General features: G+C 64.3%; 41 protein-coding genes and 1 tRNA gene (2 of these 42 cut by a window edge). 34 read left to right on the forward strand and 8 right to left on the reverse strand.

The annotated features are described in order from the left end of the window. The 6 genes from urtB to AC1AYP_RS08115 form a co-directional block, all read left to right on the forward strand. On the forward strand, nt 1-373 hold the 3' portion of the coding sequence (urtB, locus tag AC1AYP_RS08090) for an urea ABC transporter permease subunit UrtB (protein WP_476502757.1). 512 nt of this gene lie to the left of the window's left edge; only the last 373 of its 885 coding nucleotides appear in the window; its start codon lies off the left edge, out of view; its stop codon occupies nt 371-373. Nucleotides 374-391: 18 nt separating this feature from the next. Next, on the forward strand, nt 392-1,519 hold the full coding sequence (gene urtC / locus AC1AYP_RS08095) for an urea ABC transporter permease subunit UrtC (protein WP_476547450.1): 1,128 nt from the start codon (nt 392-394) through the stop codon (nt 1,517-1,519). Beyond that, a complete protein-coding gene (gene urtD / locus AC1AYP_RS08100) occupies nt 1,516-2,448 on the forward strand; it encodes an urea ABC transporter ATP-binding protein UrtD (RefSeq protein ID WP_476547452.1) in 933 nt (310 codons plus the stop codon). The genes urtC and urtD overlap by 4 nt, the downstream gene beginning before the upstream one ends. Nucleotides 2,449-2,560: 112 nt before the next feature. Beyond that, nucleotides 2,561-3,262, forward strand: a complete 702-nt coding sequence (urtE, locus tag AC1AYP_RS08105; protein WP_476547454.1) for an urea ABC transporter ATP-binding subunit UrtE — start codon at nt 2,561-2,563, stop codon at nt 3,260-3,262. 207 nt (nt 3,263-3,469) lie between these two features. After that, nucleotides 3,470-4,630, forward strand: a complete 1,161-nt coding sequence (locus AC1AYP_RS08110) for an MFS transporter (protein WP_476547455.1) — start codon at nt 3,470-3,472, stop codon at nt 4,628-4,630. Nucleotides 4,631-4,823: 193 nt separating this feature from the next. Continuing rightward, nucleotides 4,824-5,960 (forward strand): ATP-binding protein, encoded by a 1,137-nt coding sequence (locus AC1AYP_RS08115; protein ID WP_476547457.1) that lies wholly within the window; start codon nt 4,824-4,826, stop codon nt 5,958-5,960. On the opposite strand, the gene AC1AYP_RS08120 is transcribed toward AC1AYP_RS08115, so the two are convergent. Next, nucleotides 5,946-7,343, reverse strand: a complete 1,398-nt coding sequence (locus tag AC1AYP_RS08120) for a KAP family P-loop NTPase fold protein (RefSeq protein WP_476547459.1) — start codon at nt 7,341-7,343, stop codon at nt 5,946-5,948. The genes AC1AYP_RS08115 and AC1AYP_RS08120 overlap by 15 nt on opposite strands. A 157-nt stretch (nt 7,344-7,500) precedes the next feature. Between AC1AYP_RS08120 and AC1AYP_RS08125 the strand changes: the two genes are divergently transcribed. The 3 genes from AC1AYP_RS08125 (at nt 7,501) to AC1AYP_RS08135 (ending at nt 11,203) form a co-directional block, all read left to right on the forward strand. Continuing rightward, nucleotides 7,501-10,002 carry a CocE/NonD family hydrolase gene (locus AC1AYP_RS08125; protein ID WP_476547461.1) on the forward strand — a complete coding sequence of 834 codons (2,502 nt, stop codon included), beginning with the start codon at nt 7,501-7,503 and terminating at the stop codon, nt 10,000-10,002. 79 nt (nt 10,003-10,081) lie between these two features. Beyond that, a complete protein-coding gene (locus AC1AYP_RS08130; RefSeq protein ID WP_476547463.1) occupies nt 10,082-10,543 on the forward strand; it encodes a peptide-N4-asparagine amidase in 462 nt (153 codons plus the stop codon). A gap of 9 nt (nt 10,544-10,552) precedes the next feature. After that, entirely contained in the window at nt 10,553-11,203 is a 651-nt protein-coding gene (locus tag AC1AYP_RS08135) for a hypothetical protein (RefSeq protein ID WP_476547465.1), read from the forward strand. 928 nt (nt 11,204-12,131) lie between these two features. Here the strand turns inward: AC1AYP_RS08135 and AC1AYP_RS08140 are convergent. Then, nucleotides 12,132-12,302, reverse strand: coding sequence for a hypothetical protein (locus tag AC1AYP_RS08140; RefSeq protein WP_476547467.1), 171 nt, complete (start codon nt 12,300-12,302; stop codon nt 12,132-12,134). On the opposite strand from AC1AYP_RS08140, the gene AC1AYP_RS08145 reads away from it, so the two are divergent. Further along, a complete protein-coding gene (locus AC1AYP_RS08145; RefSeq protein WP_476547468.1) occupies nt 12,301-14,484 on the forward strand; it encodes a M28 family peptidase in 2,184 nt (727 codons plus the stop codon). The genes AC1AYP_RS08140 and AC1AYP_RS08145 overlap by 2 nt on opposite strands. A 657-nt stretch (nt 14,485-15,141) precedes the next feature. Here the strand turns inward: AC1AYP_RS08145 and speB are convergent. Further along, entirely contained in the window at nt 15,142-16,335 is a 1,194-nt protein-coding gene (gene speB, locus AC1AYP_RS08150) for an agmatinase (RefSeq protein WP_476547470.1), read from the reverse strand. A gap of 122 nt (nt 16,336-16,457) precedes the next feature. Here speB and AC1AYP_RS08155 point away from each other — a divergent pair, with 122 nt between their 5' ends. Further along, nucleotides 16,458-17,285 carry an IclR family transcriptional regulator gene (locus tag AC1AYP_RS08155; RefSeq protein ID WP_476547471.1) on the forward strand — a complete coding sequence of 276 codons (828 nt, stop codon included), beginning with the start codon at nt 16,458-16,460 and terminating at the stop codon, nt 17,283-17,285. Between the two features lie 110 nt (nt 17,286-17,395). On the opposite strand, the gene AC1AYP_RS08160 is transcribed toward AC1AYP_RS08155, so the two are convergent. The 3 genes from AC1AYP_RS08160 to AC1AYP_RS08170 all read right to left on the reverse strand — a co-directional run bounded on the left by AC1AYP_RS08160 (nt 17,396) and on the right by AC1AYP_RS08170 (nt 22,183). Further along, the gene (locus AC1AYP_RS08160; protein ID WP_476547510.1) at nt 17,396-18,685 is read right to left on the reverse strand and encodes an MFS transporter; all 1,290 of its coding nucleotides are present in this window, start codon (nt 18,683-18,685) and stop codon (nt 17,396-17,398) included. 362 nt (nt 18,686-19,047) lie between these two features. Then, nucleotides 19,048-20,139: a GmrSD restriction endonuclease domain-containing protein gene (locus AC1AYP_RS08165; RefSeq protein ID WP_476547473.1), complete on the reverse strand. Its 1,092-nt coding sequence runs from the start codon at nt 20,137-20,139 to the stop codon at nt 19,048-19,050. A gap of 796 nt (nt 20,140-20,935) precedes the next feature. Then, complete coding sequence (locus AC1AYP_RS08170) at nt 20,936-22,183, reverse strand: ATP-binding protein (RefSeq protein WP_476547475.1); 1,248 nt, start codon at nt 22,181-22,183, stop codon at nt 20,936-20,938. A 157-nt stretch (nt 22,184-22,340) separates the two neighbouring features. On the opposite strand from AC1AYP_RS08170, the gene AC1AYP_RS08175 reads away from it, so the two are divergent. The 7 genes from AC1AYP_RS08175 to ureC all read left to right on the forward strand — a co-directional run bounded on the left by AC1AYP_RS08175 (nt 22,341) and on the right by ureC (nt 29,485). After that, the gene (locus AC1AYP_RS08175; protein WP_476547512.1) at nt 22,341-22,625 is read left to right on the forward strand and encodes a nucleotidyltransferase family protein; all 285 of its coding nucleotides are present in this window, start codon (nt 22,341-22,343) and stop codon (nt 22,623-22,625) included. A 141-nt stretch (nt 22,626-22,766) separates the two neighbouring features. Continuing rightward, nucleotides 22,767-24,080, forward strand: a complete 1,314-nt coding sequence (locus tag AC1AYP_RS08180) for an Eco57I restriction-modification methylase domain-containing protein (RefSeq protein WP_476547478.1) — start codon at nt 22,767-22,769, stop codon at nt 24,078-24,080. Next, entirely contained in the window at nt 24,062-25,012 is a 951-nt protein-coding gene (locus AC1AYP_RS08185) for a BsuBI/PstI family type II restriction endonuclease (RefSeq protein WP_476547480.1), read from the forward strand. The genes AC1AYP_RS08180 and AC1AYP_RS08185 overlap by 19 nt, the downstream gene beginning before the upstream one ends. Nucleotides 25,013-25,070: 58 nt before the next feature. Then, on the forward strand, nt 25,071-26,315 hold the full coding sequence (locus tag AC1AYP_RS08190; RefSeq protein WP_476502744.1) for an ATP-dependent nuclease: 1,245 nt from the start codon (nt 25,071-25,073) through the stop codon (nt 26,313-26,315). A gap of 26 nt (nt 26,316-26,341) precedes the next feature. Beyond that, nucleotides 26,342-26,791 (forward strand): hypothetical protein, encoded by a 450-nt coding sequence (locus tag AC1AYP_RS08195; RefSeq protein WP_476502743.1) that lies wholly within the window; start codon nt 26,342-26,344, stop codon nt 26,789-26,791. An 84-nt stretch (nt 26,792-26,875) separates the two neighbouring features. Further along, nucleotides 26,876-27,556: an urease subunit gamma gene (gene ureA / locus AC1AYP_RS08200; RefSeq protein WP_476502742.1), complete on the forward strand. Its 681-nt coding sequence runs from the start codon at nt 26,876-26,878 to the stop codon at nt 27,554-27,556. Between the two features lie 204 nt (nt 27,557-27,760). Further along, nucleotides 27,761-29,485 carry an urease subunit alpha gene (gene ureC, locus AC1AYP_RS08205; protein ID WP_476502741.1) on the forward strand — a complete coding sequence of 575 codons (1,725 nt, stop codon included), beginning with the start codon at nt 27,761-27,763 and terminating at the stop codon, nt 29,483-29,485. A 287-nt stretch (nt 29,486-29,772) separates the two neighbouring features. Here the strand turns inward: ureC and AC1AYP_RS08210 are convergent, their stop codons facing one another. Then, nucleotides 29,773-30,714, reverse strand: coding sequence for an urease accessory protein UreD (locus AC1AYP_RS08210; RefSeq protein ID WP_476502740.1), 942 nt, complete (start codon nt 30,712-30,714; stop codon nt 29,773-29,775). Between the two features lie 241 nt (nt 30,715-30,955). On the opposite strand from AC1AYP_RS08210, the gene AC1AYP_RS08215 reads away from it, so the two are divergent. From AC1AYP_RS08215 to AC1AYP_RS08265, 11 genes are all read left to right on the forward strand, one after another. Further along, nucleotides 30,956-31,028 (forward strand) — tRNA-Arg (locus tag AC1AYP_RS08215). 643 nt (nt 31,029-31,671) lie between these two features. Beyond that, a complete protein-coding gene (locus AC1AYP_RS08220) occupies nt 31,672-32,940 on the forward strand; it encodes a glycerophosphodiester phosphodiesterase family protein (RefSeq protein ID WP_476547482.1) in 1,269 nt (422 codons plus the stop codon). A 176-nt stretch (nt 32,941-33,116) separates the two neighbouring features. Beyond that, nucleotides 33,117-33,506, forward strand: coding sequence for a Rid family detoxifying hydrolase (locus AC1AYP_RS08225; protein WP_034527123.1), 390 nt, complete (start codon nt 33,117-33,119; stop codon nt 33,504-33,506). A 304-nt stretch (nt 33,507-33,810) separates the two neighbouring features. Continuing rightward, nucleotides 33,811-36,243, forward strand: a complete 2,433-nt coding sequence (locus tag AC1AYP_RS08230) for an alkaline phosphatase family protein (RefSeq protein WP_476547484.1) — start codon at nt 33,811-33,813, stop codon at nt 36,241-36,243. Nucleotides 36,244-36,249: 6 nt separating this feature from the next. Then, nucleotides 36,250-36,834, forward strand: coding sequence for a hypothetical protein (locus AC1AYP_RS08235; RefSeq protein ID WP_476502737.1), 585 nt, complete (start codon nt 36,250-36,252; stop codon nt 36,832-36,834). Nucleotides 36,835-37,025: 191 nt separating this feature from the next. After that, the gene (locus tag AC1AYP_RS08240) at nt 37,026-38,432 is read left to right on the forward strand and encodes an amino acid permease (RefSeq protein WP_476502736.1); all 1,407 of its coding nucleotides are present in this window, start codon (nt 37,026-37,028) and stop codon (nt 38,430-38,432) included. 263 nt (nt 38,433-38,695) lie between these two features. Then, on the forward strand, nt 38,696-40,540 hold the full coding sequence (gene argS, locus AC1AYP_RS08245) for an arginine--tRNA ligase (protein WP_476547486.1): 1,845 nt from the start codon (nt 38,696-38,698) through the stop codon (nt 40,538-40,540). 81 nt (nt 40,541-40,621) lie between these two features. After that, nucleotides 40,622-42,208, forward strand: coding sequence for a diaminopimelate decarboxylase family protein (locus AC1AYP_RS08250; protein WP_476502734.1), 1,587 nt, complete (start codon nt 40,622-40,624; stop codon nt 42,206-42,208). Nucleotides 42,209-42,422: 214 nt separating this feature from the next. Continuing rightward, a complete protein-coding gene (locus AC1AYP_RS08255; RefSeq protein WP_476502733.1) occupies nt 42,423-43,739 on the forward strand; it encodes a homoserine dehydrogenase in 1,317 nt (438 codons plus the stop codon). A 15-nt stretch (nt 43,740-43,754) separates the two neighbouring features. After that, nucleotides 43,755-44,789 (forward strand): homoserine kinase, encoded by a 1,035-nt coding sequence (locus tag AC1AYP_RS08260; RefSeq protein ID WP_476502732.1) that lies wholly within the window; start codon nt 43,755-43,757, stop codon nt 44,787-44,789. A 69-nt stretch (nt 44,790-44,858) separates the two neighbouring features. Beyond that, nucleotides 44,859-46,322, forward strand: coding sequence for a Maf family protein (locus AC1AYP_RS08265; RefSeq protein ID WP_476502731.1), 1,464 nt, complete (start codon nt 44,859-44,861; stop codon nt 46,320-46,322). A gap of 8 nt (nt 46,323-46,330) precedes the next feature. Here AC1AYP_RS08265 and AC1AYP_RS08270 read toward each other — a convergent pair whose 3' ends face one another. Continuing rightward, nucleotides 46,331-47,209, reverse strand: a complete 879-nt coding sequence (locus tag AC1AYP_RS08270; protein WP_476547488.1) for a helix-turn-helix domain-containing protein — start codon at nt 47,207-47,209, stop codon at nt 46,331-46,333. 310 nt (nt 47,210-47,519) lie between these two features. Between AC1AYP_RS08270 and AC1AYP_RS08275 the strand changes: the two genes are divergently transcribed. From AC1AYP_RS08275 to AC1AYP_RS08295, 5 genes are all read left to right on the forward strand, one after another. Continuing rightward, nucleotides 47,520-50,870: a DUF5107 domain-containing protein gene (locus AC1AYP_RS08275; protein ID WP_476547490.1), complete on the forward strand. Its 3,351-nt coding sequence runs from the start codon at nt 47,520-47,522 to the stop codon at nt 50,868-50,870. Nucleotides 50,871-51,099: 229 nt separating this feature from the next. Next, nucleotides 51,100-54,759, forward strand: a complete 3,660-nt coding sequence (locus AC1AYP_RS08280; RefSeq protein WP_476547492.1) for a glycosyl hydrolase 53 family protein — start codon at nt 51,100-51,102, stop codon at nt 54,757-54,759. Between the two features lie 365 nt (nt 54,760-55,124). Continuing rightward, nucleotides 55,125-56,393: an ABC transporter substrate-binding protein gene (locus AC1AYP_RS08285; protein ID WP_476547494.1), complete on the forward strand. Its 1,269-nt coding sequence runs from the start codon at nt 55,125-55,127 to the stop codon at nt 56,391-56,393. 38 nt (nt 56,394-56,431) lie between these two features. Then, on the forward strand, nt 56,432-57,361 hold the full coding sequence (locus AC1AYP_RS08290) for a carbohydrate ABC transporter permease (protein ID WP_476547496.1): 930 nt from the start codon (nt 56,432-56,434) through the stop codon (nt 57,359-57,361). 32 nt (nt 57,362-57,393) lie between these two features. Continuing rightward, nucleotides 57,394-57,671, forward strand: the 5' portion of a protein-coding gene (locus AC1AYP_RS08295; protein ID WP_034527133.1) for a carbohydrate ABC transporter permease. Its footprint extends 556 nt past the window's final position; 278 of the gene's 834 nt are visible here — the first part of the coding sequence; it begins with the start codon at nt 57,394-57,396; its stop codon lies off the right edge, out of view.

Consider the following 57,671-nt stretch of genomic DNA (forward strand, 5'->3'; position numbering starts at 1 on the left):
CCGCGCCACCTCCGAGAACCGCGATCTCGCCGAGGTCTCCGGCATCTCCACGAAGACCGTCGACCACGTCACGTTCTTCCTCGGCTCCGGCATCGCGGGCATCGCCGGCGTGGCGCTGAGCCTGCTCAACTCGATCAGCTTCAACTTCGGCACCACGTTCATCGTGCAGGCGTTCCTCGTGGTCGTCGCCGGCGGCGTCGGCCAGCTGAAGGGCGCGGTCATCGCCTCCTTCGTGCTCGGCCTCGCCCAGTCCGCGATCGAGCTGCCGACGTCCGCGTCGATCGGCCAGGTCGCCGTGTTCCTGATTGTCGTCGTCTTCCTGCAGTTCCGTCCGCAGGGACTCGTTTCCATCCGTTCGAGGAACCTCGCGTAAGGGGAGGGGAGAATCATCATGAACAACGCTTCTCTGAACGCATTCGCCGTGAAATACAAGCCGTGGATCGGCACCGTCATCGCCATCGCGCTGATCTTCCTCGCGCCATCCGTCATGAGCGTGTACAACCTCGGGCTGCTTTCGAAGTACCTGTGCTACGCGATGGTCGCGATCGGCATCGGCCTCGCCTGGGGCCAGGGCGGCATGCTGACGCTCGGCCAGGGCCTGTTCTTCGGCCTCGGCGCGTACGTGATGGCCATCCACATGAAGCTCGAGGACATCGGCCCCGGCCAGGTGCCCGACTTCATGGCCCAGTACGGCATCGACAAGGTCCCCGGATTCTGGGAGCTGTTCCGCAACCCGGTGATCGCCGTGATCGGCGTGGCCGCCGTGCCGGGCGCGATCGCCGCGCTCCTCGGTCTCGCCGTGTTCGGACGCGGCGTCCGCGGCGCCTACTTCGCGATTCTGTCGCAGGCGCTCGTCGCCGCCTTCTCCGTGCTGCTCATCGGCCAGTCGAAGACCACCGGCGGCACCAACGGTCTCAACGATTTCAAGGGCTTCTTCGGCTACGACCTCACCGACGACGCGAACAAGCAGATGATCTACTACATCTGCGCGTTCCTCACGCTCGCCATGGTGCTCATCGTCTACTGGATCCGCAAGTCGTTCATGGGCGACCTCATCATCGGCGTGCGCGACCAGGAGAACCGCATGAAGTTCCTCGGCTACAACCCCGCGTCCATCAAGGTGTTCGCGTTCTCGATGGCCGCGATGTTCGCCGGCATCGGCGGCGCGATGTTCGTGCCGGTCGTCGGCATCATCTCCCCGTCCGACATCGGCGTGACCCCGTCCATCCTGATGCTCGCCGGCGTCGTGATCGGCGGACGCACCACGCTGCTCGGCCCGCTCGTCGGCACGCTCATCATCCGTTTCGCGGAGACGCAGCTGTCCGAGGCGTACCCGTCCGCGTGGACGTACATCGAAGGCCTCATCTTCATCCTGGTGATCGCCTTCGTGCCGATGGGACTCGGCCAGTTCAAGGGCGTGTGGCCCTGGATCAAGGAGAAGCTCGGAGGCGGCGCGGCTGCGGCCGCGGCCTCCGGAACGGCTGCCGGAACCACTACTGCTAAGGCGGTGAACGTATGAGCGAGAAGAACGTGAAGAACACGGCGAAGGCTCCCGCCTCGCAGGAGGATCTGGAGAACCTGCGCGCCGAGATGGTCGCCATGCGCGACGAGGCCAAGCGCCTGCGCGACGAGGCGGCCGCCATGAAGGCCGAAATCGTCGAGGAGCGCGAACGGCTGCACGAGCAGCTCACCGCGCTCGACGACCGCGGCGGCCAGTGGAACGACTACCTCGAGATCAAGGGCCTGCACGTCGAATTCGACGGATTCGTGGCCGTCAAGGACCTCGACCTGACCGTCGAACACGGCGACCTGCGCTTCCTTATCGGCCCGAACGGCGCCGGCAAGACCACGATCATCGATGCGATCACCGGACTCGTGCCCGCCACCGGCTCCGCGAAGTTCCGTGGCGAGGAGCTGCTCGGCCGCAAGCCGAACGACATCGTCAAGCTCGGCGTCGGCCGCACCTTCCAGACCGCGTCCGTCGTCGAGGAGCTGAGCGTGCTCGAGAACCTGCAGCTCGCCGAAGGCTTCCGCAAGAAGGGACGCGATCTGTTCAAGCCGATGGGCGGCGTCACGCAGAACATCGAATACATGATGGACGTGTGCAACCTCACCGAGGACGCGCACAAGCCCGCCGGCATCCTGCCGCACGGCAAGAAGCAGTGGCTGGAGATCGGCATGCTGCTCGTCCAGGACGCGCACCTGCTGCTCCTCGACGAGCCGGTCGCCGGCATGACCCCGGCCGAGCGCATCGCCACCGGCGAACTGCTCAAGCGATGCAGCAAGAACCGTACGGTCATCATCGTCGAGCACGACATGGAGTTCATGCGCCAGTTCGCCGACTCCGTCACCGTGCTCAACCAGGGCGAGATCCTCGCCGAAGGCTCGGTCGAGGACATCCAGAACAACGAGGAAGTCGTCAAGATCTACTTGGGTGGAGGCGAATGATGGAGCGCCTTCCGCGTTGCGGAAGGTTCGACGTACCTTCGTACGCCTTCACCTTCCACGCCTTGAAGTCGCACACATCATTCACCCCCGATGCGGAGGGAGGAGTCAAAGAATGGCAATGCTGGAAGTGAAGGACCTGAACACCGGCTACGGCAAGGTGACGGTCGTCAACGACATCACGTTCGACGTGGCCGCCGGCCAGTGGGTGAGCATCGTCGGCAACAACGGCGCCGGCAAGACCACGCTGCTCAAGTCGATCCTCGGCCTGCTGCCGGTCTCGTCCGGCACGGTCACGTTCGACGGCGAGGACATCACGAAGGCCGCGCCGAACAAGCGCATCCGCAAGGGCATGGCGTTCGTGCCGCAGGGGCAGCAGTCGTTCGGCACGATGACCGTCGACGAGAACCTGCACGTGGTCGCCGACCGTTACGGCTCCGAGGCGAAGGCCCGCTACGACGAGGCCGTCGCGATGTTCCCGGTGCTGAAGGAGTTCGCATCGCGTCGCGCCGGCCTGCTGTCCGGTGGCCAGCGCCAGCAGTTGGCGATCGCGCGTGCGCTCATCACCCGTCCGAAGCTCATGATCCTCGACGAACCGACCGAAGGCATCCAGCCGAACATCGTCGCCGAAATCCAGCAGGCGATCCGGTCGATGGCCGAGCAGAAGGGCATCGGCGTGGTGCTCGTCGAGCAGAAGGTGCAGTTCGCCGTCGAGCGTGCGGACAAGTACTATGTGCTCGCCTCCGGCCGCTTCATCGCCGCCGGCGAGGGCGGTCCCGACCAGGTCGAGGCGGCGAAGGACGCGATGAGGGTGTGATTGTGCGCGGCGTGACGCGCGTGTGGTAGCCTGACTCACGATTTCAGCGGTGCGGCCCCACGGTTCTCTCCCATGCTCATACCGGGCTTATACCGGTTGCGGCGGGGCGGACCGTGGGGCCGCACGCGTACGCGCGGATCGCGGGACAGGAGAAGGACGCTTTGCGCCTCCTCGTCACGTCCGCCTTGAGAACGAGGGGAACCACCGATGAAGAAGAGTCTGCTGGCCGTCGCCGCCGGGGCGTTCGTGCTCGGCGCCGCCGAATTCGTGATGATGGGCATCCTGCCCCAGGCCGCGGCGGCCACGCACGTGTCCATCCCGACCGCCGGCCATTTCATCTCCGCATACGCGATCGGCGTGTGCGTGGGCGTCACCATGCTCGTGTTCGGACGCAAGGCGAGTCCGAAGCATCTCGTCATCCTATTCATGGCGCTGGCGTTCGTCGGCAACGCGATGAGCGCCGTCGCGCCCACCGCCGGCGTGCTCGTCGCCGCACGATTCATCGCGGGGCTCCCGCACGGCGCGTTCTTCGGCACCGGCACCGTGATCGCGAAGACGCTCGCCGACAAAGGCAAGGAGGGCAAGGCGGTCGCCGTGATGGTGACCGGACAGACCATCGCCAACATGTTCGGCGTGCCCGCCGGAACGCTGCTCGCCGAATACCTGAACTGGCGGCTCGCGTTCACGATCTTGGCGATCGGCGCCGCCCTCACCATCGCGCTCACGCTCGCATGGATGCCGCTCGTTCCCGCCGTTCCGGACGCGGGTCTCGCCGGACAGTTCCGCTTCCTCGCCAAGCCCGGACCGTGGCTGGTGCTCGGCGCCGTGTTCATCGGCAACACCGGCGTCTTCTGCTGGTGGAGCTATGTGAGCCCGTGGCTGCAGAAGACCGGCGGCTACGATTCGCGGTTCGTGCCGCTGCTGATGATGCTCGCCGGGTTCGGCATGGTGGTCGGCGGACTCGCCGGCGGGCACCTCGCCGACCGGTGGCTGCACGCCGCGACCGCCGCGGTCGGCCAGTCGATCTCCGCGGTCGGACTGCTGCTCGTGTTCCTGCTGCCCGGCAATCTCGTGACCTGCGCCGTGCTGACGTTCTGGATCGCGTTCGGCCTGTTCTTCATCAACGGACCGCAGCAGCTGCTCATGGCCGACGCGGGCAAGGGCGGCGGCGAGCTCATCGGCGGCGCGGCCGTGCAGATCGGCTTCAACGGCGGCAACGCGGTCGGCTCGCTCGTCGGCGGCATGGCCCTCAACGCCTCCGGCATGAACTACCACATGACGGGTCTGGCCGGCATGCCGTTCACCGTGGTCGCGGTGATTCTGCTCACGGCGTTCGCGTTGAGGTTCGAACGGCGGCGTGAGCGGTGATGTTGCGGTGATGCCGTGATGCGGCGCTCCGATAGGGGAGTGCAATATGGTGTGCTTTGGTGTGCAATCGTGTAATATGGTACGCAATCGTGGCAGATGGTATGCGTTGATTGCGGTCTCAGCCGTTCTATGTGGAGTGATTGAGACCCGCGTTGCTTCGGGTGAATCGTGAAGCGGTTGGGGAGGCGATGATATGGTGATGAATCCGTTCAAGCCGACGGCGGGCAAGATGCCGCCTGTTCTCATCGGACGTCAGTCGGTGATCGATGATTTCTCCGAGGCGTTGGAGAACGGCGTGGGCGCGCCGGGCCGCATCATGTTGGTGACCGGGCAGCGCGGATTCGGCAAGACCGTCATGCTCACCGAATTCCGTCGCATCGCCAAGGCGCAGCATTGGGAGACCATCGGCGAGACCGCATCTGAAGGATTGGTGGCGCGGCTGGTGCAGGCGCTCGCGCCGACGGGCATGCACCTCGACCAAGCCGATTTGAGTCCGTCCGTCGGCATAGCGGGCATCGCCACGGCGAGCCTCGGACAGGCGCGATTCTCCGCCGCATCCAATCCGTTGACGCTGCGCAATGCGCTCAACAAGCGGCTCGCCAGTCGGAAGATCGGCAAAGGCAAAGGGATTCTCATCACCATCGACGAAACGCAGGCCGCCTCCCGCGAGGATTTGGTGGCGATCGCCACCGCGGTCCAGCACGTCATCGCGGACAGTGACGAGAGCGATACGCCGGATGCGGAGAAGAAAGGCGTGGCCATCGTGTTCGCCGGTTTGCCGTACATGGTCAACGAATTGCTTGACAACGAGGTGACCACGTTCCTGCGGCGTGCGCTGCGCCGCGAACTCGATAATGTGCCGCTCGTGGACGTGAAGAACGCGTTCCTGGAGACCGTGGCGGAATCCGGCAAGCGCATCGGCGAGGCGGACGCGCTTGAGGCGGCGCGCAAGTCCGATGGATATCCGTATATGGTGCAGCTCGTCGGCTACTACATGTGGCAGTCGGCGCAGCGACGCGGCTCGGATGTGATCACGGCGGATGACGTCGCGACGGGTGTGGCGGATGCGCTGCTCGCGTTCGATGATGCGGTATGCGCGCCCGCGTTGGACGGGACGACCAGTGCGGAACGGCTGTTCCTGCGTGCGATGGCGCAGGATGCGCCCGGCGTGACGAAGGTCTCCGACATCGCCGAGCGCACCCGTCGCAGCCGCAGCTGGGTCAGCAAATACCGCGCCATCCTCATCAACGACCGCCTCATCCGCCCCGCCGCCCACGGCGAACTACAATTCGCCGTCCCGCACTTGGGTGAGTATCTACGGTCGCTGTGATTCATCAGGTTCTTCGTACGGGTCAGACGTTCTTGCTGGTCGTGAGAATATGAAGTATGTATAGAAACTTTCGTAGTCATAAATGCTTTTGGGCAGTGGCTCTCTCGCAGGAAATGCCTCCGGGAATAATGTGTTGATAATGCTTTCTGACAAATGATGATGTGGGCTCGTATCTAAGTATCGCCTTATACTGGTTCCTCTTTCCCTGTTATGTTGGATTAATGAGTCTTGATCTGTGGATTTGGGATAGCATAGTTCAGTGTGATGGTCATATATCCATTCTCGGAGTTCTTGCATAAATAATTCTAGTGAAACGAGACATAATAAATCATCAAATAGGACATCCTCTTGCAAGACGCTGTATTCCATCTTTAGAGTATTGATAAATCTTGAAATGTCTCTTGGGCTATTTATGAAGTGTTGTATAAAGTAGTGGAATCCTTGATGGATATCGTTCGTAGACTTGAATGACCATAATCCGCTCCAGTTGGGATTAATTGAGTGTATTTCCTTGTCTAGTTCATCCCATACTATTTTTGGATCGTAATTTGGAACGTGAAGAGAAACCTGTACTATCTTTTTCAAGTACTCTTCTCCTCTGCCTTTGGATATATTGTTTAGTGCTTCGGAGACGGCTTTTTCGTCATATAGCAATACATAAGTTACATTGGGTAGGTCTCCCACCATTTTGATTGTTCTGAATAGGTCGCATATTTCATTATCGGTAAGTCGATCAACATCGTCGATGAATACGATGACTCGCTTGCCTTTGTTCCGAAGTGTTTTCTTGAGTTCTTCGCGCGTGTCCAATAAGTGCAGAGTGTCTTTGCTTTCTGGCCTGATGACTTGTGCAAGTGCTTTGAATCCTGAAGAAAGTGCGGCGCTTCCTATGCTCCATGTCGCTGAAGAGAGCATGGGGATAGGAATTGGTGCTTTGCCTGATTCAGTTGAAATGATTCCTGCTGCAGTGCTTGCAGTGTCTAGCAGTTTGCTTGTTGCGTTGCGGGCTGTGTTCGTTTGTTTGCGTATATATGTCCTAATTGGTGCAATGCACTTTCCGATATCATTGAACATCATCGAAATTAGCTCATCGTTTCCTGAATACAGCCATGGGTCAAATTCCGCAATCAGGTTCTTTTCGGCTATTTCTTTGTTGCTGCGGATTTTCTCTTGGAGAATGTTCTTCAGTGATGTTTTTCCTGATCCCCATTCTCCGGTGATTCCTATGACGAGGCAATCGGTGCTTATCGGGTTGAGGATTGCCTCTTTCAGGGCTTCTACATATTGTTCTCTACTGAACTTGTCTTCTTGAAGTGATGTGATTGGTTTTTCAGCAGAAAAAACTGCCGAACTTGTTTGCTGTGGTACTTCGTTGTTTTCCATAGAGTTAAAGTGTAGTCCGTCGAACGTGGTTTCTGCTTGTGCTTGCCGTGTGGTGGACGCATGGCGGACTTTGGTGGGTGGGGTTTACATGTGAGGGCTAACATCCTTCTCAAGTCTTGGGACTAGCCGGGGCTTCATAGAGGGGAAGGAACATACCATGAGTCTCATGGGAGGACTGTCGTTCCACAGTCATCACAACAGTCATCGCAAGAATCAGAATCACCAGAAATCCGGGCGTATCCGCACCGTCGCACGTGCCGCATCGCGCACGCTCATCGCATCCGTCGCCACGGTCGCCGCGCTCACGGGACTGGCCATGCCGTCGTCGGCCGTCGCGGCGGAACGCGCGAACGAACCGTACCAACTCGGCGCGGACGGCGTCACGAAGCCGATCTACTCGTACAAGGATGCCATTCGCGAATACGTGTACATCGAAATCCCGGACGACGGCGACCATGACGGCAAGAACGACCTGATCCGCGCCGACATCATCCGTCCGAGCGAACTGAACAACGGCGCGCACAACGTGCCCATCATCATGGATCCGAGCCCGTACTTCGGCTACGCGGACCTGGGCCGCGGCAACGAGGGCGAGATCAAACTCTACGAAAACGAGAACGACAAGGCCAACAGCCCGGAAACCCAGTTCCCGCTCTACTACGACAACTACTTCGTGCCACGCGGCTACGCCTACGTGCTGCCCGACCTCGCCGGAACGAACCTGTCCGAAGGCTGCGGCGACATCGGCGGCAAATACGATCTCGATTCCGCGAAAGCCGTCGTGGACTGGGCGAACGGACGCGCCAAAGGCTACAAGTCCAAGACCGCGCCACGCACGGAAGCCAACGAGGTGAAAGCCGACTGGGCGTCCGGCAAGGTCGCGTCGTTCGGCAAATCCTATGACGGTTCCGTCACCGACGGACTCGCCGCCACCGGCGTGGAAGGCCTGACCACCATCGTGCCGATCTCCGGCATCTCCAACCAGTACAACTGGTACCGCGCCGGCACCGGCGCCCTCTACAACTGGTGGTGGGAGCCCGGTCCGTTCGCCGACTATCTCGCCACCGCCGAGCCCGGCGCCGCCGACCACTCCGGCAAGACCGCATGCAAGGCGCACGTCGACCAGATGATCAAGGACGCGGACGAAACCACCCGCAACTACAACGACTTCTGGAAGGAACGCGACTACGCCTCCCACGTGAAGGACTTCAAGGCGTCCGTCTTCCTCGTGCACGGCGTCAACGACCTCAACGTGCAGATGAACAACGTCGACAAGTACTGGGCGGCGCTCCAGGCCAACCACGTGCCCAGCAAGATCTGGCTCAGCCAGGACGGCCACGACGACCCGTTCGACTTCCGTCGCGCGGATTGGGTCAACGAGATCCACCGCTGGTTCGACTACTGGCTGTTCGGCATCGACAACGGCGTGATGAACGAGCCGCAGGCCTCGATCGAGAACTCCGACGGCACGTGGAACGACTACGCGTCCTGGCCGGTCCCCGGCACCCGCGACGTCACCATGTCGTTCGCCAAGGGAACCACGGACGGTCTCGGCACGCTGAACGACGGCGAGCCCGCCGCCTCCGCCACGCCCGTCGAAGCGTCCTTCAAGGGCGGCAGCGTCGACGAACTGACCGGAGACGCTCCCGCCGCCGCGGCATCCACGTACTCGCGTACCCGCAATGGCGGTGACCTCGGTACCGTCGACGCGACGAAGTCCGCGGCCGCCGACACCCTCGAATCCAAGCAGGCGACCGGCATCCAGCCGCTCGCGGCGAACGCGGACGGCGACGGCACCGGCGCGACCTCCGAATACGAGATCGCCAAGGACACACGACTCCTCTACGTCGGCCAGCCGCTCGCCAAGGACACGCACATCTCCGGCACCCCGAAGATCCGTCTCTCCGTCAAGGCAACCGCGCCGGACACGAACCTCTCGTTCTCCCTGATCGACTACGGCACGGCCACGCGCATCGAAGCCGACCCGTCATCGCTGCACGCGCTCATCACCGACAAGTCGCAGCCGCAGGACTGCGTGGGCGACAGCGTCGACGGACGCGACGACTCCTGCTACTATCGCACCGTCGAGAACAAGGTGACCGCCGACTCCTACGTGATCTCGCGCGGCTGGATCAGCACCGCCCACAAGGACTCGCTGACCGCGCTCACCCCCACGCCGGTGAACCAGTACTACGACATCGCGTGGGACGGCCTCGCCACCGACTACACGGTTCCCGCCGGTCATCGTCTCGTCATCGCGATCTACAACAATTCCACGCGCATGGCCGACGTGCCGCTCTCCGACTTCACCATCGACCTGTCCAAGAGCACCGTCACCGTGCCGATCGCCAACGGCGACAACGGGAACGGTGGTAACGGGAACGGTGACAACGGCGGCAACGGGAATGGTAGCGGCAACTCCGGGAACAACGGTGCCGGTAACGCTGGAAATGCTGGTAACGGTAATGCCGGTAATGCCGGTAACGCCGCCAGTGGTGCGAACGGTGCCGGTAACGCCGGTGCCGCCGACAGCGCAAGCGCCGGCAAGGCCGCACTGACCCGCACCGGTGCGGAGGTCACCACCTTCGCTGCCGCGACGGTCGTCTGCGCGGCGCTCGCCATCGCCCTGCTCGTCATGCGTCGCCGCCGTGAAGCGTGACGGATGCGGCGATTGGTTTGTGAGGACACAAGACCGCGCGTGTGACGCGTGTGGGCGTGACGCGTGATCGCGCGGTCCTGTGACCTTATGCCGGGGTGCGCGCGGATGTCTGTGGGGCCCATTGTGGCGACCGGCCCTCGCACTCGATACGCTCGACATGCGTTCCGAGACCCTTGATCTCACCCCGTTCGTCGGCAATCTTGTCGATGGCGGCAATCATCAGCTCGACGTGTCCATCAACCCGATTAACGACACGTGGAACGTGTACGCGGTACTGCTGCTCTACACCGACCACGGCTCCACGCAGACCTCCGGCAAACTGGTGAGCCACAACGCGCCCGCCGCCGCCATCACGTCGGACACCACGGCGAAGAGCGATCAGCAGGTAGCGTACACGATCACCGGCGCACGCGACGATACGCTCGAAGGCTATGTGGACACCTCCGCCGGACGCATCACCACGAAGACGAGCTACAAGCGCGACTACCGTCAGGATGCGACCGTCACCGTAGCGAAGGACTTCGTGCAGAACGTGAAGTAGACGGACCGGGTGACGAGCTCGTCCATCTCCACCGACGCCAAGGGCAACGTGGTGCGTTCCGCGAACCTGGACGAAAGCTACCCGATTAGCGTGGACCTGACCGCGGCCGACTATACCAGCGATCAGGGCTACGACTTCACCGGTCATGTGAACATGTCGCAGAACGTAAAACTCGCCACCTCCGACGGCACGTGGCCAGGCAACGCCGAATACCAGTGGAACCTCGACTCGAACGGCGTGATGGCCCGCGCCAACGGCACGCTCGTCAAGTCCGACGGCGACTCCACCTCCACCTATGTCGGTACCGATGATTCCGGCGCGAAGTGGAGCAATTCCGTCACTACCGCGCACGGCAAGGTGACCTCCTCCGACTCCAAGAAGACCGCCGATGCCCCGTCGGCGAACGTTCCCGGCAGCGGTGAGGGTTCCGATCCCGGTTCGTCCGGCGCAGGGGCGGGTTCCGGTTCGGATGCTGGCGCGTCCGGTTCGGTGCCTGGCTCTGGAAGCTCCCAGCAGAAGCCGGTCGCTGGCAGCGGTGACACCAGTGCGCGTTCGCTCTCCAACACGGGATCGGCGATTCTGGCTGTCGTCATCGTGGCGGTGGTCGCGTGTGCGGCCGGTGTCATCGTGATGGTCATCCGCCGTCGCCATCGCCAGTAATCGCGTGACGTGGATGCGCCTCGCGCTGAGACACTGTCACTGAGCGGCTGACGCCGGCCGTCGCGCAAGAAATCCCGGGAATCCACGTTGATTTCCGGGATTTCTTGTATTGAGGTCGCTTCAGCACAAGGATTCCCGGATATGGGTGATGATTGTCGAGGGTGTTAGTGGGCGAATCGCGTCGAGTGATAACTCTATGGCGACGATGACGTATATGTCGGCGTGCCCCTCGACGTGTGATTATGCATGATGTGCGTCGAGGGGCAAGAAAAGTTGCCCCTCGACGTGGAAACATGTGAGCTTTCCATCGAGGGGCAACGTATTTGTGGTCTGTGGATTATCGCGCTCGCCAAAACGTTGATATTCCAATGATCTGAGAAATGGTGTCGCCGGCGGTGGCGATAAAACCTGTCCCTCGATGCGGAAAAAGGATGATTCGTAATCGAGGGACAACGAAACTTGTCCCTCGACACAATACAGCCCATATTCTCCGTCGAGGGGCAGCTGATTTGTCCCCTCGACGCAGTGAAGGGGTGATCTCTCGTTGAGGAACAATTCGTAATAAGGCCATCCCCGGGATTTCTTGCGATGAGGACATCTCAGTGCAAGGATTCCCGGATGACAAGGCTCTTGTCCTGGATTTCTTGCGCTGAGCCGTAGTGAGCACGAGGATTCCCGGACGCGGCTGGTGATTTCCGGGATTCTTTGCGCTGAGACTTGGGGGCGCTGAGACTTGGGGCGCTGAACTTGGGGTGCTTCGGGACTTAGCGGCCTCACAAGCTCTTTCGGTTCCCTTGTATAACCCGCTTCTATGACGACACATATGTTTTTGTTGTTGGACAGGATCGCGGCGAATGGTGTTTACTGCCGGGTACGGGGAAACCGAGAGGAAGGAGAAGCGCGGGGCCGTCGTGTCCCGCGTGAAACATCATATGACCGCATCATCCACAACCGCGTCGTCGATCGCGACGGCATCAGCATCAGTGCCATCATCCGTGGCATCATCATCCGGGACGGCATCATTCGCGACGTCATCCGCCGCGACATCGCCCGAGACCGCAACGGCAGCCGCAACAACCACAACCGCAACGACGACCATGCGACGCAACGGACCCGCGCGACTGCGCAAGGCGGCGGCGCTCGCGCTCGCCGCCGCGCTGTCGCTGTCCGCCGCCGCGATCGTCACGCCGGCGTCGTACGCGACGCAACAAGCCGCGAACGGCACCAACACCGCCAACACCACCAACACCGCGCCGTTCGACTCCACCGAGCGTGCGCTGCTCGACGGCATCGACGACGACTACATGCTGAAGAACGTGCAGTACGTGCACGACAACATCGGTCCGCGCGTCGCCGGAACGCCGGCGGACGAGGCGAGCGCCGACTACTTCGCGAACGACTTCAAGGAGCTCGGCTACGGGCCGTTCTCGCAGGCGACCGCGGCGGACGGGACCGACGACTACTTCGACACGTTCGCCAACGACCGCGTCAACAGCCGCATCGGTGCATCCGTCACCATCGACGGACGCGAGTACACGGCGCTCGCGCCGGGCTGGGCGGACGACAGCGTGTACAGGGGCTACGAGACGCCCACCGTCACCGGCGACACCGTCTACTACGCGGACGTGGACGACGCCGTCGCCGCGAACGCGAACGACGTCGCCGGGAAGATCGTGCTGACCAACCGCAAGACCTACGACCAGTGGGACCGCAACAGCACCGCCTACGCGGACGCGGCCCGCGCGCTGCAGGCCAAAGGCGCGAAGGCCGTCGTGTTCTTCCACAGCAAGTACACGGTCAACGCGGACGGCGGCACCTCCGCCGAGCACCCGTTCCCCGCGCCCAAGACCGGCGGCGACATCACCATCCCGGTGATCCTCGCCTCCTACCTCGACGGACGGCAGATTGTGAAGAAGCTCGGTGCGACCTACAATGACGCGGCCGGCAGCGGCGCGGCCGACGGCAAGCCGCAGAGCGTGCAGGCGACCGTCGTGAACCGCCGCAACACGCACACGAGCAACATCCTCGCCGTCAAGAAGGCCGCGCAGTCGTCCGACAAGTACGTGATCGTCGGCGCGCACCGCGACAGCGTGTTCGGCGCGGAAGGCGCGAACGACAACCTGTCCGGCACGGTCAACGTGCTCGCCATCGCCAAGGCGCTGAGGAACATCCCCACGAACGTGAACGTCGTGTTCGCGCTCTGGGCCGCGGAGGAGGACGGGCTCGTCGGCTCCGCGCACTTCTACGGCAGCTTCCTGTACCCGAACGACTGGGGCAGGCAGCATGTGATCGCCTACTACAACATGGACATGGCCGCCACCTCGCAGACGCGCAACAGCGTGCTCACCGTGCACACGCCCTACCGTGACGCCGACGGCAAGCCGCAGCAGAGCGTTGCTGGCGACGTGGCCGAACACCAGGCCGAACGCTACTGGGACTACACGGACGGCAAGTACGCGGAATGGTGGACCAAGGGGCCCGACGACACCGTCGACCTCCAGTACTTCGGCAACTGCTCCGACCACGCGACCATCACCGGCGCGACGGGCGCGAACGGCACGCCCAAGCTCGGATTCGGCGAAGGCATCCCCAGCGTGTACATCTTCTGGGGCGACCGCATCGGCGACGGGCGCAACGACGTCACCGAGCAGAACTACCACGTGATCGGCGACATCTACCAGTGGCCCTCGGACGAGGACCAGTTCACCGTCGTCAGCGACGACCACCCGTTCACCGGCAACTACAGCATCGAACGCGCCACGATTCTCGCCAGCGTGTTCGCGCTCTCCGTGTACAACACGGCCGCCGCGCCCGTGCAGGGCCTCGAGAACGGCAAGACCTACACCGGCGACACGACGTTCCACGTGGCCTACAACTACCGCAATGACGTGAAGGTCGACGGCAAGCCGGTCGCCGCGAACGAGAACGGCGACGTCACCCTCGCCGCCGACGACGCCGACCACACGGTGAGCGTCGCCGACGTGTTCGGCGAATCCGCCACGTACAGCGTGCACGTGGCGAAGGGGAACGGCGGGAACGGTGGGAACGGCGATGATTCCGGGAACGCCGGCACTGCTGGCGATGCCAACGGCGCCGACGGTGCCAACGGAAAGCCGTCCGCGCAGGCGTCCGGTTCCGGCGACCGGAACGGCAACGGCCTCTCGAACACCGGTTCCGTCGTCGTCGGCCCGCTCGCCGTGGCCGCCGTGCTGCTGATCGCCGCGGCCGGCCTGCTCCGCGTGCGCGGCGGATATGTGGAACGCGACGGGAAGCGGGAGTAGTTATCTAAGCAGGAGCAGCTCTATCGCGCTGTGAGAGTGGGCGCGTCCCGCGTGCTTGCGGGTGCCCCGCGGGCTCCTGTCGGTGTGGGGACGGCTACGTGGCTTGTCCCCACACCTGTTGATGAGCCTGTTTCGGCGCGACCCTGCGCGTTTCGGATGCTCTGGGGCAGCGGAGTTCATGCTATGCGTCGCGCGGAATGTTTGCTTGGATCATTCGTGTATGGTTTCATGGCCAACGTGTATGGTCCGGGGCCTGACGTGTATGGTTCGCACGGCAACGTGCATGATTTTCGATGCAATGTGTAGTTCCTGAACCGCAACCTGCGCATACGGTTGCTGAAGAAGACGCGCGAACCCCTCGACGACGATGTGGGGAGCCTTGGAATTCCAAGGCTCCCCACATCGTGTTCCGGCCGGTTCCGCCCGCTCTTCACGGGGTGACCATGCACATTGGGCTCCCGATTCCACACATTGTGGTCCGAACTCTACAGTTTGCGCCTTCGACTATGCAGAAAGGCCTCCGAACTATACACATAGCCTGCTGAACCATGCACATTGGAGCTCATTGCCCGGGAGCAGGGTCGTGCCGAAGTGCCGGGACGCCCCGAAGCGCCGGGACAAAGCACCAGCACGACCCGGAACACCAGATCCGGCCCCTTACTTATCCCGGCCCATGCGCTTGCGCGCGAGGCCGAAGTCGACCGCCTCCGGGTGCAGGTAGTTCGGTTCCTTGATGCCGAGCTTGTGCATGGCCACGCCGGTCAGTCCGGAACGGATCAGTCGGTTGGCGAGCAGCGAGGTGATCTCGCCCGGGCCGTCGTACGGCGGGGCGACCTCGACGACCTCCATGCCGATGATGCCCACTTCGGCCGCGAGGCGGCGGAACGCGGTGAGCACGTCCCAGCTGCGCAGGCCGCCCGGCTCCGGGGTGCCGGTGGCGGGCGCGAACGCCGGGTCCACCACGTCGATGTCGAGCGAGAGGTACAGGTAGTCGGCCTGGTCCATGGCCTCGTTCACGGCCTCTTCGAGCACCTTGTCGAATCCGCGCGCCTCGATTTCGGCCATGAAGTGGCAGCGCATGCCGCGTTCGGCCATCCAGTTCTGCAGCGACTGGTCGGGGGAGTAGCCGCGCAGGCCCACCTGCACGAAGTTGGTGCCCGGCACGGCGCCGCTTTCGATGAGGTGGCGCATCGGGGTGCCGTGGCCGCCGATGCAGTCGGGGCCTTCCTCCCATGCGTCGCAGTGCGCGTCGAAGTGGACGACGCCGATCTTGCCGAACCCGTAGTGGTCGGCCAGCGCGGTCACGACCGGCCAGGTCATGCCGTGGTCGCCGCCCATGGCGATCGGCATGGTGCCGGTCTCGGCGATCGCGCCGACGAACTTCCTTACCGCGTCGAACGACTTGGGCGTGTTGCCGCGCACGATGGGCGCGTCGCCGAAGTCGCACACGTTGAGCGTCTCGAACGGGTTCACATGCGTTTCGAGGCCCATGGATCCGCGGCCGATCTCCGTGTTCTGGCCGAGGTAGTCGATGGTGCGGATGTGCATCGGGCCCATCGCCGCGCCGGATCGTCCGGACACGGTGGAATCCCACGGCACGCCGTAGATGGCGGCGTCCATCTTGCCGGCGACGAGGTCTTCGGGCGTGAGGCAGACGGGCAGCTGCGCGAACGTCTGGATGCCGCCGAAGCGTCGGTCGTGCTTGCGGTTCACGTACAGCGGGCCGGGCTTGCGGTCCTTGTTGTAGTCGTCGACGGCGCCGTGGCCTTCGATCGAGGTGTCGAACGTGGAGTTCTTGACGGAGAAGCCCTTCGGCCAGTATTCCTCGGCTTCGCTGATGGTGTCGCTCATGGTGTTCCTTTCTGTGGTGGGGGAGTGTGGGATGTGGTGAAGTGCGGTTACGTACGATGTGCGGTTGGTATGCGTGGTGTCGCGCCGCCCGCCGTGGTGTACGGTGGTTGCCTATGTGCGCGATGGTTGAGAGAGAACGTCGGTCGTTGCCGGGCGATGGTGCGGAGGATTCGGACGATCCGCGCCGCGTCCCCTCGTCGCTGGCGAATGTGTTCGCGATTCTGCGGTGCTTCTCGGTGGATTCGCCCGAATTGGGCGTCACCGATGTGGCTCGCATGATCGGCGTGCACAAGAGCACGGTCTCACGGATGATGACGAACCTGCAGCGTCTCGGCTATCTGCAGCGTGATCCTGCGACGGACAAATACCGTCTCGGCGTATCGTTGCTCGCCCTGGTCTCGCCGTTGCTGACGAACGTGGACGTGCGGCGCATCGCCCATCCGCTGTTGCAGGACGAGGTGGCGACGACCCGTGAGACCGCGGCGATCGCCGTCATCGAGGACATCGATCCCATCGTCATCGACCAGATTCCCAGTCCGCAGCTGGTGCGTCACACGCAGGAGGTGGGCACCCGGTACCGCGGATGGTCGTCGGCTTCGGTGAAGGTGAGTCTCGCCTTCCGTCCGTGGCGTGAGGCGGAACGTGCGTTGCGTGACGGCCGGATCGAGGGCGTGGACGGCGGCGACATGGCCGCGGTCGCGCGCGTGCGCGCCGACCTCGCGGCCATTCGCGAGGCGGGTTTCGCGGTGAACGACGGTGAGAGCGATGCGTTCGAGTTCAGTCTCGCCGCGCCCGTGTTCGGCGCGGATGGCGCGTTGCTGGCCGCGTTGGTCGTGGCCGCGCCGAAGCCGCGCGTCACGCCCGCCGCGTTCGACGCGATACGCGACGTCGTGCTTCACGATGCGCGTCTCATCTCCCGGCAGCTGGGCTACGTGGAGGGCGTCGCGTGAGGCGATTGCGGCGATGGTTGCGGTGATGGTCTCCATGATGACGCCCTCCTTTCGATTGCGGTGATTGGTGATTATGGATTGGTGATGATCGGTGATTGCCGGGCGGCGGTTCAGGCGATGGCCTTGCCGAGCGTCGGCGCGATGACCGGGACCTTCACCGCCGAAAAGAACAGGTCCTTGTTGAGCTGCGTGTTCCAGATCGCCACGAACGCGATCGCCGCGATGACGATGAGGTAGTAGGCGGGCACGAGCGCGTTGCCGGTGGCGGAGATCAGCGTGGTGGCGACGAGCGGCGCGGTGCCGCCGAAGATCGCGTTCGCCGTGTTGAAGCTGATCGCGAAGCCGGACAGGCGCACCTCGGTGGGGAACGTCTCGGGCAGGAAGCTGACGAGCACGCCGTCGTTCAGGGCGAGGATCATCGCCATGCCCATCTCGCCGACGAAGATAGCCACGGCGTTGCCGGTGTCGAGCAGCAGGAACGCGGGCACGGTGAACACGACGAACAGCACGGAGGCGGCGAGCATGACGCGCTTGCGGCCGAACTTGTCGGACAGGTAGCCGGTGAAGATCACGAACACGACGTACACGATCAGCGTGGTGGTGGTCGCGGCGGAGGCGAGCGTCTTGTCGGTGTGCAGCGTGGTCGTCAGATACGTGGGCAGGTAGGTGAGCACGGTGTAGAAGCCGACCGCGTTGAGCACGCACGCGCCGAACGTGAGGATGAGCGGCTTGCGGTAGGAGCGGAACAGGATGCGCAGCGGCATGGCCTCTTCGCGCTTCTCCTCGGAGCCGATGAGCTTCTGCTCCTGCTGGTAGGCGGGCGATTCGCTCAGGTGCTCGCGGATGAACAGGGTGATGAGGCCGAGCGGCGCGGCGAGCAGGAACGGGATGCGCCAGCCCCACGCGTTCATCATCGCGTCGGACATGAACGTGGATTCGATGAGGAAGACCGCGGAACCGCCGAGCAGGCCGGCCGCCTCGGAGGCGGGGATGAAGCCGGCGATCATGCCGCGGCGGTGATGGCCCACCGATTCGCTGAGGAACGTGGCCGCGCCCGCGTATTCGCCGGAGGCGGAGAAGCTCTGGCAGCAGCGCAGCAACAGGAGGAGGATCGGGGCGGCGATGCCAATCGTCGCGTATCCGGGCAGGCAGCCGATGAGGAACGTCGCGCCGGACATGAAGAGGATGGAGTGGGTCAGCGTGCTCTTGCGGCCGTGCTTGTCGCCCCAGTTGCCCCAGAACGCGGCGCCGATCGGGCGGGCGACGAAGGAGAGGGCGAAGACGGCGAACGCCTGGATGAGGGAGACGGTGGGATCCTGGTTGGGGAAGAAGATCGTCGCGATGACGGTGGCGAAGTAGGTGTAGGACGCGTAGTCGAACCACTCGATGAAGTTGCCCATGAACGAGGAGAACGTGAGCTTGCGGATCGTCGAATCGGAGACTTCCTGGACGGTGAACTGCGGGGTGGTTGCGGCGGCTGCGGTTGCTGGGCCTGCGGTGGTGACTGTCTTGGTGGCTGATGCTGCCGTGGCGGCGGCCGCGATATCGGATACTGCTGATGCGGCGTTGGGCTCCTTGTTCATGATGACCCCTTCCGGTCGTTGATAAATATGCAACTCGGTTGCATGAATCACATAGTGACGGAAGGAAGTGTCAACTCCGTTTCACTATTGTTTCGGGGAAGGGGTCGTGGGGTTTCCGCCGTATTTCCGGAAGCGGCGACGTTGCCGGCATGTTTCCGGAAGCTGGGTGCGAGGTCTCGCTACTCGCAGGCCACGCCGTCGCGGTCGCGGTCGAGCTTGGTGGAGTAGCCGGGCTGGCCCTGGTAGAGCGGGGCCTTGCCGGCGGCGCGCACGGCCGAGCAGTTCGGGTAGTAGACGTTCGCATCCTGCTGCGCCTGCTGTTGTGCCTGGGCTTGGGCCTGGGCCTGGGCTTCGGCCTGGCGTTGCGCCTCCTCGGCGGCTTTGCGCTGGGCTTCCTCGGCCGCGGCCTTGGCGGCCGCCTCCTCTTCCGCCTTGCGCTGGGCCTCCGCCGCTGCCGCGTCGGCTGTCGCCTGCGCCTCGTCGTTCAACGGCACGGTCTGCGTCGGGCAGGTGGCGAGCACCTTCGTCATCGCCTTGCGTTCCGCCTTGGTGACCCACAGCGAGTACTTCGCCTTCACGCCGATCTGACGCGCCACGTACTCGCAGCGGAACGACTTGTTCTTCGGCAGCCAAGTGGCCGCGTCACCGTCGCTCTTCTTCTGGTTCGACGGACCGTCGACCGCGAGCAGGTTGTACGGGTCGTTGGCGAGATTCTTGCGCTGCGACTTGGACAGCTTCTGCGCGCCCTTCTGCCACGCGTCGGACAGGGCGACCACATGGTCGATCTGCACGGCGCTGCTCGTCTTGTTGCCGCGCTTGAAGCTGATCGTCTTGCCCGTGTACGGGTCGGCGAGCGTGCCCGTCATGACGATGCAGTCGTGCGTGCCCGCCTTGAACGTCACGTCGGTCATGTCGCGCTTGAGGATGTCGTTGCGCGTATCGCAGCCGTTGTGGTCGACGTCCGCCCACGCCGCGCCGAACTGCGTGCGCGCGTATCCGGTCTTCGGCGCGCGTCCCTTGGTCTTGAGCGTCGCCAGCATCTCAGTCGCGGCCTTGCCCTCGAAGTCGGCGGAAGCGGCGGTATCGGACGTCGCAATCGCGACATGCGTGGCGGCGCCCGCGTCCGCGCCGTCCGCGGCGATTGCCGGAGTCGGCGCGACCAGCATCGTCGCCGCCATCGCGACCGTCGCCGCCGCGGCGAGCGACGTCGCGAACGCGCGTGACGTCGCGACGTCGCCCGCATCCATTCCATGACGATGGATTCCGAACATGATGATTCCTTACCTTTCTCTCTGGATCGCGTCGACGCAGACTGCGTGTGCGGGATGATCTGCCGCTTTGCAGGGTGCCGTCACGTTGTGCCGCGTCGATGTGGATGGCTTCTTACCATCTTCGATTCATTGCATGAGCCATTATGCCCGGTTCATACGGATCCGTGAAATGCTCCGATTCGAGAAGCCGAGACTGGTCGTTCGCGGGTCTGTTTCGCGGTTAAGTGCCGAAAAGTGTCGTGGAACGCATTTTTTGGTGGATAAAAATGTCGTCTGCGACATTTTTCGGCACTTAAGCCGTATCCGGGGTATCCGCGCTGTCTGTCGCGGTTGTGCTGTGGGCTCGGCCACGTTTGGTGCGGGGCCTGGTTTGTCTGTTGCGTGTGTGGGATTCGCGTGCCAGGGATTCGCGTGCCACGCAATGGTCGATGGAACGTTGTGTGGCACGGCGTCACGCCACACAACGCCGGTATCGGTCTGATTCGGGCTCGTGTGGCGTGATTCCGCGGTGAATGCGTGCCACGCAAGCCCGCAAAGCGCGGAATCCTCCCAAGTGTGGCGCGGCCCTGAGCCACGCTATCCGCCGGGACCCGTTTCTCGGGATTGCGTGGCACGTTTTCGTACCTTCGGCGCTCCACTTCGCACTCCGCCCGCCGATTCCGGTGAAGTGTGGCGCGCTCGTGTGCCACACTTCACCGCCGTACCCCTTGTGTGGCACGCTTGCTGCCAGCCGTGCCGCTGGCTGCCACAATGCCACGAGTATGCGGCACCTCAGGACGGTGGTGAGCTTGACCTTTCAGCGGCGTCCGTCGTAGATCTGATCGACTTGCGGCATGATGCGTCGTACGAATTCCGCCATCCGCGGCACGGAGAACGCGACCTGCCCGTATCCGGACGCGTAGATGAGGCCGAGTTCGATGAGCGAGGCGCGGGCGCTCGCCGCCGAACCCTCATTGGCGAACCGCTTCTTCACGTCCGCGGTGCGCACCGGGCCGTCCGACAAATCAGCCATGATGCGCAGGTAGGCGCGCCCGTTTTCCGTGGCACGCAACCACCGGGCCATGTACAAGCCGTGGTCGAGCATGTCCAACGCCTCCGGCTCGCCCTGCTCCACCGCCGTGACGTTGATCGGATTAGTGGTCGAAGCGTTCCATGTGGCCGCGCCGTATGCCTGGATGAAATACGGATAGCCTTGTGACAGGGCCTCCAGTTTGTCGAGGGCCGCGCCGTCGAACGGACGCCCTGTTCTTTTCGCCGGGGTCTGGAAACCCTCGCGGGTCGCGGCGCTGTCCAGCTTGTCGATCTCCCGATAGTCGAACAGGCGCTCCGCATACGAGCGTGCCTTGGACAGGACGCCGGGCAGATCCGGCAGTCCTGCACCGATGATGTAGAAGGGGAGTCCGCGCTGCCCCATCTCGTGCTGGATGGTGATGAGATCGCTCAGCGGCGTCTTGTGCATCTCCTGCATCTCGTCGATGAACAGGTACAGGCCAGAATTGTCGCCCTTGAGCTCTTTGCAGATGCCTTCGATAAGCAATTGGAGCCGGTACGATTCGGTACGGAAATCGGGCTTGCCGTTCAATTCCGCGGAGGCTTTGACTCCCATGAAATCAAAGGACACCGATTCCACGCTGGAGAAGACCTTGGCCACGCGCTCGCGGATGTCGGTTTCCCCGATGCGTGCTATCGCCAAGGGGATTTCGTGGAACAGAGCGTCATATGTCGCGGCGGCGCTGGAGCTGGCCTCGATTTTGAGGGTCGCCATATGACGTTGGTCGGCGATGTCGCGCATGTGCATCAGTAGCACGGTCTTGCCGATGCCGCGTAAACCGTACAGCATGACGCCGCGGTTGAGGAGTTGCAGCTTCGTCCGCGCCGCCATCCTGTCGATGAGGGCGATCTCGTGTTCGCGCCCGACCAGTGCGGGCGGTTGCAGTCCGGCACCCGGCATAAACGGGTTCAACGCCTGCAGGGGCGTCTTCATGTCGTCCATATGCCCTCCAGATAAGTTCGGATAACTCCAGATAATCTTCGATATCTTCAATATAGACGGATAATTCGGATAATTTCAGATAAGTTTTGTGATGTGGGTGCTGGGATGAGGTGGGGACGAGCTGCCGCACTGGTAGGGTTGGGACTGTAATTGCCGGAACCGGTACGCGCGACCGTGCCGGGGTTGATGGACGGGAGGCATGATGGGGATGGTGCCGATCGAGGACGTGTACGGGCAGATTCGCGAGTTCGCCGCCGAGGATGGCGTGCGACGGGTGATTCTGTTCGGTTCCCGAGCGAAGGGAACGAACCGTCCGAAAAGCGACATCGATTTGGCCGTGAACGGGGGAGCGAGGTTCGAGGATTTCCAACGGCGCGTGCAGGACGATTTGTGGTCGCTGCTGAAAGTGGACATCGTGAACCTCGACGAGCCCGTGTCCGACGAGCTGAGGCGCGAAATCGCCACGACCGGAAAGGTGCTGTATGAACAATGATCGGCATCGTCTGAGTAACTGACATCGAAGGCCGGTATTCTGAGGGGTATGAATTCCGAATCCATCGCACAGATCCGAGACGAGGCCGCGGCGTCGCTGGTTCCCGAGCGGCAGCAGCAGTGGGAGCAGTTCCTGACGCCCATGCCCGTCGCCGAGCAGGCGGTGGGATTGTTCACGGAATCCGATGAGCCGCAGCGGATTCTCGACCTCGGGTCGGGTTCCGGCATTCTGGGTGCGGTCACGGCAAAACGGTTCGCGGATGGCGCCAGCGTGCTCGCCATCGAGCGGGATGCCGCGTTGGCACAGGCTTCCGAAACGTCGTTGCGTCAGGTGTGCGACGATGTCACGGTTCTCAACGATTCGGTCTTCGACGTCGCGCTGGAGCCTCGCTTCAGCCGGGTGATCCTCAATCCGCCGTACAAGAAGATCGCTCCGACCGTCATCACGACGAACAGTGGCGACGTCAGGGTGACGAACCTGTACACGGCGTTCCTGGTCATCGCGATTCAGTCGCTCGCCGAGGGAGGCGAGTGCGTGGCGATCATTCCCCGATCATGGATGAACGGCGACTATTTCAAGGATTTCCGCAAGTGGATGCTGCGTGAATGCAGTCTGGACGCGATGGTCGTATATGGCTCGCGGCAGGAGCATTTCAAGGATATGGGCATTCTTCAGGAGATCATGCTGCTGAAGGTGTCGAAGCGCTCGCAGGTGAAGAAGGTCACCGTGTTCCCCGACGCATCGCCGGCGACGCCGCTGGAACGGCAGTCGCAGGAGATGATTGCGCTTCGTGCGCTCAGCATGGGGCGTGACCGCATCCTGCGCATCCAACGGCAGGACGCACGCCTTGCCGGGTTCAAGACGATGGCCGACGAAGGATTGTGGGTGTCCACCGGCAAGCTGGTGTGGTTCCGGAACCGTGATGTGCTGTCGGATGACGAGGTGATCGGCGGACATCCGTTGTACTGGGCGGACAATCAGGATGGTCTGCGCATGAAGCATCCGGTCGAGTGCGACCGCGCGCAATGGGTGACCGGTGCGGCGGACGATCGGCATGTCGTGCTGCCCGCGGGCGGCTACTGCATGGTGAACCGGTTCTCCGCGAAGGAGCAACGGCACCGCATTTACGCGTCGTATCTCAACAGCGATGTGGATTTCGTGGCGGACAACAAGCTCAATTACGTGCATCAGGGAACGTCGCGCAAGACGATTCCACTGGATGATGCGGTCGCGCGTGGACTGACGCTGTGGCTGTCGTCGTCAATCGTCGACGAATGGTATCGGCAGGTGTCCGGCAGCACGCAGGTCAACGCCACGGATCTGAGGCAGATGCCGTGCCCGTCGAAGCAACAGCTCGCCGTGTTGGCTGGTATGCTGTCAGTCAACGATGCACCGGGCCAGAGTCTCGTCGACGAGACGATTGGGGGGCTGTTCGAATGGGCGAAGGCAAGCTGATCGACGAAGCCATGGAGCTGCTGCGCCGATTCGAACTCGGCGATCAGCAGCTCAACAGGCGGAGCGCGATGATTCTGCTCGCACTGCTGCAACTCAGGGACGGGGATTCTTGGGATAAGGCCGAGAACCCGATGTTGGGCACTCGCGCGATTATGGATTGGATTCGTGATGAGTTCGGTGTCGCCTATAAGCCGAACACGCGTGAGACCGTCCGACGATTCTCACTGCACCAGTTCGTCATCGCGGGACTTGTGGAGGAGAACGCCGATCGGCCGAATCGGCCGATCAATTCGCCGAAATGGAACTACCGAGTGACCGATGATGCGCTGAAGGTGATTCGCAAATATGGTACGGAGCGGTTCTCTTCCGAGCTTGATGTGTTCCTGGCCGCCCACACGCCATACCAGTCGCTCGCCGAGGAGCGACGGCATATGCCGAAGACTCCGGTGACGTTGCCTTCCGGCCGTGATATCCGTCTGTCCCCGCAAGGGCAGTCCACGCTCATCAAGGCGATGGTGGAAGAGATGCTGCCGCGGTTCGCGCCGGGATGTCAGGTCGCGTTCATCGATGACACCGACCACCAGCATGGTGTTGTGGATACCTCGTTGATGGATGAGTTGGGTATTACACTTCGGGCGCGCGAGAAGGCACCGGACGTGATCGCGTGGGATGCCGAACGCGGATGGCTGTTCCTGATGGAGGCGGCCAGCACGCACGGCCCCGTGGATGTGACCCGCAAAGTCGAGTTGCATGATCTGTTCGCCGACCAATGGGACAAGGTGGTGCTGGTCTCCTGCTTCCCGAACCGTTCGGTCATGCAACGCTACTGCGCGCAGCTCGCATGGGAAACCGAAGTCTGGTGCGCCGACACCCCCGACCACATGATCCACCTCAACGGCTCCAGATTCATGGGGCCGTATGGCTCCTTTTAAGAGCGACTTTGTTTTTTCGTGAGGAAAAAGGTTTTGGGATTAGAAAGAGAGAATCAAAATGAAGATTGAAAGCATGTCTGTTTCGAATTATAGGTCAATTGGGAAACAGACTACATTTAAAATTGGTAATATGACTACGCTTGTTGGTCCCAATAATGAAGGTAAGACGAACCTTATTAGAGCGCTTGTCGTCGGTATGAATTTAATACGACTGAGGGCAAATTACTCAAATTCCGATTGGAGTAAATCGGTATATTCCCCATGGAAGAGGTATAATTTTTCGCATCAATCTTTGAGGGATGAAGGGTATGACTGGGAATATGATTTCCCGCTCTCAAAGCAAAAAAATAAAAGCGGAATGACGCGCATTAGGGTGACATTTAGCTTGAATGAAACTGAAGTTGATGAATTTGTTCAATCGACTGGGATTCGGACGAATGGCACCTTGCCAATCCAAATTGACCTAAGGCGGGATTCGGCCACTCTTAGTATTGTAAAACAAGGTAATAGTAAACGGAACTATGAGAATAAGGCTCAAAGCATAGCTAAATTCATTTCCGGAAAGATAAATGTGATATATGTTCCTGCGGTTAGGACGGAAGAACAGGCGCGTAGATTACTGAATAATTTGCTATCGATAAAAATGAGGTCATTGTTTGATGATCCTCAATATAATAAGCTAATTGAAGAGATTAATGATAAAAGACGTGCTATTATTGAAGAAATAGAAAGTACTATTCGGGGCTCGGTTAGTGAATATATGACCTCGGTGAGTCGAGTCCATATATCAACCGATCGTTTGGAGTCATTTTCCAGTCGTGTTCTAGATGTCTCTATTGATGATGGTTTTTTAACTCCTCTTGGCCAAAAGGGTGACGGCATTAAAAGTTTGTTCACGCTTGCTTTAATGCAGGAGCTGTCTAAAGAAAAATCCTCTGCGCATAGTTATTTGTTGATAGTCGATGAGCCTGAGGCTCATTTGCACCCTAATGCAGTTCGTGAGTTGCAGAGAATCTTGGAAATTTTTTCGGAAACTCAACAGGTGTTGGTTGCGACTCATAATCCAATTATGGTTAATAGGGAAGATGTCTCTTCGAATGTTCTTGTTGCGAATAGTACAGCCAAGCCTGTGCAGAGATTGGCAAAAATTCGTGAATCCCTTGGAGTGCAGGTTTCCGATAATTTGTCGTCTGCTGAAATTGTGATTCTTGTTGAAGGGCCTTCTGATGTGCAAATTATTTCTAATGTTTTAAAAAAAGGAGTACTTTATTTGCAAATCATCTTTTGCATCATAATATTGTGATTCAAGATGTTGGTGGAACTCATGGAATGATTAATGAGATTAAGCGCCAAAAAAGTAATATTTGTAGAATCATCTCCGTTCTGGATAACGATAATGCCGGTATACAGACGCGCGATAGGATTCTAGAAAGCGGCTTGCTTCCTGAAAGGGATGTGTTTATGATTGGCATCCATAGTGGTGGTGAAAATGAAATAGAAAATTCCATTAATCCAGATGTTTATTGTGGGTCTTTGCATGATGAATTTGGTAGAGATTTTTCTCCTAATCAATTCAGAAATCCGTCCATTAAATGGTCTAAGAAGTTTTCTGATTACTGTATTAGTCTCGGAATGGGAGATTCTGATGAAGATAGAATAGACAGAGCCAAGAAGATTGTTGCCGACTCTGTTATGCGCTATAATGGGGATCCGTTGATTGATGCCGCGAGGCCACTTTTTGATGCATTATTGCAAGTTATCTTCCCTAATAGGCCTTAATTGTTTCTTAAATGAAACATCCTGTTTTCACTAACGGAATATACTTTCTTTGTTTCTTTGCATTGGTATGACGAGGGGAGCCTGATGAGACTTACACCACGGGAGACGGATAAGCTGATGCTGTACTTGGCGGGGCAGCTCGCCAAGGACCGCAAGGCTCGGGGCGTCAAGCTGAACTATGTGGAGGCGATCGCACTGATCTCCTCTGAGTGCGTGGAGCGGGCGCGCGAAGGCGCGACAGTCGCCGAACTCATGCAGTACGGGCGCACGCTGCTCAAGCCCGAGGACGTGATGGACGGCGTGGCCGAGATGCTCGAAGTCGTCGAGGTCGAGGCCACGTTCCCCGACGGCACGAAGCTCGTGTCCATCCACAACCCCATCGAATCGACCGAAAAGCTCGTGCCCGGCGAATACCTGCTCGCCGACGGCGACCTCACCATCAACGAAGGCAAGGACGCCATCGAACTCGACGTGGTCAACACCGCCGACCGACCCATCCAGATCGGCTCCCACTTCCACTTCTTCGAAGTCAACAAGTACCTCAAGTTCGACCGCAAGGCCGCGTACGGCAAGCGCCTCGACATCGCCGCCGGCACCGCCGTGCGCTTCGAACCGGGCGAATCGCACCGCGTGCGGCTCATCGACATCGGCGGCACGCGTGAGATCCACGGATTCAGCGCGCTCGTCGACGGCAAGCTCGACGACCCGATCGTAAAGGAAGCGGCGTTCAGGAAGGCGAAGGAGGAGGGGTTCCTGGGGGCCTGAGGACCCCCTCAGTCCGCCGGAGGCGGACAGCTCCCCCTGACAGGGGGCGCGGGACTACCCCTCAGTCCGCTTCGCGGACAGCTCCCCTGACAAGGGGAGCCGGGAATTACGCCCCGACAGGGGCGCGCGGGACTACCCCTCAGTCGGCTTTGCCGACAGCTCCCCTGGCAAGGGGAGCTGAGATAAGAGACTTAAGGATTTGATATGAGCAGGATCATTACTCGTAAGGATTATGCGGGGATGTTCGGGCCGACCACGGGGGACCGCGTGCGACTCGGCGACACCAGCCTCGTCATCGAAGTGGAGAAGGACTACACGCATTACGGCGACGAACTGAAGTTCGGCGGCGGCAAATCGTTCCGCGACGGCATGGGCCAATCCTCCGTCCAACTCGACGCCGAATCGCCCGACACGGTCATCACCAACGCGCTCATCGTCGACTGGACCGGCATCTACAAAGCCGACATCGGCATCAAAAACGGCAAAATCAGCGCCATCGGCAAAGCCGGCAACCCGCAGACCATGACCGGCGTCACGCCCGGACTCGAAGTCGGCTCCGGCACCGAAGCCATCGCCGGCGAAGGCCTCATCATCACCGCGGGCGGCCTCGACACGCACATCCACTTCATCTCGCCGCAACAGGTGCGCACCGCACTCGCCGGCGGCGTCACCACGATGATCGGCGGCGGCACCGGCCCCGCGGACGGCACCAACGCGACCACCTGCAACCCGGGCGCGTTCCACCTCGCCCGCATGATCGAAGCGGCCGAAGCGCTGCCCGTCAACATCGCCTACCTCGGCAAAGGCAACGACTCCAGCCCGGAACCGCTGCGCGAACAGATTCGCGCCGGCGCGGCCGGACTCAAGATCCACGAGGACTGGGGCTCCACGCCCGCCGTGATCGACACGTGCCTCGGCGTCGCCGACGAAACCGACACGCAGGTCGCCATCCACACGGACACGCTCAACGAAGGCGGCTGCGTGGAGGACACGATCGCCGCGTTCAAAGGCCGCACCATCCACACGTACCATACGGAAGGCGCGGGCGGCGGCCACGCGCCAGACATCATCCGCGCGGCCGGATTCCCGAACGTCCTGCCGAGCTCCACGAACCCGACCATGCCGTACACGCGCAACACGATCGACGAACATCTCGACATGATGATGGTCTGCCACCATCTCGACCGCAACGTGCCTGAGGACATCTCGTTCGCCGACTCGCGCATCCGCCCCGAGACCATCGGTGCCGAGGACGTGCTGCACGACATGGGCATCATCTCGATGATGAGCTCCGACTCGCAGGCCATGGGCCGCGTGGGCGAGGTCATCACGCGCACCATCCAGACCGCCGACAAGATGAAGAAGCAGCGCGGGCCGCTCCCCGAGGACGAGCACGACAACAACCGCAACGACAACTTCCGCGTCAAGCGATACGTGAGCAAGTTCACCATCAACCCGGCCATCACGCACGGCGTCTCCGACTACGTCGGCTCCGTCGAAGTCGGCAAGATGGCGGACCTCGTGCTGTGGCAGCCGTCCATGTTCGGCGCGAAGCCGGAGATGGTCATCAAAGGCGGCTCCATCGCCTACTCGCGCATGGGCGACGCGAACGCGTCCATCCCCACGCCGGAACCCGTCTACTACCGCGACATGTTCGGCGCGCTCGGCCGCGCGCTCGGCTCGTCGTGCGCGACCTTCGTCTCGCAGGCCGCCATCGACGACGACATCAAGGGCAAGCTCAACCTGCAGCGCCAGGTCCTGCCCGTGCACGGATGCCGCACGCCCGGCAAGAAGGACCTCAAGTTCAACGACGTCCTCGCCGACATCCAGGTCAACCCGGAGACCTTCCAGGTGACGGTCGACGGCGAGCTCGTGCACTCGGATCCCGCGTACGAGCTGCCGTTGACGCAGCGGTACTTCCTGTTCTAGGGGGAGTCGGGGTTTCTCTTCCGGGGTTTCTCGGGGAGGGATGGTGCGGATGTTGCGTTCCGGCTATCTCTCCCCCAGTCCGCTGCGCGGACAGCCCCCTCGTCAGAGGGGGCCGGATGTGGGGCTTGCGTTAGGGCGGGCTGAGGTGATGGTTCCTCAGTCAGTACCCCCTCAGTCCGCTGCGCGGACAGCTCCCCCTAGAAGGGGGAGCAGAATGTTAAGGAGTCGCGAGTATGCCGGCGGGTGCCTTGGCTCGCTCCCCTTTGAAAGGGGGAGTAGGAGACGGGTTAGGATTCGGTGGCCATGGCGGCGATGTCTTGGATGAGGTCGAAGGCGTCATCGCCGCGTTTGGTGAGGACTCGGACGCAGACGCCGTCGATTGCGCGGCTCGCGCCAAGCTCGCCGGCGAAGCCGATCGCGTCGGCGTGCGCGCGGATACGGTCGATCAGCGCGTCCTCGGCGGCGATGCGCGCCGTCTCAACGCGCTCGCGGACCGCGTCGGGTGTCATATCGACGTCGTCGTCGGCGGCGCTCGAATCAGCCGGGTCGAGTTCGGGGAGGTGGACGTAGAGGACGCCGCAGTGGGTGAACTCGCGCCACATGCCCATCTCCGTGTAGTCGAACGACTCCGGTTCCAGCAACATGCGGTCGGCGAACGCGAGACGCGACTGCGGACCGTCCGATTTGCGTGGACGGCCGGGATGGGAACGCGCCGCGGCGAACGCTTTGGTCACGGCGGCGGGTTCGTCGACGATGACTCGTAGGCGGTTCGTGAAGCGGCGCATCGCCCAGCGTTCGTCCATGCCGACGCGGCCGCACGTGACCACGTCGCCGTAGACGAACGTCGATTCGGCGGCGATGCGCGCCGTGGTGAGATTCTCGAACGTGCTGTTGCGGAACGGGATGACCGGGAACGGGAGGAACACGGCCTTCGCGTCGCCGCGGGCCGTCAGGTCGATGGTGCGCGCCGCCATGCCGTCGGACGTGTCGAGCACCTTCTCGTAGCTCTGCGTCCTGATCGTCGAATCCGTGCCGGGCGCGAAGTCGATGGCGATATGCGCCTCGTCGCCCTTGAGGAAGCCGGGGGAGGCGAGCATCACGATGAAATCCGAATGACGGCCGTTCGTGAACGGCGTCATCAGTTTGAACGGGGCTTCGAAATACACGTCGTCGATCTTCGTGCGCCCATGGCGGAACGCGGTGGTCAAACGGAACGTGCTGCTTCCCATGGACGGGCCTTTCTGCGTGGCGGCGGCGAAACAGGTTCATTATGCCGCGCGTCGGGCAACGCAATGTTTCGATGCGGGCGGGCGTCAGCGCGATGCGGGGCGGTACGGGGACGCGGGCGCACGGACGGGCGGCCGCACGGTGCGTGGGCGGTGGTGTCGCGCGTGGCGCGGACGTGGTGTACAGTAGGGGAGTTGCATGTCGCGACGTACGCCCTCGGGCGGGCCGCGGATGCATGATTCTGGGTTCGTAGCTCAGTGGATAGAGCGTCTGTCTCCGGAACAGAAGGTCGAGGGTTCGAACCCCTTCGAGCCCACCCGGAATCGAGGCCCCGCATCGTAGGATGCGGGGCCTTCGGCGTCTCCGGCCGGGAAGAGCGGCAGGGGGCATGGAAAGTCGTAGGGGACAGGTCCAAGTGAGTGGCCTGAATCTGCGGTGGACCTGGATCTGCATGGTTGGAGGGGGAACCTGCATGGTTCAAGGGCGAACGTGCATGGTTCAAGGGCGAACGTGCATGGTTCGGCGACATACCTGCATGAGACGAGGGCGAACCTGTACGGTGGGGTGCTGAAGAATGGGGCTTCATCGTGTCGGAGCCTTGGCAGGATTGTTGGAATATGGCCGATTCATTGTTCGTGATGGACGTCTGTGGCGGGTGTCTACTGAAGGGTGGTATGCAGGTTCGGATAACAATCCTGCAGGTTCGTGCTCGAATCATGCAGGTTGGTCGTCGAATCATGCAGATTCGTCTTCGGACTTCGCAGGTTTGTACGTTAATCGGTATGTACTCACGGATGACGAGGCTTAGAGAATGACCCTGAATTTTCCCTGAGATAACCATGAGGAGGCCATGAAATCGTGCATGGCTCCCACTCGGCGGGCGCATAATGAATGCTGCTTCGATCAGCAGGAGGTGTGTGATGGGAAAGCAGGAACCGAGGAATCGCGGCAGGAACAGCATGACCCGTGAGGCTCGTGAGACTCGTGACGCCCGTGGGGATACGGGCGACGGAACCGTGGCCAGCGTGGCCGCGGTCGGGGAATCGTCCGCCGTGGGCGAGCAGTCGCAGTCCGCGGCGTCCATGCCGTCCGCGCCGGTCACGTCCGCGCCGTCCGTGCCGTCCGCGGATCCCGCGGATTCCGCGTCGGCTCCCCATCATCGCTGGATCGCGCATCTCGTCATCCTGGCCATCGCGCTCGCGCTCGTCGTCGGCGGTGCGGCCGCCGCGAACCTGCGTCGTCGCGAACGCGACGGACTGGACGGTTCCGGCGTCATCGCCGGCGTCGCGGGATTGTTCGGGCACGGGGCGTTCGACGGATTCGGCGTTGCGCCCACGGCCGATCCGTTCTCGCGGGACGCCGCCGGCACGCAGGCCGCCCGCGACTCGCGCGACATGTGGACGGTGCGGCCGCTCGCCATCGCTCATCGCGGCGACGATTCCGCACCCGAGAACTCGTTGCACGCGATCGCCAACGCGGGCGCGCGCGGCGCCGACTACGCCGAGATCGATATCCGTCTCGACGCGGACGGCACTCCCGTTGTCTTCCACGACCAACGCACCGGACGACTGTCCGCCGACGGGCGCGACGTGCCGGTCTCGTCCATGCCGACGCACGAACTGCAGCACATGCCGATGCGCCAGAACGGTGAGACCTTCCATATCCCCACGCTCGCGCAGGCGATCCTCACCGCGCAGCATACGAACGACCATCTCGGATTGCTGCTGCATCTCAAGACCGATGACCGCCATGCTCCGCGCGTCACCGAGGCGGTCGCACGGCAGATCGAACGCCACGACTTCGCGTCCCGCGTGATGCTCATGTCCACGGACGACACCGCCATCCGACTCGTCCATCGCGCGCACCCGAGCTGGCTGGTCGGCAAGTGCGTGAGCCCGGCCGGGCACGCCCGCATCGAATGGCCGCGTGGCGCGAGCTTCGTCGTCATGCGCGGCAACCGGCTCGACCCGCGTGTGGCCCGTCGCGCCGCACGGGACGATATGCCCGTCTACGCGGGCGTGAGCGGCGACTACCGCGAGGCGAACCGGTGCCTGAGGCTCGGGGCGAGTGGCGTGCTCGGCGACAGCGCGCGGCGGCTCGACCACGTGGTCGACCGCCACGCGGTGCGCATCGACGGGCGTGACATGGGTACCGGGTCGCGGAACGGCGCGCATGGCGGCGCGCACGGCTCCGGCGACGCCGTGCCGTGGGCGCGGCCGCTCGCGTGACGCAGTCGGCACGTTGCGCCGCTCGCGCCGTTGCGTCGCGTGCGTTCCCATGTCGCGTGACCGCATGACGGGCATCACGCACGGCGGCGACACGTGCGCTCACTACACTGCTGCGTAATCGCTCGTGCGGCATCGGTTGCGGCATCGGGCGAGCAGGCAACCGAGAGGAGCACACAATGAGCGAAAAGATGGAAGCGGTCGCGACCTCCGAGGCGCCGGCGGCGCTGGGCGCGTACAGCCAGGCGGTCAAGGCCAACGGCTTCGTGTTCGTGTCCGGCCAGCTGGGCATCGACCCGGCCACCGGCGAACTGGCCGGCGAGACCGCGGGCGAACAGGCTGCGCAGGCGCTGAAGAACATCAAGCACATCCTCGACACGGCCGGTACCGGCATCGAGCACGTCGTGCGCGCCACCATCTACCTGAAGAACGTGGAGGACTTCAAGGAGGTGGACGCCCGCTACGCCGAGGTGTTCATCGGCTCCGTGAAGCCGGCGCGCGTCGCGTTCGGCGGCAACGACATCCCGAAGGGCGCGCTCGTCGAGATCGACGCGATCGCCGTGCTGTGATCGGCCGATCTCGCATGTGATTGTGATTGTGATTGTGCGTGCGCCGTCGCACGTCGTGATGCGTAACGTGACGTGATGTGACGTGCGTCGTGACGCATGATCGGAGGCCCGTCCGGACGATGTTCCGGGCGGGCCTCCCGTCGTCCCGCCGGCGATGCCGTGCCGATACCCCGCCGATGCGCCGAACAGGAAACCCCAAGGATTCTCAGAAACCGCTAAGGCAACCATCGTTGTTATCACAACGTTCCTTAGAGTTCATCTCAGGGTCGGCGTGGGAGCGCTAACGAAACCTAACGTGGGGAATATGCAATCTGCATATATGTATATGAGAAGAGCGGGCATCGCCGCTCTAGTAGCCGCGAGCTGCTTTGCACTGACCACCCCGGCGGCCTATGCGAATGACAACCCGTCGACCCAGCCTTCCGAAACCACCATCACGTCCACCGGACTCAAGCCCGGCCAGATCAAGCACGTGTGGACCATCATCCTCGAGAACAAGTCGTATGACGCCACGTTCACCGGCCTGAACCAGAACAGCTACCTGTGGAAGGAACTGCCCGCCCAGGGCGCGCTGCTCACGAACTACTACGGCACCGGCCACTACAGCATGGACAACTACATCACGCTGGTCTCCGGCCAGGCCACGTCGAAGGACCTGCAGGAGGACTGCGGCGTCCGGAACTTCGACTTCGGCAAGAACTCCGACATCATCACCGAGCACACCGGCGACAAGCAGTTCGGCCAGTACGACAACTACGGCCAGGTGAAGTCCCCGGCCGGCCCGAACGCCAAGAACGGCGACAACGGCTGCACCCTGCCGAAGGACGCCCCGACGCTGTTCAACCAGCTCGACGCCGCGGGCAAGACCTGGAAGGGCTACGCGCAGGACCTGCGCAACCAGCCCGGCCGTGAGGACGGCCTCGGCGGCGCGCCCGGCACCCGCGAGAACGACCCGACCAACAACCCGAAGACCATGAAGCCCTCGGCGACCGACAAGCAGAACGGCATCACCTCGTTCACCGGCGCCCAGGCCAACGACCAGTACGTCGCCAAGCACTTCCCGTTCCCGTGGTTCCACTCCATCATCGGCGACGACAACACCGGCAACGACTCGCTGACCAAGCCGGCCAACGGCGGCACGATGACCGACGAGAACCACATCGCCAACCTCGACGACGCCAACTACGGCCTCATCGCCGACCTGAAGAAGCCCGCCGACCAGGTTCCGGCGTTCAACTGGATCACGCCGAACAACTGCTCCGACGCGCATGACGCGGTCTGCAAGGGCAACAACATGTCCGGCCTGTTCGACGACAACCTCCAGCCCGACTACACGAAGCCGCTCAACACCGCGCCGAAGAACCACACCGGCGGCCTGTACGCGGCCGACCTGTGGCTGCGCTACTACATCCCGCTCATCGAACGCTCCGACGCGTTCAAGGACGGCGGCCTGATCGACATCACGTTCGACGAGGCGAACCCGCCGTTCTACGGCATGTCGTTCAACAACGCCACCGATGACAGCGACGTCGCGAAGGACGCCGCCAAGAACGAGCGCTACCAGTACCAGGTCCCCACCATCAAGGACTTCCAGGAAGGCTACAAGCAGTACTCCGCCGGAACCTTCCCGCAGCCCGGCCCGATGGCCAAGAACTACATCCAGGCCGACCTCGCCGGCCAGAACATCAACGGCCAGAACGTCAACTGGGAGCCGGAGGGACCGAACACCCCGCTCGCGCAGGACGCCAACGGCAACCAGCTCTACCCGGGCTCCGGCGACAACGGCTACATCACCCGTCCGCCGTCGTGCGACGATCCGCAGGACGCCGATCTGGTGAACGCCGACAAGAGCAACTGCGTGCCCGGTGCCAAGAACACCGGCTCCGGCTTCTCCGGCGCGGATGACCTCGACGTGAGCGCCCCCGCGGGCACCGACACGATCCAGGGTTCGGTGAACGTCACCGACATCGGCCGCAAGGTCACCGGCGAGGGCATCCCCGACGGCGCCTACGTCGGCTCCGTCGTGAACGAGGGCCCGAACACCGACGACTCCAAGCCGGTCGTGAACTCCTCCTTCAAGATCGTCGACCAGCAGGGCAACCCGCTGCAGACCACCGCGGCCGTGACCAAGGTCACGCTCTCCGCGCTCGGCATCCCGGGCCACCTCAACGAGGGCGAATCCCCGCTGTCCACCTTCGACGCGCAGGACGCCACCCCCGGCGGCGGCGCCACCGGCTCCGTGCTCATCTCCCCGCTCATCAAACCCGGCACCGTGTCCACCACGAACTACAACCACTACTCGTGGCTGCGCACCATGGAGGACATCTTCCAGGTCTCCAAGGGCACCGACACGAAGCCGCTGACCGCCGGCTCCGTCAGCGGCGGTCTCGACGGCAAGGGCCACCTCGGCTTCGCCGCGCAGGACGGCCTCACCCCGTTCGGCACCGACGTGTTCACCAACGCCGCCTCCGACAACAGCGGCAACGGTGGCAACAACGGCAACAACAACGTTGGCGGCAATGCCGGTAATCAGTCCGGTGCCGGCGACCAGGCGAACCAGTCCGGTCAGAACGCCGGCAAGCACCAGAACGCGAACGCCGCCACGCGGGCCGGAGCCAAGGGCAACGGCCTGTCGCGCACGGGCGTCGCGGTGGCCGGCATCGCCGGCGCCGTGGTGGTCCTGCTCGTCGTCGCAGGCGTGACGCTGGTCCTGCGCCGTCGTCACGGAACGCGATAAGGAGGCATGATGCGCAGCACGACCAAGACATTGCGAATCGCGGCGATCCTCCTCAGCGTGGCCGCCATGACGGCCTCGCTGGCCGCCTGCGGAGGCAGCTCGTCGGCCTCGTCCCAGTCCGTGGCGGACAGCATCGGCTCGATGCCGAGCTACCTGCCCAAGACCGACGGCACGGTGAAGACCGTCCGCGGCACGACCGGCAATCCGGCGCTGTCCTACCCGGGCAGCTCGGTGCTCGTCAAGGTCGGTGATGGCGAGGTGCGCGTCGACATCGGAGGCCCCAGCTACCCGTCCACCGGCAAGACGAACGATTCGGCCGTCCCCGCCTCGTTCCCCGTCACGATCACCAACACCGCGGCGAAGGGCGGCAAGGCCGTCTCCCTCGACAAGGCCGTGTTCGACGTGCTCGACAACGCCGGCGCCACGCACGTGCTCATCCCGACGCCCGCCCTGCCCAAGAGCCTCGCTCCCGGGCAGAAGGTCAAGGTGACGCTCCGCACGACGACACCCAGCGGCGAAGGCCTGCTGCGGTTCCGTCCCGACGGCGGCGATTCGGCCGCCGGCTGGGACTTCATCCTGGAGATCGACTGATCTCAATCGAGATCCAGTGAAGTCGACTGAAATCGACTGAATGATCGACCGAGGCCGGTCGGACTCCCCGATCGGGCGTCCGGCCGGCCTCGTCGTTCCGTCGGAGGCCGCGTTCCCCACGGTGCGGGCGTTGGTATCATACGGTAGTCGCCGCATGACGACTTGACACGGATGATATAAGGAGTCCCAGCATGGCCCACGCCGGCAATTCCGACGACACACAGGACAACGGCCTCGAACGCAAGATGGAGTCGCGCCACCTGACGATGATCTCGCTCGGCGGCGTGATCGGCACCGGCCTGTTCGTCTCGTCCGGCTACACGATCCACCAGGCCGGCCCGCTCGGCGCGATCCTCGCGTACGCGGTCGGCTCCGTGCTCGTCTACTGCGTGATGGTCTCGCTCGGCGAACTGTCCGTCGCGATGCCGTACGCGGGCAGCTTCCACATGTACGCGAAACGCTTCATCGGCCCCGGCACCGCGTTCGTGATCGCCGTGCTCTACTGGCTCAACTGGGCGGTGGCGCTCGCCAGCGAGTTCACGGCGGCGGGCCTGCTCATGCAACGCTGGTTCCCCGATTCGCCCGCATGGGTGTGGTCGGCGGTGTTCATCGCCGTCGTGTTCGCGCTCAACATCCTGTCCGTACGCCTCTACGGTGAGGCGGAGTTCTGGTTCGCATCGATCAAGGTGTTCGCGATCGTCGCGTTCATCGTCATCGGCCTGCTCGCGATCTTCGGCGCGATACCGATCGCCGGCTACACGCACGCGCCGCTGTTCGGCAACTTCACGGCCGACGGGTGGTTCCCGAACGGCTTCGCGCCCGTGTTCTCCACGCTGCTCACCGTCGTGTTCGCGTTCTCCGGCACCGAGGTGGTGGGCGTCGCGGCCGGCGAGACGAAGGATCCTTCGCGCGCGATTCCGAAGGCCGTGCACACGACCGTGCTGCGTCTCGCGATCTTCTTCATCGGTTCGATTCTCGTGATGGCCGCGTTGATTCCGTGGCACAAGGCGGGCGTGGAGACCAGTCCGTTCGTGCTCGTGTTCCAGTCGATCGGCATGCCGTTCGCCGGCGACGTGATGAACTTCGTCGTGTTGACGGCGGTGCTGTCGGCCGCGAACTCCGGTCTGTATGTGTGCTCGCGCATGGTGTGGTCGCTCGCGAAGGAGCGTCTGATTCCGGCGCGGTTCGCGAAGACGAACTTCCGCGGCGTGCCCGTGTGGGCGGTGCTGTTCTCGATGGCGGGTTCGCTGCTCGCGCTACTGTCGTCCGTGGTTGCCGCGTCCACCGTGTATCTCGTGTTGGTCGCGGTCTCCGGCCTCGCGACGCTGGTCGTGTGGTTTTCGGTATGCGTGTGCCACCTGCGGTTCCGGCGTGAGTGGAAGGCGGGCGGCCATACGGCGGAGGAGCTCGGCTACCGTGCGCCGGGATTCCCGGTATTGCCGTGGATGGCGATTGTGATGTGCATCGGCGCGCTGGTGCTCGTCGTGCTCGACGAGACGCAGCGTTCGACGTTGTTCTATATGGTCCCGTTCGTCGCGCTGTGCTACGGCGGCTACCATCTGCTGGAACGTCGGCGCGGCAGCGCCACTGGTCGGTGACGTTGCGGTGTCGTGACGGTGCAGCGCAAGAATTCCCGGGAATAATCCGTTTCGTCCGGGATTCCTTGCGCTGAGACGTGGCCAGTGCAAGAAATCCCGGGAATGTGGGTCGGCTTCCGGGATTTCTTGTGCTGGGAGACGGTCAGTGCAAGAAATCCGGGATGACGGGGATGTTTTCCGGGATTTCTTGCGCCGGTCGGCTTGGGAGGGTCAATGATGATGATGGACGGGGGAACGTCGGCGCGGTCGGTATTCTTGGAAGAATGAATCCTGAAGCGTTGAGCGAACTCATTTCGCGTATTGCCCACGAGCTTGTCGCCGCCGGAAAGGCCGGACAGCTCACCGAAGACCTCATCCCGCCGGTCGCCAAATTCGCCGTCATGCGTCCGAAGGACCGCGCGCACGGCGACTGGGCGTCGAACGCCGCGATGCAGCTCGCCAAGAAGGCCGGCATGAAGCCGCGCGACCTGGCCGACCTGTTCGCCGCCGAACTCACCGCCGCCGACGGCGTCGCCAAGGTGGAGGTCGCCGGCCCCGGCTTCATCAACATCACCCTTGACTCCGCGTCCGCCGCGGCCGTCGTCGACGCGGTGCTTGCCGCGCCGCGCACCGACGCCGGCGTCTCCGCGTTCGGCCGCAACGACCATCTCGGCGGCGAGACCCTGAACCTCGAGTTCGTCTCCGCCAACCCGACCGGCCCGATCCACATCGGCGGCACCCGCTGGGCCGCCACCGGCGATTCGATGGCCCGCGTGCTCGAAGCCAACGGCGCGAAGGTCGTGCGCGAATACTACTTCAACGACCACGGCGAGCAGATCAACCGCTTCGCCAAGTCCCTCGTCGCCGCCTGGGCGCACGACAACGATCTGGGCGCGCAGGGCTACCAGACCGAGACCCCGTTCGACGGCTACAAGGGCGCGTACATCGACGAGATCGCCCGCCGCGTCGAGGCCGAGGCCAAGGCCGACGGCGTCGATCTGACCGCGCTGGGCCACGAGGACCAGGGCCTCAACGCGGACGGCGAGCCGATCGGCGAATCCGATTCCGAGCTGCGCGAGGAGTTCCGCAAGCGCGCCGTGCCGATGATGTTCGACGAGATCCGCAAGTCGATGAAGGACTTCCACGTCGACTTCGACGTGTGGTTCCACGAGAACAGCCTCTACCAGGACGGCGAGGTGGAACGCGCCATCGCCGAGCTGCGCGGCCGCGGCGACATCTACGAGAAGGACGGCGCCACCTGGTTCGCGTCCACCAAGCACGGCGACGACAAGGACCGCGTCATCATCAAGTCCAACGGCGAATTCGCATACTTCGCCGCCGACATCGCCTACTACTGGAACAAGCGCCACCGCGCGCAGGACCCGGCCGACGTCGCGATCTACATGCTCGGCGCCGACCACCACGGCTACATCGGCCGCATGATGGCCATGTGCGAGGCGTTCGGCGACAAGCCGGGCGAGAACATGCAGATCCTCATCGGACAGCTCGTCAACGTGCTCAAGGACGGCAAGGCCGTGCGCATGTCCAAGCGCGCCGGCAACGTCGTCACCATCGACGACCTCGTCGACGCGATCGGCGTGGACGCGTCCCGCTACTCGCTCGCGCGCACCGACTACAACTCGCCGGTCGACATCGACCTGAACCTGCTCGCCTCCCACTCGAACGACAACCCGGTGTACTACGTGCAGTACGCGCACGCGCGCTCCTGCAACGTGGACCGCAACGCGGCCGCCGCGAACGTCACCACGGAAGGCGCCGACCTCGGCCTGCTCGACACCGAGGCGGACGGCGAGGTGCTCGCCGCGCTCGCCCAGTGGCCGGCCGTCGTCAAGGAGGCCGGCGACAAGCGCGCCCCGCACCGCGTGGCCCGCTACCTCGAGGACCTCGCCGCCACGTACCACAAGTGGTACAACGTGGAGCGCGTCGTGCCGATGGACCTGACCGGACTCGAGGAGCGCGGCGACGAAGCCGAACGCGAGGCGCTGCGCATCGCCAAGGCCCCCGAACCGGCCCGCGCCGCCGCCCGACTCAAGCTCAACGACGCCGTCCAGGCGGTCATCGCCTCCGGCCTCGACCTCCTCGGCGTCTCCGCCCCGGACAAGATGTGATCGTTCCCCACCCCAGCTCCCCTTGACAGGGGAGCTGTCGGCATAGCCGACTGAGGGGTAGACGAAACCTAAGGAGATTCCATGCCCATCACACCGATCTGGCCGGCCGCCTCGGCCGTCGACCCTGAAACCGGCGCGCTCACCTTCCATGGGCGCACCGCCGAATCCCTGATCGACGAGTTCGGCTCGCCGCTCTACCTCATCGACACCGATGAGGTGCGCGACCGCGCACGCCACTTCGTCAAGGCCGCCGCCGACGCGTTCCACACGTCCACCACGCACGTGAGCTTCGCCGGCAAGGCGTTCCTCTCCAAGGAGATCGTGCGCATCGTCACCGAAGCGGGCATGCTCGTCGACACCTGCTCGATGGGCGAGATGCGGATCGCGCTCGCCGCCGGCGCGCCCGGCCGCCGCCTCGTGCTCCACGGCAACAACAAGTCCGATGAGGAAATCGCGCTCGCCATCGAGGAAGGCTTCGCGAAGATCGTCGTCGACTCGCCCGACGAGCCGGCGCGCATCGCCGCCATCGCCGAAAAGCTCGGCAAGCGCGCCAAGGTGATGCTGCGCGTCACCGCCGGCATCCACGCGGGCGGCCACGAGTACATCTCCACCGCGCACGAGGACCAGAAGTTCGGCGTGCCGCTGCTGCCCGCCGGCGCGGACGCGGGCGTGCTCGCCGTGCTCGACACGCTCGTCGCCGAACCGACCGCGGCGACGCCCGCCGCGACCAACGCGCGGCTCACGCAGCGAGACGGCGCGGCCTACGGCGAACGCGAACTCCAGTACGACGTGAAGTACCCGTACGACCTGAGCCACGAGCAGGTCTCCGAGACGGACAAGGCGCTCGCCGAGGCGATGAGCACCGTGGCCGACGGCCCGGCGCTCGCCGTGCTCAAGGACATCCTCCGCCATCAGGACACGCTCGAACTGGTCGGCATCCACTCGCACATCGGCTCGAACATCCACGATGCGGACGCGTTCATCCAGGCCGCCAAGCGCATGATGCTCCTGCGCAAGACGTTCTACGCGACCGACGCGTACACGCTGCCCGAAGTCGACCTGGGCGGCGGCTACTCCGTCGCGTACACGGACGGCGAAGATTCGATGGACGTGCGCCGCGAGCTCACGCGCCTCGCCGAGGCGGTCACGGGCATCAACCGCGCGCTCGGCATGCCCGCGCCGGCGATCAGCTTCGAGCCGGGCCGTTGGATCGTCGCGCCCGCCGGCGTGACCCTCTACCGTGTCGGCACCATCAAGCCCGTGCACCTGAGCGACGCGAAGGACAAGGCGGGCGAGCCGATCACGGAACGCGTGTACGTGTCCGTCGACGGCGGCATGAGCGACAACATCCGCCCCGCCCTGTATGGCGCCGACTACACGGCCCGTCTCGCCAACCGCCGCGGTTCGGACGAGACGATGCTCGCGCGCGTCGTCGGCATGCACTGCGAGTCCGGCGACATCGTCGTGCACGAGGTGCGGCTGCCCGCCGACCTCAAGCGAGGGGACATCCTCGCCGTGCCGGTCACCGGCGCGTACGGCCGCACGATGGCGTCGAACTACAACCAGGCGCTGATTCCGGCGGTCGTGGGCGTGGGGGAGGACGGCGCGCATGTGATGCTGCGCCGCCAGACCATCGACGACCTGCTCGCGCTCGATGTGAGCGAGTGAGGCGGAGGCCGGTCGCCTGATACCCCCTCAGTCACGCGGAGCGTGACAGCTCCCCCTGCGAGGGGGAGCCAAGCGAATATGAATGCGGAGTGTGACGGCTCCCCCTGAAAAGGGGGAGCAGGGGATGGCGGCGCGGGCCGACCGAGGGGTTGCGTGTCGGAAAGAGGCCGTAGGATGGACGGGTAGACTCGCCGTCCATCAGAAGGGAATTTCCGTGGCTGACCAGAACGCAACCCCCATCCGCGTCGGACTGCTGGGTGCCGGCACCGTGGGCTCGCAGACCGCACGTCTCATCGTCGAGCAGAAGGATGAGCTCGCCGCCCGCATCGGCCGCCCCATCGAACTGACCGGCGTCGCCTGCCTCGATCCGAAGGAGACCGAGCGGTTCCCGTGGATCGACCAGTCGATCGTCACCACCGACACGATGAGCGTCGCCACGAACTCCGACATCGTCATCGAGCTGATCGGCGGCACCACCGTGGCGCGCAAGTTCGTGCTCGCCGCCATCGAATCCGGCGCGTCCGTCGTGACCGCGAACAAGGCGCTGCTCGCCAAGTACGGCCCGGAGATCTACGCGGCCGCCGAGGCCAAGGGCGTCGACATCTACTTCGAGGCGGCCGTGGGCGGCGCGATCCCGTTCCTGCGCCCGCTGCGCGAATCCCTGGTCGGCGACAAGGTGACGAGCATGCTCGGCATCGTCAACGGCACCACCAACTACATCCTCGACGAGATGACCACCAAGGGCCTTCAGTTCGACGACGTCCTCAAGGACGCGCAGGCCAAGGGCTACGCCGAGGCCGACCCGACCGGCGACATCGAAGGCTACGACGCCGCCAACAAGGCCGCCATCATGGCCACGCTCGGCTTCCACACCGCCGTCACCATCGACGACGTCTCCGTCGAGGGCATCACCAGAATCACCGCCGACGACATCGCCGCCGCCACCGCCGAGCACAAGGTCATCAAGCTGCTCGCCGTCGTCGAGAACGGCGAGGCAGGCGTCTCCGCGCGCGTCTACCCGGCGCTCATCCCCGAAACCCACCCGCTCGCCAGCGTGCACGGCTCCTTCAACGCGATCTTCGTCAAGGCCGAGGCCGCCGACGATCTCATGTTCTACGGCCGCGGCGCCGGCGGCGCGCCGACCGCCTCCGCCGTCGTCGGCGACGTCGTCACCGTCGCCCGCCACATCGCCGCCGGCTGCACCGGCCCGTCCATCCCGCTGTACAAGGACCTGAAGAAGGCGCCGATCAACGCGACGAAGGCCGCGTTCGCCGTGCGCTTCCTCATCCACGACAAGCCGGGCGTGCTGGCCGCCATCGCCACCGAGTTCGCCCGCAACGGCGTGTCGATCAACGGCGTCAACCAGGATCTCAAGCCGTCCCTCAAGGCCCCGGGCTATGACGGTGAGGTCCAGCAGCTGCGCCTCGTCACGCACGCGACCGACGAGATCACCCTGCGCGAGACCGTCAAGGCCGTCCAGGCCCTCGACTTCGTCACCGGCCAGCCGTCCATCCTGCGCGTCCTCGACTGATTCCCAGAGGAAACCATGAACCCCATCTGCAATCAGGTCACGGTGCGCGTGCCGGCGACCAGCGCCAACCTCGGCTCCGGTTTCGACACGGTCGGTCTCGCGCTCGACTACCACGACGAACTCACGTTCACGCTGAACGATGATCCGGCCGACGGCGTCGCGCACGTCATCATCCACGGCGAAGGCGAGGACACGCTGCCGCGCGACGAGACGCATCTCGTCGTCTCCACGTTCCGCCGCGCCTGCGCCACGTTCGGTCTCGGCCGGCTCGGATTCACGCTCGAGGCGACGAACAACATCCCGCAGGCGCGCGGCATGGGCTCGTCCGCCGAGGCGATCGTCGCCGGCATCGCCGCGGCCGCCGCGTTCGCGCAGCCCGGCGCGCTCAACCGTCCGGCCATCTTCGACATGGCCGCGCAGATCGAAGGCCACCCGGACAACGTGGCGCCCGCCGTGTTCGGCGGCCTCACCGTCTCCTGGGACTTCGAGACCGCGGAGGGCGTCGGCTCGGTCGCCATCCCCGGCGGCGACCCGCTGCACGGCGGCTTCCACACGGTCAACTATCCGGTCGACAAGGCGATCACCGCCGCCGTGTTCGTGCCCGACTACGAGCTGTCCACCGAGAAGGCGCGTCAGGCGTTGCCCGCCGAGCTGCCGTACAAGGACGCCGTGTACAACGTCTCGCGCGTGGGTCTTCTGCCCGCCGCGATGAACCCGTCCGTGCTCGCCACGACCGGCGGGGCCGCCGAAGCGGAGGGCTCCGACGCCGGCCATGAGGCGAACGCGCTGCTGTTCACCGCCACGCAGGACAAGCTGCACCAGCCGTACCGCGGCGCGCTCATGCCGCCGTCGACCGAGCTGATCCGTCTGTTCCGTTCCAAGGGGTATGCGGCCGCCGTCTCCGGCGCCGGCCCGTGCGTGCTCGTCCTGCATTACGGCGACGCGCGCGCGGCCATCGACGAGATCGCCGCCGAACAGCTCGCCTCCGGGCATTGGCGAGTCCTCCACCTGCCTATCAACACCGCCGGCGTGGAGGTCGTGCGCCGCTAGTCTCTCCCTCCGTCGCGCTTCGCGCGCCACCTCCCTCGTTAGAGGGAGGCTTTTCATCGAAGGAGTCTTATGTCCATTCCGCTGATTCTCGCATCGAAGTCGAAGCCGCGCCGCGACGTGCTGTATGCGGCGGGCGTGTGCCCGACGATTCGCGTCTCGCACGTCGACGAGCCGGCCGCGCTCGAGGCGGCGGCCCGCGAATCCGGCGTCACCGTCGACGATCTCACCATCGAGCGGCGCGTGACGATCCTCGCCGGCGCGAAGGCTGGCGCCGTGCACCGCGCGTATCGCGACGTCGCGGCCACGGCCGCCGCCGCGACGGGCGAACGCGTCATCGCGTACCCGTTGCGTGCGGAGAGCGTGATCGCCGCCGACGCGCGTGCCGCGGCGGCCGGCGGCGATGGCGACGCCGCTGCCGTCGACCCCGCGACCATCGACTATTCGCGCGACAGAATCGCCACGACGCGTGATTTCTCCGGCGTGGACATGCCGACCATCACCGAGCCGATCTCCAACGTGATCGCGCTGCAGCCGGGATTGACGCGTTCGACCGTCGGACCGCTGATCGTCGGCTGTGATTCGATGTTCCTGCTCGACGGCGAATGCTACGGCAAACCGCACAGCGTCGACGTGGCGCGCGAACGGCTGCGTCGCATGAGCGGCGCGACCGGCGAGCTGTGGACCGGACACTGCGTGATCGACTTCGCGACCGGACGCGTCGCGCGCGGCGCGAGCCACGCGACCGTGCGTTTCGGCGAGTTCACCGACCGCGACATCGAACGCTACATCGCGACCGGCGAGCCGTTGGAGGTCGCCGGATCGTTCACGCTCGAAGGCTTCGGCGGCGCGTTCATCGACTCGATCGACGGCGACCCGCACGGCATCATCGGCATCAGCCTGCCGCTGCTTCGTCGTCTCGTCGGCGAACTCGGCGTCGACTGGACGGACCTATGGAACGTGGCGCGCGGCGAGGACCTGCCGGGCGTGCTCGACAAGGACGGCAACGAGATCCCGCCGAAGGAGAACGTGCACCAGCCGGGTGATGGCTGGGTGGACTGCGCGTGCGGCCGCAAGCATTGGGGTGTGAACGGCGCGTCCGGCGTGCTGCTCGCCCGCCGCGACAGGACGAGCGGCGAGGTGACGCACGTCGTCATGCAGCACCGCGCGACATGGTCGGCGGAAGGCGGCACGTGGGGCATCCCCGGCGGCGCGACTGCGGACGGCGAATCGCCGATCGAAGGCGCGCTGCGCGAAAGCTTCGAGGAGGCGAACATCACCCCGGAGGATATCGAGGTGGTCGGCTCCTACCGCGAGGACCACGGGCCGTGGGCGTACACCACCGTGTTCGCGTTCGAGAAGCCGGGGCACGAGGTGCATCCGCGCGCGAACGACGACGAAAGCATGGAGATCGCCTGGGTGCCGATCGACGAGGTGCCGGACCGGAAGCTCCTCACGGCGATGAGGACCGACTGGCCGCGCTTCGACGCACGGCTCAGGGCGCTGGCCGCGGACGCGGCGAATCGGGAGCGGTAGGCAGCGTCTCAGGAACCATCCGCCTCGGTGCCGGTCCGCAGGGACTCGGCGCGGAAGCGGATGGGGGAGACGCCGTTCTTGCGTTTGAACGCGGCGCAGAACGCGGAGGTGTCGGTGAAGCCGCACTCCTCGCACAGCCGCTTCAGCGGCATGTCCGAGTTGATGAGCAGGTACTTCGCCGCGTGCATGCGCGCGTCCATGATGTAGGCGTGCGGCGTGTACCCGGTCTCCTTCTTGAACACGCGGATGAAATGGTATTCGCTCATGTAGGCCATTGCGGCCAGTTCGCCGATCGGCAGCGGGTCGCCCAGATGGTTCGAGATGTAGGTGAGCACGTCCTCGATGGCGTGCGGCTGGCGCTGCGCCGAGACGCCGGCGTCGGACGCGGCGACGGCGAACTCGGTGAGGATGTCGGTGATGTGCTTCGCCATCTGCGGCTCCGAGATGCGCGCGCCCGCATGGAACGTGTCGTAGATCGCGTTGAGGCGCGTCAGCGCATAGCCCGGGTCCTTGAGCGTGAACGTGACGCCGAGGCGCGAGACGATCAGGTCATGGTAGGCGCGCGCCATCGCGCCGTCGAAATGCATCCACAGCACGTCGCTCGGCTCGTCGGTGCCGTAGGCGTGGTGGGCGTAGCAGTCGATCAGCGCGAAATCGCCCTTCGAGGCATGGGCGGTGCCCTGCCCGGTCGTGACGTCGAACGAGCCGCGGCGGATCGCCATGAGCAGGAAGCTGTCGAACGAGCCGCGCTCCTGCCGGTAGCCTGCCTCGTAGCGGAACGAGCCGACGCGCAGCGGGTAGAGGAACGTACGCAGCGCGGTTTTGCTGGGTGTATAGATGTAGAATTCGGAGCCCTCGTCGAGGATGCCGTGTTCGGCCGGTTTCATGGGTCTCCTTCCTTGGATGTCTGGCGGCGGGCGCTGTACGATCTCTCCCCCACCCGGCTTCGCCGGGAGCCCCCTCGTCAGAGGGGGCCAAGGTGCGAAAAGAACGTGATATGCGGCGCGTTTTCCTTGGTTGCCAGTATAGCGGTTTGGGCGGGGTGCGCATCCGCAATTTTTTCATACGGGGGAGCAGGAAAACTGTAAGAACCCTTGAAAAACGGCTTTAGGCTGGTAGGCAAGTAATCAACAAATTACCAATGCATGCGGGCGATGCAGCAAGCGCATGCAGTGGCCTCCAGCGAAGGAGCACATCATGGCCGTGACCATCAAGGACACCGTCATCACGATTCCCACCTACGGGATCGGAGCCGCGGACAAGAACCCGGAGTTCATCGAGAAGCGCGTCTACCAGGGCAGCTCGGGCCGCGTCTACCCGTACCCGGTGATCGAGACGATCAGCGACGACAAGCACGACCAGGACTACAAGGCCGTCATCATCGAGAACGAATACCTCGAGGTGACCGTCCTGCCCGAGCTCGGCGGCCGCATCCAGTACGCGAAGGACAAGACCAACGACTACGACTTCGTCTACCGCAACGACGTCATCAAGCCCGCGCTCGTCGGCCTGACCGGCCCGTGGATCTCCGGCGGCATCGAGTTCAACTGGCCGCAGCACCACCGCCCGACCACCTACCTGCCGGTCGACTACACGGTCAAGGACCTGCCGGACGGCGGCAAGGCCGTGCAGTGCCACGACACCGACCAGATGTACGGCACCCAGGTCGTCACCACGATCGCCCTGCACCCCGGCAAGGCGTACATCGAGATCTCCGCGCAGCTGTACAACGGCACCGCGCTGCCGCAGACCTTCCTGTGGTGGGCGAACCCGGCCGTGCCCGTCAACGCGCACACGAAGACCGTGATGCCGCCGGACGTGACCGCCGTCATGGACCACGGCAAGCGCGACGTCTCCCGCTACCCGATCGCCACCGGTACCTACTACAAGCACGACTACTCCGAGGGCGTCGACATCGGCCGCTACAAGAACGTGCCGGTCCCGACCAGCTACATGGCCGCGCACTCCGACTACAACTTCGTCGGCGGCTACGACTTCCACGAGCAGGCCGGCATCCTGCACATCGCCGACCACCACGTGAGCCCCGGCAAGAAGCAGTGGACGTGGGGCAACGGCGACTTCGGCCGCGCATGGGACCGCAACCTGACCGATGCCAACGGCCCGTACGTCGAGCTCATGACCGGCGTCTTCACCGACAACCAGCCCGACTTCACCTGGCTCAAGCCGTACGAGGGCAAGACCTTCACCCAGTACTTCATGCCGTACAAGGCCGTCGGCCAGGTCAAGAACGCCTCCATCGACGCGGCCGTCAACCTGGAGATCGGCCCCGAGGACACGTTCGGCGCGGCCGGCGAGACCGAGGGCATCGAGGCGCAGGGCCTCAAGGCTGGCCAGGGCCGCGTGACCGTGTACGCGACCGCCGTGTACGAGAACGCCACCGTCACCGTCACGACCAAGGGCGGCGACGTATTGTACGCCTACAACGGCCGGATCAGCCCGACGGACACCGTGCGCGCCGAATTCGAGACCGGCGACGCCGCGGCGACCGACATCACCGCCACCGTGAAGTCCGCCGACGGCACCGTGCTCATCGACTACACCCCGCAGCCGAAGAAAATCGAGAAGCTGCCCGAGCCGGCGAAGGCCGCCGACGACCCGGAGGACATCCTCACCAACGAGGAGCTGCTGCTCGCCGGCCTGCACCTCGAGCAGTACCGCCACGCCACCTACATGCCCGACCCGTACTACCTCGAAGGCCTCAAGCGCGACCCGGAGGACGCCCGCATCAACAACGCGTACGGCCGCCTGCTGCTGCGCCGCGGCGTGTTCGCGCAGGCCGAGGACCGCTTCCGCACCGCCATCAAGCGCCTCACCAAACACAACACACAGCCGTACGACTCCGAGCCTCACTACAACCTCGGCCTCGCGCTGCTCTTCCAAGGCGAGGACGACAAGGCGTTCGACGCCTTCTACAAGGCGACGTGGGACGACACCCAGAAGGAGCGCGCCTTCCTCTACCTGGCGGCCATCGCCGCCCGCCGCGGCGACTACGCCGAAGCGCTCGGATACGTGGAGACCGCGCTCACCCGCAACACGATGAACATCAAGGCCCGGGGCCTTCGCGCCTACCTGCTGCGCAGGCTCGGCCGCGCCGACGAGGCGGCCGCCGCCCTCGACGGGAACCTGAAGGTCGACCGCTTCGACTTCGTGTCCGGCTACGAGCGCGTGCTCGCCGGAGCCGACGGTGCCGCCGCCGAACTTACGGGCCTCATGCGCGGCTTCCACGAGAACTACCTGCAGGCCGCCCGCGACTACGCCCTCTTCGGCGCGTACGACGAGGCGCTGCAGCTGCTCGCGCAGGCCGACCAGACCAAGCCGATGGTCAGGTACTACGAGGGCTACTACCTCGCCAAGCTCGGCCGCGACGAGGAGGCCAAGGCCGCCTTCGAAGCCGCCGAGGCCGCCCCGAGCGACTACTGCTTCCCGAACAAGCTCGAGGACATCGCCCCGCTCGAGAAGGCCATCGAGACCGTGGACGGCGCCAAGGCCCCCTACTATCTCGGCTGCCTGTACTACGACAAGGTCCAGGCCGAGAAGGCCATCGCCCTGTGGGAGCGCTCGCGCGACCTCGACCCGTCCTTCCCGACCGTGCACCGCAACCTCGCGCTCGCCTACTACAACAAGCGCGGCGACGCCGCATCCGCCGAGCGCGAGATCGAGGAGGCCTACCGCCTCGACGAATCCGACGCCCGCGTCTTCCTCGAGCTCGACCAGCTGCACCGCAAGATCGGCTGGACCTACGCCCGCCGCCTCGCCGAATTCGAGAAGCACCTCGACGTGGTCGCCGAACGCGACGACCTGTTCATCGAATACCTGACGGTGCTCGACCTCACCGGCAACTACGCCAAGGCCTACGAGCTCATGGGCGAACGCCGCTTCCACCCGTGGGAGGGCGGCGAAGGCAAGGTCACCGGCCAGTACCGCATCGCCCTCACCCTGCTCGCCAAGGACGCCATGGCCGCCGGCGACTGGGCGAAGGCCAAGGAGCTGCTCGTCAGGACGCTCGCCTACCCGGAGAACCTCGGCGAAGGCAAGCTCGAAGGCCAGAAGGACAACGACATCCACTACTACCTCGGCGTGGTCGAACGCCATCTGGGCGACGAGGAGGCGGCCCGCGCCGAATTCCGCCAGGCCACGATCGGCCCCGACGAGGTGAAGGGCGCGATGTACTACAACGACCAGCCTGCCGAGATGATCCTCTTCCAGGGTCTCGCCCACAAGGCGCTCGGCGAGGAGGGTCCGGCCAACGCCCGCTTCTACCGCCTGCTCGACTACGGCGAGCAGCACCTCGACGACCAGGTCAGGATCGACTACTTCGCCGTCTCGCTGCCCGACTTCCTCATCTTCGAGAACGACTACACGAAGATGAACCGCATCCACTGCCTGTACCTGATGGCGCTCGCCAACATCGGCACCGGCGACAAGGCCAAGGCCGCGGAGTTCCTGCACGAGGCGACGGCGCTCGACCCGAGCCACATCCAGGCGAACCTGTTCGCCGACGATCTCGCCGACCGCCACGTGCTGTGACGCGGTCCTGACAGCGGGAATCGGACGGGACGCACGCTCGACGGCGTGCGTCCCGTTCGTGCGTCCCGTCCGCGTATGCGGTTCCGCGCGCGGCCTTCCGGCCTCGGCGCGGGAACCGCAATAATCACATGCGAGTAAGCAATTCCGCTCAATCGACGTGGGTTTCCGGCGGATACGCTGGAAGCGGGAACGGTGCAGTTCCAGCCTCCATCGATCAAAGGAGATGTACGTGAGTGGAAGCAAGAAAATCATAGGATTCGGCATCGCCGTCGCCATGGCGTGCGCGATGTTCGTGCCGTCGGCGGCCGCCTCGCCGCAGCCGGCCGCGACGGTCACGCCGACGGCCGCGGCATCGTCGTCGACGAAGGATTCCGGCGCCGGCGTCACCGTGCCGAACGGCGGCTTCGAGCGCAAGGACGACTCGTGGACGGCGTCGTCATGGGAGATGACGAAGACGGTGTGGGTGACGGACGCGGCCGCGCATTCCGGAACCTACGCGCAGGCCGTCAACCAGTGGAACAACGATGTGACGCTGTCGCAGAAGCTCACCGCGAAGCCGGGGACCTACGACGTGTCGCTCTACGTGTGGGCGAACGAGACGCTCGGCGCGTCGAAGCTCGTCGCCAACGGCGCGAGCGCCGGCATCGCCAGCGCCGGCGCCGTGCAGATCGACGGCACGAAGACCTGGGACCAGATCACCGTGCCGCAGGTGGCCGTCGGCGACGACGGCGTGCTCGACGTCGCGATCGTCATCGACGAACTGGCGTCGACCACGCTGGAAGGCTACATCGACGACGTGGAGGTCACGCCGTCCGGAGACTCCGGCGACACCGACGATCCCACGAACGGCGACGGCGCCGACGACCACATCGCCGACAACGGCTTCGAGGACGGCGGCGACGCATGGACGCTCACCGGCGGCGCCGCCGTCGCCGAAGGCGGGCACGGCGGCACCGCGCACGCGCTGCGCCTCGCCGGACCGGCGGAACAGCGCGCCTCTCAGACCGTGAAGGCGGACGACGGCTACTACACGCTGACCGCATGGGCGCGCAACAACGGCGGACAGGACGAGTTCACGATCTACGCGTCCCAGCCCGGCCGTTCCGCGGCCAAGGCGGCGGTGCCGCGCACCGACTTCCCCGCCGAACCGGCCGGGACTTGGAAGAAGGTGACGCTGCGCGGCGTCCACGTGACCGGTGGCGAACTGACCGTCGGCGCATACAGCACCGGCGGCGACGCGTCGGAGGGCGTCCTCGACAGCTTCCATCTGACGCGCGAGAACGGGTCCTACGAGATGCTCAACGGCGGCGACATCACCGAACTGACCTACGTGGAGGACAGCGGCGGCGTCTTCTACGACGCCGACGGCACGCGCCGCGACCCCATCGAGATCGCCGCCGAGAACGGCTGGAACATCGTGCGCATCCGCGTCTACAACCATCCCGGCAAGGGGCGCGGCGACGGCACCTACTACGTGCCGGAAGGCTACCAGGACGCCGACGACGCGCTGCGCCTCGCCAGGCGCGCGGCGGCCGCCGGACTGAAGATCCAGCTGTCGTTCCACTACAGCGACACGTGGACCAACCCGGGCGCGCAGACCATCCCCGCCGACTGGCAAAAGCTCATCGAAGGCAAGAGCGACGCGGAGGCGGTCTCGATCCTCGCCACCCAAGTGCACGACTTCACCGCCGACCTGCTCAGGCGCATGGCCAAGCAGGGGACGACGCCCGACTACGTGTCCATCGGCAACGAGACGCGCTCCGGCATGCTGTTCCCCTACGGCAAGACCTCCGACTGGGACAACCTCGCCCGCTTCTACAACGCCGGCGCGAAGGCCGTGCGCGAACAGGACCCGGACGCCAAGGTGATCATCCACCTCGACAGCGGCGGCGACACCGCGCTCTACAGGCAGTACTTCGGCAACGCCGAAAGCCATGGCGTCGACTACGACGTGATCGGCAGCTCGTTCTACCCGTACTGGACACAGAAGTCGGCGGCGCAGTACGCGAAGTTCGCCACCGATCTCTCGCACGAGTTCGACAAGCCCGTCATGTGCATGGAGGTCGGCATGAACTGGACCGGCGACCAGGGCGCGGGCGGCCCCGGCCAGCTCAAGGACAACGGCCCGTACGGCGACGCCGCGTCCAGTACGCCGCGGTTGCAGAAGGAGTTCATGATCGACTTCTTCAACGCGATGCAGGGCGTGGACGGCGGCATGGCCATCGGCTCGCTGTACTGGGACCCGGTCATGCTGTACGCGGGCGGACGCACCGGATGGGCGTACTTCGAGAAGGACGGCACCGCCGACGTGAACGTGGTGGACAACACCGCGCTGTTCGACTTCGACGGCCACGCGCTGCCCGCGTTCAACGCCTACCGGCAGAACACGCTCGGCTCGGCGCAGGGCGCGATCAGGGGACGCGTGGTCGACGCGGCCGGCAACGGCGTCGACGGCGCCGCGGTGACGGCGAAGACCGCCTCGGGTTCCGGCACGCTCAAGGCCACGACGAACCGGTACGGCGACTACTACATCCCCAAGGCCGCGGCCGGCGACTACGCCGTCGCCGTGCGCGGCGGGGCGCTCGGCGACGGCTCCGCCTCGGCCACGCTCGCCGCGGGCGGCACCGCCGAAGCCGGCGAGGTCCGGCTCTCCGGGACGCAGCGGCTGCACACGCTCACCGGCGTCGTGCGCGGCGAGGACGGCACGACGCCCATCGGCGGCGCGAGCGTCTACGTCAAGTCCAAGAAGGACGGCGGCTACGCCACGGCCGTGAACACCGACGACTCCGGCGCCTACGCGTTCACGCTGATGCCCGAAGGCGACTACACCGTCACGGTGAACGCCGACGGCCACACGACGGAATCCTTCGACGTCGCCATCACCGGCGACACGGCCAGGGACGTGACGCTGCACACCAACACCGGCACGATATCCGGCACGGTGCTCGGCGTGGACGGTGCGCCCGTGGACGGCGCGAAGGTGACGGTCGGCGACCGGGAAGTCCTCACCGGCGCGGACGGCGCGTTCACGCTCGCCGACGTGCCGTCCGGCACCGGACTGGTCGTGACCGCCGCCAAGGACGGGTACATCGACGCGTCCGCCGACGGCATCGACGTGACGGCCGGCAAGCACGTCGACGGCGTGGAGCTTGACCTGGCCGCGCGCCTGGACGACGCGGTGTCCAACGGCGGCTTCGAGGAGGCCGGCGACGGCGGCGTCGGCGCGAAGGATTGGAGCATCACCGGCTCGACGGACGGCGTGATCGGGCGCACGACCCGCAACGACGCGGCCGAAGGCTCGTACGTGGTCTCCATGTGGCACGACAAGGCGTTCACCGCCGATGTGACGCAGACCGTGGACGCGACGCAGGGGAGCGGCATCTACGTGGTGAGCGCGCAGACCTATTCGGGCGTCACCGGCGACCTCGTCATGCGCATCGAGGACGAATCCGGCAGGACACTCGCCGAACGGCGCGTCACGCCCTCCGCGTCGTTCGGACAGACCGCGGTCGCGGCGAAGGTGACCGGCAAACGGTTCACCATCACGTTCCATGCGGACGCGAAGGCCGGTGACTGGGCGCTCCTCGACCAGGTGCAGGTCGGATGGCTGGGAACCAAGACACCCGCGCCCGATCCGTCACCGAATCCCGATCCGTCGCCCACGCCCGGTGAGGGCGGCTCCGGCGGCGCCGACGCCTCCGATGGCGCGGCCGGGACCGGTGCCCACGGCTCCGGCGCGCACGCGGACGCGGCGCGCGGCGGCACCGGCAAGACGGGCGGCCTGTCCGCCACCGGCGCCGGCGTGACGGCCGCCGTGGAGACGGCGTGCCTCGCCGCGGCCGTCGGCGCGCTCGCGCTCGCCGTCCGCGCGCGGAGGCGCCGGCGGTGAGTGGGGGACGCCGGTCGGGGTGGACGTGACGGGATGACGGCCTGTCCGGTCCGATGACGGATGACGGGGCGGTCGGCGTGCGGTGCACGCCGGCCGCCCCTTTTCCGTGTCTGCGTGTCTGTGTGTCTGCGCGCCTTTGTGTCGGCATATACGCCGGCGGCAGCAGTTTTTCGCTATATTGTGATGATGGAAGACAGCAATTTTTCACTATTCCAAGTCAAGGAAAGTGGAAGGAAAGCGGTATCGCAATCGTACACTGGAATCATTCACAACGCTGGATCGCATACGAACCATCAACGACGACGTAGACGGAATCCGGCGGTTTTTATCAACGCCGGAACGGTCCGGCGAGATAGGAGAGAACAATGATGTCGCGCAACATGAAGACGATGATCGCCGCCGCGGCCGCCGTCGCGATGCTCGCACCGCTCGGCGCATGCGGCTCCGCCTCCGCCGACTCGGACCCGAACACGCTCACCTTCTTCGCGAACAACACGCAGGACGCCTACCAGCCGGTGCTCGACGCGTTCGCCAAGAAGTACCCGGACATCAAGGTGAAGTTCAGCACCACCAACGGCTCCCAGGGCGGCTACCAGCAGGTCCTCCAGACCCGCATCTCCGGCGGCAAGCTCACCGACGTGTTCGTGCTGCCTCCCGAACAGCTTTCCGACATGGTCGACAACCAGCTCGCGCTCGACCTGACCGACGAGGCCTTTATGAAGTCCATCCCCGAAGCCAACAAGGCCCCGTACTCGCAGGATGGCAAGACCTACGGCATGTCCGTGTCCACGTGGATCAACGCGCTGGCGTTCAACAAGGACCTGCTCAAGAAGGCCGGCTACGACAAGATCCCCGCCACGTGGGACGAGTTCATCGACATGCTCAAGAAGATCAAGAAGACCGAACCGGACGTCACCCCGTATCTGGAGGCGAAGGACGGCCTCGGCATCCCGGTCGAGGGATGGCTCGGCGAGGAGTCCGCCGCCGACAACGACGGCAAGATGCTCGACCAGTCCATCACCGACGGCGAGACCACGTTCGAGAAGACCTACGGTCCGCTGTACACCGAATGGTCGAAGCTCTTCAAGGAGGACGTGATGACCTCCGACGTGACCGGCATCTCCGCCGACCAGATGCGCACCGAGTTCACGTCCGGTCGCCTCGCCGTCATGGCCTCCGGCGCCTGGGACATCCCCACATTCAAGGACAGCGGCATCGACTTCGAATTCGGCACCGTGCCGATGCTCGCGAAGGACCAGGAGCAGTACACGCCGGGCGCCGCCGACCCGTCGTTCGCGATCAACGCCAAGATCAGCGGGCAGAAGCTCGAGAACGCCAAGAAGTTCCTCGCCTTCCTCGCCTCGCCCGAAGGCCTGAAGGCCTACCAGGAGGGCACCGGCAACATCCCGGTCGTCGACGGCTACGACGCCGAGATCGACTCCAGCTTCCAGAACGTGTACGACACCTACATGAAGACCGGCCACGTCTACCTCAACACGCTCGGCTGGCCCGCCAAGGGACGCACCGCCCTGCGCGCCGAGACCTTCAGCCAGCTCCAGCAGGTCGCGATGGGCTCCATCGACGGCACGACCGCCGCGAAGAACCTCGACGGCAAGCTCCAGTCCTACAAGTGACCGCCGAGCGATCCGTCCCCACGAAAAAGGCGCAAACCATGTCCGATCCATCGACCGAAACCGTCCACGGCAACGCCCGCAGACGCCGCAACCTCGCGGAGAACCTGACCTCGCTCGGATTCCTCGCCCCCATCCTCCTCGTGTACGTCGTCATCATGCTCGTGCCGTTCGCGCAGAGCATCGTCTACAGCTTCACCGACTACGGCGGCTACGACTTCGCCACCGCGAAGTTCGTCGGCCTCGACAACTACGTGCAGATCTTCCACGATCCCACGCTGCTCAACGGCCTCGGCTTCACGCTCATGTACACGATCCTCACCACCGTGCTCATCACCGCGATCGCGCTGCCGCTGGCCGTGGTCCTCAACAGGAAGTTCTTCGGCCGCGACTTCGTGCGCTCCGTGTTCTTCTTCCTGTCCGTGCCGTCGATGGTCGTGCTCGGCCTGGTCTGGCAGTACATCTTCTCCCCGATGAAGACCGGCGCGGTCAACATGATCCTCGACAAGCTCGGCTTCGACACCGTGCCGTTCCTCTCCCAGCCGGGATGGGCGAAGTTCTGCGTGATCTTCATCGCCGTGTGGGCGCAGATCGGCTGGCACGCCACCCTGTACCTCGCCTACCTGCAGGCCGTGCCCGCCGACCTCTACGAGCAGGCGCAGGTGGACGGCGCCTCCACCTGGCAGCAGTTCACGAACATCACGCTGCCGCAGATGGTCCCCGCGATGGGCGTGTCCGTGTTCATGCTCCTCACCGGCGGCCTCAAGGTCTACGACCTGCCGTTCGCGTTGACCTCCGGCGGTCCCGGCTCCTCCACCTACACCGTCACCCAGTCCATCATCGTCACGGGCATCGGCTCCGGCCGCTACGGCATCGGCTCCGCGCTCGGCGTCGTGTTCTTCATCTGCTGCGTCGTCCTCGTCGCCCTCCAGCAGGTCGCCACCAACGCAATCGAAAAGAGGCTGTCATGAGCAAGGCAAGCAAGAGCAAGACGAGCGGGCGCATGAGCATGGGGCAGCGCAAGCGCCTCCACGCCGGCATCCTGTCGGTGGTGATGATCGCCCTCGCGCTGATCTGCGCCATCCCGCTGTACATCGTCATCGTCAACACGTTCAAGAACTCGGCGGACATGTCGCTCGACCCGTTCGGCCTGCCCAAGGCCCCCACGTTCGAGAACTACGTGTACGCGTTCGAGAACCTGCCGATCATCCAGGCGACCGTCAACACGATCATCGTCACCGTCGTCTCCGTAGCGCTGATGGTGCTCATCGGCTCGCTCGC

Source organism: Bifidobacterium sp. LH_424, from assembly GCF_056356895.1.

What these genes read in the sequence shown, in the direction of transcription:
- AC1AYP_RS08160 (WP_476547510.1), bottom strand. Translation starts at nt 18,685, where the DNA reads ATGGGCAACTTCATCGAGTGGTTCGACTACGCGTCCTACACCTACTTC.
- AC1AYP_RS08165 (WP_476547473.1), bottom strand. Translation starts at nt 20,139, where the DNA reads ATGTTCGGAATCCATCGTCATGGAATGGATGCGGGCGACGTCGCGACG.
- AC1AYP_RS08140 (WP_476547467.1), bottom strand. Translation starts at nt 12,302, where the DNA reads ATGGTCGTCGTTGCGGTTGTGGTTGTTGCGGCTGCCGTTGCGGTCTCG.
- AC1AYP_RS08220 (WP_476547482.1), top strand. Translation starts at nt 31,672, where the DNA reads ATGACCCGTGAGGCTCGTGAGACTCGTGACGCCCGTGGGGATACGGGC.
- ureC (WP_476502741.1), top strand. Translation starts at nt 27,761, where the DNA reads ATGAGCAGGATCATTACTCGTAAGGATTATGCGGGGATGTTCGGGCCG.
- AC1AYP_RS08290 (WP_476547496.1), top strand. Translation starts at nt 56,432, where the DNA reads ATGTCCGATCCATCGACCGAAACCGTCCACGGCAACGCCCGCAGACGC.
- AC1AYP_RS08155 (WP_476547471.1), top strand. Translation starts at nt 16,458, where the DNA reads ATGGTTGAGAGAGAACGTCGGTCGTTGCCGGGCGATGGTGCGGAGGAT.
- urtE (WP_476547454.1), top strand. Translation starts at nt 2,561, where the DNA reads ATGGCAATGCTGGAAGTGAAGGACCTGAACACCGGCTACGGCAAGGTG.
- argS (WP_476547486.1), top strand. Translation starts at nt 38,696, where the DNA reads ATGAATCCTGAAGCGTTGAGCGAACTCATTTCGCGTATTGCCCACGAG.
- AC1AYP_RS08110 (WP_476547455.1), top strand. Translation starts at nt 3,470, where the DNA reads ATGAAGAAGAGTCTGCTGGCCGTCGCCGCCGGGGCGTTCGTGCTCGGC.
- urtD (WP_476547452.1), top strand. Translation starts at nt 1,516, where the DNA reads ATGAGCGAGAAGAACGTGAAGAACACGGCGAAGGCTCCCGCCTCGCAG.
- AC1AYP_RS08120 (WP_476547459.1), bottom strand. Translation starts at nt 7,343, where the DNA reads ATGGAAAACAACGAAGTACCACAGCAAACAAGTTCGGCAGTTTTTTCT.
- AC1AYP_RS08175 (WP_476547512.1), top strand. Translation starts at nt 22,341, where the DNA reads ATGGTGCCGATCGAGGACGTGTACGGGCAGATTCGCGAGTTCGCCGCC.
- urtC (WP_476547450.1), top strand. Translation starts at nt 392, where the DNA reads ATGAACAACGCTTCTCTGAACGCATTCGCCGTGAAATACAAGCCGTGG.
- AC1AYP_RS08190 (WP_476502744.1), top strand. Translation starts at nt 25,071, where the DNA reads ATGAAGATTGAAAGCATGTCTGTTTCGAATTATAGGTCAATTGGGAAA.
- AC1AYP_RS08210 (WP_476502740.1), bottom strand. Translation starts at nt 30,714, where the DNA reads ATGGGAAGCAGCACGTTCCGTTTGACCACCGCGTTCCGCCATGGGCGC.
- AC1AYP_RS08235 (WP_476502737.1), top strand. Translation starts at nt 36,250, where the DNA reads ATGATGCGCAGCACGACCAAGACATTGCGAATCGCGGCGATCCTCCTC.
- AC1AYP_RS08225 (WP_034527123.1), top strand. Translation starts at nt 33,117, where the DNA reads ATGAGCGAAAAGATGGAAGCGGTCGCGACCTCCGAGGCGCCGGCGGCG.
- AC1AYP_RS08115 (WP_476547457.1), top strand. Translation starts at nt 4,824, where the DNA reads ATGGTGATGAATCCGTTCAAGCCGACGGCGGGCAAGATGCCGCCTGTT.
- AC1AYP_RS08230 (WP_476547484.1), top strand. Translation starts at nt 33,811, where the DNA reads ATGCAATCTGCATATATGTATATGAGAAGAGCGGGCATCGCCGCTCTA.
- AC1AYP_RS08260 (WP_476502732.1), top strand. Translation starts at nt 43,755, where the DNA reads ATGAACCCCATCTGCAATCAGGTCACGGTGCGCGTGCCGGCGACCAGC.
- ureA (WP_476502742.1), top strand. Translation starts at nt 26,876, where the DNA reads ATGAGACTTACACCACGGGAGACGGATAAGCTGATGCTGTACTTGGCG.
- AC1AYP_RS08180 (WP_476547478.1), top strand. Translation starts at nt 22,767, where the DNA reads ATGCCCGTCGCCGAGCAGGCGGTGGGATTGTTCACGGAATCCGATGAG.
- AC1AYP_RS08125 (WP_476547461.1), top strand. Translation starts at nt 7,501, where the DNA reads ATGAGTCTCATGGGAGGACTGTCGTTCCACAGTCATCACAACAGTCAT.
- AC1AYP_RS08145 (WP_476547468.1), top strand. Translation starts at nt 12,301, where the DNA reads ATGCGACGCAACGGACCCGCGCGACTGCGCAAGGCGGCGGCGCTCGCG.
- AC1AYP_RS08185 (WP_476547480.1), top strand. Translation starts at nt 24,062, where the DNA reads ATGGGCGAAGGCAAGCTGATCGACGAAGCCATGGAGCTGCTGCGCCGA.
- AC1AYP_RS08270 (WP_476547488.1), bottom strand. Translation starts at nt 47,209, where the DNA reads ATGAAACCGGCCGAACACGGCATCCTCGACGAGGGCTCCGAATTCTAC.
- AC1AYP_RS08275 (WP_476547490.1), top strand. Translation starts at nt 47,520, where the DNA reads ATGGCCGTGACCATCAAGGACACCGTCATCACGATTCCCACCTACGGG.
- AC1AYP_RS08265 (WP_476502731.1), top strand. Translation starts at nt 44,859, where the DNA reads ATGTCCATTCCGCTGATTCTCGCATCGAAGTCGAAGCCGCGCCGCGAC.
- speB (WP_476547470.1), bottom strand. Translation starts at nt 16,335, where the DNA reads ATGAGCGACACCATCAGCGAAGCCGAGGAATACTGGCCGAAGGGCTTC.
- AC1AYP_RS08285 (WP_476547494.1), top strand. Translation starts at nt 55,125, where the DNA reads ATGATGTCGCGCAACATGAAGACGATGATCGCCGCCGCGGCCGCCGTC.
- AC1AYP_RS08240 (WP_476502736.1), top strand. Translation starts at nt 37,026, where the DNA reads ATGGCCCACGCCGGCAATTCCGACGACACACAGGACAACGGCCTCGAA.
- AC1AYP_RS08195 (WP_476502743.1), top strand. Translation starts at nt 26,342, where the DNA reads ATGATTAATGAGATTAAGCGCCAAAAAAGTAATATTTGTAGAATCATC.
- AC1AYP_RS08250 (WP_476502734.1), top strand. Translation starts at nt 40,622, where the DNA reads ATGCCCATCACACCGATCTGGCCGGCCGCCTCGGCCGTCGACCCTGAA.